Here is a 57,671-nt window from a genome sequence, read left to right on the forward strand (position 1 = left end):
TTAGCTGTTAAAAACGAGAACAGTGTTGCTCGCCTTCACAAGTTCAAGAATTCAAGAATCAAAAAAGAATTGGCTTTCTCTACTAAAAGGAACAAGGCTAAGTTGGCTTAAATGGTTACAGCCCGCCCGCCCGCCTGAACGAATCAGTTCGGGCAGGAACGTACCGTCCGATAGGGGCGGGGGTTACAGGGTTACAACGGTACAGGGGGACAAAGGGACATAACGAATGTAGTAATAGATCTAGGACAAGATTATGGGCTGGCTGCACACTGTCAACTACCAACCTGGGGTTCTTAACCCCGCCCCGCTCAAAAGTTAGCGTACCATACTGTAAGAACCTTGCAGGTAGTGATCAAAAAAATGGAAAATATATTCTACTGGACAAGCAAGGTTTTATCCCTGTAAACTGGGAACTGCGAACTGTGTACCGCCAACCTGGGGTTCTTAACCCCGCCCCGCTTTGAAGTTAGCGAACCATACTGCAAGAACCTTGCAGGAAGTGATCAAAAAAAATGGAAAGTATATTCTACTGGACAAGCAAGGTTTTATCCCTGTAAACTGGGAACTGCGAACTGCGTACCGCCAACCCGGGGCTCTTAACCCCGCCCCATCCTCAAGTTAAGCTCTACCAGTGCAAAAACCTTGCAGGAAGTAAAATAGAATATCCCGTATTCACCCTTAGGAAATCCTGTCCAAGGCAGAATAGGAACCCTAAATCTTACCACCCCCAGGCCATCATTTAGAATAAAATCCGGACAAGGGTATCGATGAAATGCACACAGTTTCGGCCAGTGGTTTTTACGGCACTTCCCGCTTATCGATGATAAAAAACACTTTAACCGATTATCGGTCAGATACCGAAAAATATAGGGGTTAGAGCGACTTTCATCGGATTCGGCTACCAGCTCAAGCTATCTTTAAACTATAAATAAAGCAATGATGAAAGCACTTTTAACCCTTACTCTAACCTTAATCTTCAGCGCAACCGCGTTGGCTCAAAACATAGATGCAAATGAGCAACTTAAAGCTAATACTGTGGACACTGCTTTGTCTGTTGGTGATAAGGTGGGTAACGGTGACCAGGAAATTAAAACGATTGATGAGAAGGCCGTAGCGCGACTTTATCGTTCTAAAAATTCGTTAGTGAAAAAAGAGCTGCAGTTCAGAACTAAAAGAAACGCTGCTAAATTGTCTTAATTTATTCCCGGTTGCTTCAACTGGTACCCCGTTTTTTCCTTTTCAGTTTGTACCCTGCTCTTCACATCTTCAAGTAAAGCTTTAGCATCGTAGATTATTCCATCCTTGATCGTGTACTTCACGCCACCAACCCTAACTACTTCGTTATCTTCAGTAAGCCTGACCGCACCCGTACCATAAAGTACTTTCAGGTTCTTCAATGGATTTTCTTCCACGATTACAAAATCTGCTAGCTTGCCAATAGCCACCGTTCCTATATCATCTGCCATCCCAAGTGCCTCGGCTCCATTCAGCGTGGCTGCCCTGATCACTTCCAATGGATGGAACCCCGCTTCACGTAGTAATTCCAACTCCCTTATGTAGGCAAAACCGTATAATTGAAAGATAAAACCGGAATCGGAACCTGCTGTTACTCGTCCACCCCTGTTCTTATATTCGTTGACGAAGGTCATCCATAATCGGTAGTTGTTTTTCCAGGCTACTTCCTGTTCTGTTCCCCAATCGTGCCAGTAAGATCCGTGGGATATCTTGCTGGGCTGGTAAAACTCCCATAAAGACGGTAAGGTATAGTCTTCATGCCATTCAGCACGTCTAGCCCGGTGAAGGTCCCTGCTGGCTTCATAGATGTTGAAAGTAGGATCTAACGTAAAATCCAATGCCAGTAATTCGTCCATCACCTTATTCCAATGTTCAGAATAAGGTTCTGCTGCCTGGGACCACAATTTCCCCGCCTCTTCAAATCGATGTTGTTCATTCTGGTAATTGTAATCCAGGGGGTAGTCCTGTACCGTTCTATCGTCAAACAGGGCTTCCGGTAAACCGTACCAGTGCTCCATACTCGTAAGACCTGCGCGGGCAGAATGAAGCACATTCCAGCGGGCAACGCTTAATTGTGCGTGGTGAGCCGCGGATCCTAATCCTAACTTTTTATTTTCATCCAAGGCGGCCGTCATGATCTCAGGTTCTGCCCCGAAAAATTTAATGCCATCTGCCCCCTTCTCAGCATTGGCACGCACCCATTTCCTGGCCTGCTCCGGTGTGCTTATGGGGATGTCATTCAGCGGGTTAAAGGAAGCACTGGTTTGTCCAAACCCGGTATATACCACGATCCTGGGCGCTATAATCTCGTTTTTGCTACTTTTTCGCTTCAGGTCCATTGCAAAATCAACTCCTCTTCCGCTGGGCTCACGTACTGTGGTAATCCCGTGGCCCATCCATAGCTTAAAAACATAATCCGGGTCGGCTCCCTGTGCTTCTCCACCAATATGACCATGCATATCTATGAATCCCGGCATGAGGTACATACCGCTTGCATCTAACTCCCTGCCGCCCGGTTTAAGTTGGGGCCGGCTCTTATCCTTAATGGCTACCCCGGGATAACCCACTACCTCTATATTGGTGATACGGTTATTCTCGACCACGATATCTATAGGTCCTTGTGGAGGTGCACCGTTCCCGTTGATCAGGGTTACCCCCCTTATGATCAATTGGTCATATGGACCTTCACCGTTTTGTGCGATGGCACACAGCAGGCTTAGAAAGAAGACGGTTATTGTATAGGTAAATTTCTTCATGGTTTTTTTAGTTTGGAATTTCTATGTGTTCCCCTAAGAAAAGCGCGTTCAGGAATAGCTTGTTGGTCCCGTACCAGGAACCTCTGAAATTAGGATTATCTGCGAACATGACTACCCTGCCACTACCCAATGGACTAGTGATCAGTGATGCCGAAGGCTTAAGATATTGTTCCATATTTCTCTCAGTGATAAATCCATCGATATGCGGATCAGAAGTATACTTGGCAACCGTAGCATATTCATTCTTACTTGGCGCCAGCCAGACTTCGTTATTCTTATATACCGGGATTACCTCGTCCCTATACCCAAACCCTAAAGGATGAGTAACATCAAGGGATGTTTTAAGAATAATACCACCTACACTTTCTTTTCCGAGATGTTCATCGGCATCCACGTAAGGGAGTCGCTCAGGAACAGCAAGGCTGTCTTTTTCAACTTTGGTAAGTTGCTCCTTGACCCATTTCTTCTCGATGATATACTCTGAAGCAGATCCAATTGTGACCAACGTATTTCCTTGTTTAACCCAGGAAATGATCTTGTCCTTTTCGGTATCTGAGAGTTGGTAGTTCCCGGAGACCATCACCAGGGTTTCATATTTGCCCAGATCAACCCTACCCAGGTTACGCATCGGGATTTTAGTGATCGGCATATGGACACGGGTGTCCAGAAGGTGCCAAACTTCACCTGCTTCGTATGAACGGACACCGTTGCCGATCAACATCGCTACCTTAGGTTCACTCAATGGTTTTACAAAACGGCTACCAAGATCAACACCACTTATGTTGAGACCGGTGGAAACAGTATGAACCGGAATTTGAAACTTCTGCTGGGCTTCTTTTAACAGCTCATATACCTGTTGGGAGTCTTTTTCCTGTAATTGCACCGGCAATACTAATGACCCGTAGTTGAATTTTTGAGTTCCATTACCGCTTTTGACCGTAAAAGGTTTAAAAGCTGAAGCAAGGACCAGTCCATTTTTCTGTAGGTAGTATAATGCTGCGGGTGTATTGTAATCATCCCAATCCAGGATGTAGGCATACTCGGATCTATCAAAAGATTTGACCGAGACAACATTTTCCGCATCAGTGATCTCATCACCCAGTTTCAGGCTGTTCACCGCTTTATAATTCATGTTGTAAAAATTAGCGACAGACCATGCAGAGGCATCGTAATATACACTGTCCCTGTATTTGTCATAGGTTTCAAACATGGTCTGTACCATGCGATACTGTGGTTGCTTTGTGGGGACCACGTATCCTCCATCCGTCGATTTATATACCTTAATTCTGTGTAGCAATAGTTTGTCGATAAAAGCTTTGATCCGGTTCTGGTCGTTCTTTGCATTAAAGCTATAACCCTGTATCCTTGAATTGTCAGCGTTACTCAGGGCAGATCGGAAAAACCTTCTCTGGTAATCCATCAGGTAATCCTTATTCTCTACTGCGGCTTTAACTGTGGTCATTCCGGAAACAAACTGGTTGCGAATGGTAAAGGGGAAAGTGATTTCTCCGTAAGCCGTTGTCTGCTTATGCCCCCTGGAACTCGCTTGTTCAAATAACAGACCAAGTCCTCCTTGAAGATCGGGGTAGGAGGATCCATATCCCGGATAGGTTCCATCAAATACTTCTTTGGTGAAATAAAGTGAACCTATGCTGTCCAGTGATGCCGCAAAATAATTACCGAACAAGGTATTAAGATCCTCGTAATTCTCTTTGGGCATTATAGGTTCCAAGCTGCCATTGGGCTTCATTGGCTCAAAGAAATAGGTGCTCTGAGTCCCCATTTCATGGAAATCGGTCACTACATTAGGATACCAGTGATGGTACCAATTAAGTTTACCCCGGCTTTCCGGGTTAATTCCCAGTAACCAGTCACGGTTAAGGTCAAACCAGTAATGGTTGGTTCTGCCGGCGGGCCACATTTCGTTATGTTCCGCGTCTTGCGGATCTGCCACAAGGGGATCAGCCCGGAAAGAATTAGCCCATTGCGTATGTCGGTCCCTGCCATCAGGATTAATTGTAGGGTCGACAAAAATTACAGCCTGTTCCCTGTATTTTGCGATGGCGGGGTGCTCGGAGGCTACGAGCGTATAAGTCGTAAGTAAAGCGGCTTCTGAACTGGAGGGTTCATTCCCATGCACATTGTAAGCCAGGTTGATGAATACAGGCATGTTCTCCGGTATAGCATCCCGGTTTTCAGGTTGGGTGAGAGCCAGGTGCTTTTGCCGTAAATCCTCGAGGTTATCCAACTGTTCCGGGGTTGATATGTTTAACATGACCAATTTTCTTCCTTCATGAGTTTTACCATAATAGGAAATAGAAGCACGATCAGATACTTCGGCCAATTTCTCTAAGTAAGATACGATGAGGTCATGCCGCGTATGCATCTCACCAATGCCGTAGCCGAGAAAGGCCTCCGGGCTGGGTATTTCTGAGTTAAAAGGTTCGTAATTTTTAAGGAAGTATTCTTGAGCGGGTAGGAGGGCATGGCAGAAAAAAGCCATGAGAAGTAATAGTTTTTTCATTCGGTAGCTTTCATTAATATTCTCGCTTTTAAATATAGCAATTTATTAATGGAAGCGACCCCATAAATACACGGCCTGTGTCCGTGTTCAGATCACAGATTGAACGTTTTCGCCGATTTCCCTGAATTCCAGGATGTAATTGGTTCCTTTCTTGGAAGTATCCCTGGAGATAGAACCTTTTAATTGTCTCGCCAGGTTGTGGATGAGTTTAAGACCGAGAGATTTGGAATTTTTCAGGTCAATATCTTCCGGGTAACCTACCCCGTTATCCCCGATCATTAGGATGAATTCATCCTGGTTTACTTTCCTCAGTGTAATATGAATCTCACCGGTTTCTTCGTCCTTGATACCGTACTTTAGTGCATTAGTGATGGTTTCATTGATAAGCAGTCCTAAGGGGATGGCAGTGTCTATTCCCAATTGAATATCCGGGATGTCTATTTGAAGACTTACGTTATCGGTAGCACCTTTGACAGATTTCAGAAGATATTCGCCCAATTCCTGGACATAGGATTTATATTCAATCTTCGAAATGTCTTCGCGCATATACAACATCTCGTGTACCATGGCCATAGAAATGACGCGATTCTGGCTGCTTTTTATCAGGGTTCGCATTTCCGGGTCGGATATACTCCTGGCTTGCAGGCTTAGCAGGCTGGAAACCGTTTGCAGGTTATTTTTAACCCTGTGGTGGACCTCTTTGAGCAGCGTCTCCTTTTCCTTAATTTGTAGCTCGAGTTCGTGTTTGGTTTTATAAAGATTGTGATGCGCTCTCAGCAGGTTTTTCCCCAAGACGCCTCCTAGCAGGTATACGGAGAACAGAATACTGAGGAAACTGAATAGGTTCTGGGATGTAGCAGGTACAACGTTCTGTGTGAGCGAATACTCTGAAATTCCTTGTATATAGATAAGGATAATCAGCAGTATACTGATATACAGGTATATTTTTCCGTAATTCCGGGTAGAGGTGTACCCGGCAAAAACAACCACCGCAAGTACAAAAATAAAGGAACTGTTGATTCCCCCGGTGAAGAGCGTAACGATAATGGACGAGATGAGTCCTGTGATCGATATGACGTTATAGGTCAGGGTAAGATTTTCGTGATACTTGTACGCCAGGGTATTCAACAGGTTCAACAGGCCGAACCCAATAAATATATACGGAACAACTTCGTAGATATCCAGGAGGAAAATGCAGAGTAAGCCGAAGACAAAGGAAAAAATAGAAGAGAAATAACTAACCCTCAGGGTCAGGCTTACTTTATCTCTCAGCCTGTCCTGGTCTAGTATGGTTGTAAGCATGGAGCAATTTTTTCTACGTTCATTGGCCTGCTCAAAATACGAAAAGAACCGTTATAATATGGCGCAGCTACGTAATTACATGGCATAAAACTAAATATGTTTTGCCATATAATCAAAAACTTCTAGGAAGTTTCTTACAAAACTCACGACAAGCATTGATTTATCGAGGCTGGGTGTTCTACTTAAAATTTTGAGGGACAGTGACATCTACCCCGTCTTAGAATAAAAAAAGCGACTTTCTCAAGTCGCTTTTTTCTCTGAGTTCATATACTATTCGTGGTCAATCAGTACCCACTCTCCACGGTCTATCAGCGGCTCGGCTTGTTTATACTTCACCACTTTGCTTTCACCGGACCGGACATTCTTAATGGTGACCCTGTCATTTCGACCAATTTTTGGCTTCTCCCGGGTAATGGTCTCCGTAATAGAAGGCCTGTTACCTTGTGTCTGTCCGGCAGCCCTGTTTTGGGCCGCAAGTTCATCACTGTTCGGGATCTCTTCTTTAGAAGTCTGTAGCTTTTCTTTAGGACGTCTTACTTGTCGCTCTTCCTGTATTTCATTAGAACTTGCAGAAGGCAGTTCTCCCTTGAACAGGAATGAAACCACTTCCTTATTCACCTTCACGATCATTTCCTTGAAGAGCTCAAAGGCTTCAAACTTGTAGATCAGCAATGGATCTTTCTGTTCGTGAACCGCCAGCTGTACAGACTGTTTTAACTCGTCCATTTTTCTCAGGTGGGTCTTCCAGGCATCATCGATAATGGCGAGGGTGATGTTCTTTTCAAAATCGTTGACCAGTTGTTTCCCGTTACTCTGGTAGGCTTCTTCAAGGTTTGTAACCACGTTGAGGGTTTTTATCCCATCGGTGAATGGAACAACTATTCTTTCAAAGGAATTTGAATTGTCTTCATGAACTCTTTTTATTACCGGCAGTGCTGTTGCGGCACTTCGCTCCATCTTCAGCTGGTAATTCTTGTAAGCTTCATGGTAGACCTTCATCGCTAGTTCTGGGGTGCCCATCTTGCCGAATTCATCTTCAGAGACAGGAGCTGTGATGGAGAAATACTTGATGAGCTCAAATTCGAAATTCTTATAATCACTCGCCGCCTTGTTGGTCTCAGTGATCACTTCTGAGGTATCGTAGATCATATTGGCGATATCCAGCTTTAAACGGTCTCCCTGTAAAGCGTGCCTCCTGCGTTTGTATACTACCTCTCGCTGCGCGTTCATCACATCGTCATATTCCAGTAGTCGTTTCCGTATACCAAAGTTGTTTTCCTCAACTTTTTTCTGAGCACGCTCAATAGATTTGGTCATCATAGAGTGCTGGATGACTTCTCCTTCTTCCAGCCCCATACGGTCCATCATTTTGGCTACGCGGTCAGAACCGAATAGGCGCATCAGGTTGTCCTCAAGGGAAACATAGAATTGGGAACTACCCGGATCTCCCTGTCGACCGGACCGTCCTCTCAACTGTCTGTCAACACGACGAGAATCATGTCTTTCCGTACCAATGATCGCCAGACCACCGGCATCTTTTACTTCCTTACTCAGCTTAATATCCGTACCCCTACCTGCCATGTTGGTGGCAATGGTAACGATCCCGCCTTTACCGGCTTCGGCAACGATATCCGCCTCCTTCTTGTGTAGCTTCGCATTAAGAACATTGTGATTGATCTTGCGAAGGGTAAGCATTCTTGAAAGCAATTCAGAGATTTCTACCGAGGTAGTACCTATCAGTACAGGTCTTCCTTTTTGAGACAGTTTAGTTACCTCTTCTATGATGGCGTTATATTTTTCTCTTTTGGTCTTATAGATAAGATCGTTCTTATCGTCCCGTGCGATCGGCCTGTTGGTAGGGATCTCCATCACATCCAGTTCGTAGATCTCCCAGAACTCACCGGCCTCAGTTATCGCGGTACCGGTCATCCCTGCCAGTTTTTTGTACATACGGAAGTAGTTCTGCAGGGTTACCGTAGCAAAGGTCTGAGTCATCGCTTCGATCTTCACGTTTTCTTTGGCTTCTATAGCCTGGTGGAGCCCGTCAGAGTATCGCCGCCCATCCATGATCCTACCGGTCTGCTCGTCTACGATCATGACCTTGTTGTCAATAACCACGTATTCCACATCCTTCTCAAAAAGGGTATAAGCCTTCAGCAGCTGGCTCATAGTATGGATGCGCTCGCTCTTGATCGCAAAATCCTTAAAGAGTTCCTCCTTCAGAGCTGCTTCCTTTTCAATTTCCAGGTCCTGGTTTTCAATTTTTGCGATCTCACTACCAATATCGGGCATGACAAAGAAATCTTTAGACTGGTCACCGGAGATGTACTCTATCCCTTTATCTGTAAGTTCTATTTGGTTATTCTTCTCATCGATCACGAATAGCAGTTCCGCATCCACCTGGTGCATTTCACGGTTGTTATCCTGCATATAGGTGTTCTCTGTCTTCTGCAGCAATTGTTTGATACCTTCTTCACTCAGGTATTTGATCAGTGCCTTGTTCTTGGGAAGACCACGCTGTACTCGCAATAACTGGAATCCACCTTCTTTGGTGTCGCCTGCAGCGATCAGCTTTTTGGCTTCGGCAAGTACACCTGTCAGGTATTGTTTCTGCTTCTGTACAATGTCTGAAACTTTAGGCTTCAATTCGTTGAATTCGTGCCGGTCACCTTCGGGTACAGGACCGGAGATGATAAGCGGTGTACGGGCATCGTCAATCAACACGGAATCCACTTCATCCACGATAGCATAGTGATGCGGGCGTTGTACCAGGTCATCTGGTTTGTGAGCCATGTTGTCTCTCAGGTAGTCAAAACCGAATTCATTATTGGTACCATAAGTGATGTCTGCATTATAAGCAGCCCTTCTGCCATCAGAATTTGGCTGGTGCTTGTCTATACAATCTACAGTCATACCGTGGAATTCAAATATAGGCGCCATCCATGCACTATCTCTTTTTGCCAGGTAATCGTTAACAGTAACCAGGTGAGCTCCGTTGCCGGTAAGCGCATTCAGGTAGAGTGGGAGGGTGGCAACCAGGGTTTTACCCTCACCGGTCTGCATCTCTGCGATCTTACCCTGGTGGAGTGCAATTCCACCGATAAGTTGTACATCGTAATGTACCATATCCCAGGTTACCTCTTTCCCGGCAGCATCCCAGGAATTCTGCCAAACTGCGGTATCCCCCTGGAGTTGGACATAATCTTTTTCTCCCGACAAGCTTCGGTCAAATTCGCTCGCAGTCACCGATATGGTTTCGTTCTCAGCGAAGCGTTTAGCCGTTTCCTTGACCACAGCAAAGGCTTCCGGTAAAATATCATTCAGCGTTTTCTGTTGAAGCTGGTAAGCCTCTTCCTGCAGTTTATCGATCTCTGCGTAGAGTTCTTCATTTTTATCAATATCCTCGGATTCCTTTACACCTGCGCGGATTTCTGCAATCTTCTCGTTAATCTCTCGGCAGGCCTCAGACAACTGTTGCTTAAAGCCCGTTGTTTTAGCCCTGAGCTCATCATGTGTAAGCTGGGAAAGGGCTTCTTCATGAGACTTTATCGCATTGACAAGGGGTTGTAATTCCTTAACATCCTTTTTTGCCTTATCTCCAACAAAAGCCTTTAAAACAGAATTTAAAAAATTCATAGGTATATCTTGTAATTTAAGCCTGCTCCCTGAAGAAACCTGCTGTGAAGTAAAATCGATTTCAAATTATGTGATTCTGTAACCTCAAAAGGTATTCCACATTGTAATACTGCCAATTTTGGCCCTGAGGGCTGTCAAAATTACATAAAAAAAAAGCCTCCTAAGAGACTTTTTAATTTGAATTCGTTATTTGGGATCAATACTCGTCCTCGTTCCAAAGGTAATCCTCTTCAGTAGGATAGTCCGGCCAGATCTCCTCAATAGATTCATAAATCTCGCCTCCTTCTTCTTCCATGGATTGCAGATTCTCGACAACTTCCAATGGCGCACCTGTCCGAATTGCGTAATCTATCAATTCATCTTTGGTTGCGGGCCAAGGTGCGTCGCTTAGGTAAGATGCCAATTCTAAAGTCCAATACATCGTTCAAGTATGATTTTAATTTTTTGCAAAAATAATTTTAAAAGCCAAATAGCCAAGAGAATTCACGATTATTTCGTAAACATCGGGTGGGTTTTTCGGATTTACTAAAAAGATAACGAAGAAATAATAAAATTATTAGGCTTTTCCTTAATGAATCCACTTTTCTTCATCAACTTTCAAAAAATCGGACAAATTTCGTGCCAATACAAAAAGATAGTCAGAGAGCCTGTTGAGGTAGATAAGAATATCAGGGTTAAAGGGTTCATGCTCGTTCAGAAGCGAGGCCAGGCGCTCTGCCCTGCGGCAAACAGTTCTGCTGATATGACAGTATGACACCGTCGTATGGCCTCCGGGCAGGATAAAATGGGTCATTGGAGGGAGCGCTTCATTCATGCGGTCAATTTCTTTTTCCAGCAGGGCGATATCTTCTTCTTTTAAGGATGGGATTTTTATACGCGATTGCCCTGCTTTACCCGGCTTTTGTTCGGGATCCGTAGCGAGTATAGATCCGATTATAAAGAGTTTATCCTGAATGTTTTTTAAAACGTCCTTTGAGCTATCCGGTATTTCCTGGTCACGGACCAGTCCTATCCATGAATTAAGTTCATCCACAGTCCCGTAGCTGTCAATGCGTATGTGGTGCTTGGCCACTCGTTTTCCTCCTATCAAGGCCGTACTTCCCTGGTCCCCTGTCTTCGTATATATCTTCATCAGTGTATTTAGGCCTTTGTGCCGGGTTGTAATTAAGTTCTTTACCTAATTATTCCTGTTTTCTTGTTCCGGCGTTTTCTCCGCTTTTTTTTCCTTGCGCTGGTAACCTTCCATAAATTCCCTGGATCGTCTCCTGGTCGATTTCTTCTTGTTGTAAACCGTGATAAAAAGGTAGAGGACGATCACGATTCCCAGTACATAATAGATGTTAATTTCCATCACAGTCTTGTGTTGGGTTAAAATTACGGCATTATATCCGAATCCTAAAATGCTCCCTGGCCTGTTCCTGCCTGAAGAAGATCGCACAACAATGAAACATATCAATAGACACTGTAACCCTGCTGTCTGTTTTTATGGCTTCCCATTGCTCCGTAGTTTCCTTGTCTTTATAAGGCTGATCCAGAAGCACAGCCGTATCATTGTGTAAAAGCCCCGGCTCGGACAGGAGTTCATATATTGTTTTGATCTCAAGGGCTGGTATAAAAATGAAATCGTAGGGCGTTGATCCCGTTCTGACATCCGGAAAATGGGATGCTATCTGATTCTCCATGTCCGGGTTGTTGCCGCTTATCATGATGTTACGCGACTTAAAGTACTCCAGGCTCTTTAGAAAGACCCTTGTTGTTTTAGTGCCCTTGAAACCGTAATCCCCGTACAGGCATTTGGTCACGTATTGGTAAACAAAAGGAGAATGAACTCCATGCTGGTTGGATGACTTTAGAAGAAAGCGGATATATGCTGTTAAAGAGTAGATCAAAACTTCAGTCCTTGCTATGATTCCATTTTTGCCGCAAGCTCAAACCAACGCTCTGTCTGTTGATCCAATTGGTCCATGATCTCCTTAAGTTCAATGGAAAGCGAATCAATGGCCTCCCCTTCGAGGGAACCATCGGTGAATTTATCTTGTATGGCAAGCTTTTCTTTTTCCAGTTTCGCAATTTCTTTTTCAAGACGTTGGTATTCTTTTTGCTCCGTATAACTCAGTTTACCATCATCCTTATTCCTCCAGGTGTTTTTCTCGGTAGATTCTTTAGAGGAAGATTTATTATTGGCTTCTTCTGCTGCCTCAAGTGATTCGAATTCCCTGAAATCAGAATAGTTTCCGGGGAAATCCTTGATCTGCGCTTCTCCTTTAAAAATAAACAGGTGGTCAACGATCTTATCCATAAAATAACGGTCGTGGGAAACCACCAGGAGACAACCGGGAAAATCGAGAAGAAACTCTTCAAGAACATTTAAGGTAACAATATCAAGGTCGTTCGTAGGTTCATCCAGGATAAGGAAATTGGGATTTTGTATCAGTACTGTGCAGAGGTAAAGTCTTTTGCGTTCACCACCACTGAGTTTATCCACGAAATCATATTGTTTCTTCCGGTCAAATAAAAATCGCTCCAACAATTGTTGTGCAGATAATTGCCTTCCCTTCTTTAAGGGAATATAATCACCATATTCTTTAATGACATCGATGACCTTTAAGCCCGCCTTGTCCGTGATTCCCTTTTGAGTGTAATAACCAAAGGTAACGGTATCGCCAACCACGATTTTACCCTGGTCCGGAGCTTCCCTACCTGTAAGTAAATTCAGGAAAGTAGATTTCCCGGTACCGTTCTTACCAATAATGCCTACCCGTTCCCCTTTTTTAAAGGTATAGGAGAAGTTGTCCAGTATGGGTTTGCCCGGGAATGCTTTACTGACCTTGTGGATTTCTACGATCTTACTTCCCAGCCGGTCCATGTTGAGTTCCAGCTCTACTGTTCTCCTGTCCTTGCTCTGGTGAGCTTTTTGTTTGATGTCCTTAAAATCGTCTATCCGCGCCTTGGACTTGGTGGTCCGTGCTTTGGGCTGCCTGCGCATCCATTCCAATTCCTTCTTGTACAGCAGTTTGGATTTGTGTTGCTCCACGGCTTGCTGTTCCTGCATCGCCTCTTTCTTCTCCAGGTAATAAGAATAATTACCCTTGTAGGTGTATAGCTGGTTATCGTCTAATTCCAGGATCTCGTTGCAAACTCTTTCAAGGAAATACCTGTCATGGGTCACCATCAGGAAGGAGAGTTGCTCTTTCGCGAAAAATTGCTCCAACCATTCTATCATTTCAAGGTCCAGGTGGTTAGTGGGTTCATCAAGGAGCAGGAGATCGGGTTTATTGATCAATGCATTAGCCAGTGCTAATCGCTTTTTTTGCCCCCCGGAAAGGGTGGCCACCTTGGCATCCAGGTCCTGTAATTTTAACTGGAAGAGGATTTGTTTGTACTGAGTTTCAAAATCCCAGGCGTTAAATCGTTCCATTGCCTCGAAAGCTTTCTGGTAGGCTGTTTCATCTGAAGGGTCGGCCAAAGCCTTGTTGTACTTGCGGATCACTTTCAGGATCTCGGTATCTGCTGTAAAAATCGTCTCCTCTATTGTCAGCGAAGGGTCTAGGTTAGGCTCCTGTGATAAGAGGGAAACCCGTAATCCCTTGCGATAATTGACACGTCCGGTGTCCGGGCTGTCTAATCCGGCTAGAATATTCAGGATGGAGGTCTTTCCCGTTCCATTCTTGGCGATCAGTGCAATCTTTTGGTCTTGGTTTATACCAAAGGAAAGCCCGGAGAACAGTTGCCTTTCCCCATAGGATTTAGAAATATTTTCAACGGTGATCAAGTTCATAGAGTAGGGGATAATCCAGCTTTAAAATAACGGTATAAATAGGCGTAACGCAGCCCGAGGGTCGCCCATATGATGATCATGAGCGGTGAAAACACCTGGATATTCAATATCCAAAGTACGGGGGTCAGTAAAAGCATACCCAGGAGAAATGCCAGGTATCCGTTGAACCACATTCCGGGATTCGCTTTCTTAAGTACGGCTATTCCCGCTAAAAGATTCAGTGGGAATGCCCATAATATGTTGTAATTGTACAAGGTGGTCGTATGATCGGTAAAAAACCAGAGAAATACAATAAGCACCCCGAGTATACCGGTAAAGAGGAGTAAAAAGGAATCCAATGCCCGGCTCCTGCTACCGTTGCGCAAATCCTTGTAAGTGAAAAGCGCGGTTATTAAGAAAAGAAGCAATAACCAGAAAGCAGGGGTTAGCAGGAAAAATGCGGAAGATTCCTCGCCCTGTTTTTGAAGGATACTTCTTTCTTTTTTCACCAAAGAGTTGCCGTTTAGTTGGGCGTGGTTCATCTGCCGCAAGACATAATCCGGCAGGAACATATGCTTTCTTGGACTGGCCTTCCTATCGATCACGGAGCCAAGGGCCAGGTCTATCCCGAGGCTGGACCAGGAGTTTGTCCTGAGGTACTGTTGGATCAGTTGACGAAAGGTATAGGTCTGTTCTAAATAGTCATCATCTAACACCAGTCTCCCGGGAAGCGCCCTTTCCAGGACTTCGGGGATCTTCGTGGAACAATTTTCATCCAGGAAATTGTATAGGTAATCCCGGTTTTCCGGGAGGTAATTGTATTCTAAAAACTGCAGTACTTTATTTTCTTCCTCAGGACTTAAGGCGAGTATTTGTTCTTTTACCCAGCGATCTTCCAGCTGGTACGTATACAGGAAGTTCTCAAAAGAATTCCGGCTTAAAGAGTAGAGTAACTGGCCTTTTGCAAACTTGGTATAAAATCCGGGGGTATTAAAATCAAAGGTACCGTAATTGTACACCAGGTCTAAGCCCTTGACCGGGTCTTGTACCCTGAAAGCGCTATGACCAAAAGAAGCGTACAGTTCGCTCCCCGGCCCGCATGTGATTACGCTGATCTTCGCATCCGGAGATAATTGAGCCTGGCTGGAGATTATCCACAGGGTAAAAAAAGCAAATAAATACTTCTTCAGCGATAACGGCATACAATAATAAATCTGTTCTTTAAACTCTGGCGCAAATATCAGAATAATTGAGCTATGTCTGTGACCAAATAGCTTCATAATTCAGAATAGCTTTAATTGAAGTCCTCCCCGGAGGTACAGAGCTTGCTGCTATAATGCGACTTTTATTATTTATCTTCGTTTTAACAACGCCAACCCTATGAAAAAACATATCCCGAATTTTATTACACTCCTCAATGTATTATCCGGTTGTATCGCCGTGGTATTTGCGGTTCGGAACGAGATGGAACTCGCCGCCTTATTCGTATTCCTTGGGATTTTCTTTGATTATTTTGACGGGATGGCTGCCCGCTTACTCAATGTAAAAAGTGAGGTAGGCCTTCAGCTGGATTCCCTGGCGGATATGATTACCAGCGGACTAGTTCCGGGAATCGTAATGTTCCAACTTCTATCCATGTCGGTTACGGGTGGATGGAACCATACAGGAATGCTGGGAGGGTCGGAGGACGTGTTCGCATCACTATTGCCTTTCGCCGGTTTTATGATCACCATGGCATCTGCCTACCGGCTGGCTAAATTTAATATAGACGAAAACCAGGTAAGTTCTTTCGTGGGGGTTCCCACCCCGGCAAATGCATTACTGATCCTTTCCCTACCACTGATCCTCATTTACCACGCGAATGATTACCTAAACAGTATTATCCTGAATACCTGGTTCTTGCTGGGCATGACTGTGCTGAGCAGTTACCTGCTGAATTCTTCATTGAATTTGTTTGCGCTTAAATTTGAGAACTGGAGTTTCCGGGATAATGCACTCCGCTATATCTTTATCGTTGTCAGCTTTGTATTACTCCTGACACTTAAATTCCTGGCCATCCCTGCGATTCTTTTATTCTACCTGGCGGCTTCCATTATTACGGATGCATCCAATAAGACGACGGTTTAAATGTATTCCGAAAAAAGGATTTAGAAGGCCCTGGTGCTAGAAATCCAGTTTCTTCTTACGAAGCTCAAAATTCTGGCCCAAGTAAACCTTACGTACCATTTCGTCTTCCGCAAGGTCCTCCGGGATTCCTGATTTCAGGATACCCCCCTCAAACATCAGGTAAGATCGTTCTGTGATCGCCAGGGTTTCCTGCACGTTGTGGTCCGTGATCAGGATGCCGATATTTTTATTTTTCAGCTGGGCCACAATGCGCTGGATGTCTTCTACCGCAACCGGGTCTACCCCGGCAAAGGGTTCATCGAGTAGAATAAATTTTGGGTCCGTAGCCAATGCGCGGGCTATCTCGGTACGCCTGCGTTCTCCACCGGAAAGCAGGTCTCCCCGGTTTTTTCGGATGTGCCCCAGGCCAAATTCTTCTATCAGGGACTCCATACGCATATGTTGTTCCTTCTTGCTGAGGTCCGTGAGCTGAAGTACACTTAGAATGTTCTTTTCCACACTGAGCTTCCGAAACACAGATGCCTCCTGGGCCAGGTAGCCAATGCCGTTCTGCGCACGTTTGTACATTGGAAATTTAGTGATCTCCATAGAGTCCAGGAAGATCTGGCCCCCGTTAGGCTTTATCAGCCCGACGATCATATAAAAAGAAGTTGTTTTCCCGGCACCATTGGGGCCGAGCAGACCAACGATTTCTCCCTGGTTGACTTCCAGTGAGATACCCTTCACCACCTTGCGGCCGCGATAGGATTTCATAATATTTTCTGCCCTTAATTTCATATGTTCTGCTCGGCCAAATCTAAAACTTTCATTCCGGAAGCCGAAAGTTTTACGGGTTTTTTAACCTTCGCTTTCCTCCAGTGCTTCCCAGTATTCATAGGCTCTCCTAAGATGGGGGATCACTATGGTGCCCCCAACCAAAGTGGCGATAGAAAGGGTTTCCATAACTTCTTGCTTAGTGGCGCCCTGTTCCAGTGAGCTTTCAAGGTGGTACCGGACACAGTCATCACATCGCAATACGGCAGAGGCTACAAGCCCGAGTAACTCTTTGGTTTTTACATCCAGGGCACCCGGTGCAAAGGCATTGGTGTCCAGGTTAAAGATGCGTTTAATGATCTTATTGTCATTATTCAGCAACTTTTCATTCATGCGAGCCCGGTAATCGTTGAATTCTTTTACGGGATCGGGTTTATTTTCGTTCTTTTTTTGCATCGCGCTTAACTACGAATTTAGAGATGTATATACTGATTTGATAAAGGATAAGTACAGGTACCGCCACGATGATCTGGCTGGCTACATCCGGGGGTGTGATGACGGCAGAGATGATCAGGACGATAACCAGTGCTATTTTCCGGTATTTTTTTAAGATTTCCGGAGTGACAAGACCAATTTTGGTCAGGAAGAATATGATGATCGGTAGTTCAAATATTAAACCACAAGCGATCACGGATGCACGTACTGTTGAAATATAGGAGCCCAGGTCAATGTCGTTAAATACCTCCTCGCTCACCGTATAACTCCCCAAAAAGTTGATAGAAAGGGGCGCAACAACATAATAGCCGAACAGCACCCCGAGGAAGAAAAGGAAAGACGCGATAAAGATAAAGCCCTTAGAGCTCCTGCGCTCTTTCTCATACAGCCCGGGGCTGATGAATTTCCACATTTCGTAAAGAATATAGGGAAACCCAATAATGAATCCTGCCCAGATCGAGGTCCAGATATGGGCAGAGAACTGCCCTGCCATCACCCGGCTCTGCACCCGGAATGCCGGGCCATCACCACAGAATGCCTCGCTTAACCCAAGCCATTTTGACAGTTTGCAGAAGATTTCGTAGGTAGGGAAATCTGCTTTTTTTGGTCCAAAAATGACCGTGTCAAAAATAAAATCTTTCATAAGGAAAGCGACAAAGCCGATGATTACTACCGCCAGGGTAGATCTGATCAGGTGCCATCTCAGTTCTTCAAGATGGTCCAGGAAGGACATCTCGTTGGGGTTGTTTTTCTTTTTTGCCATCAGAGGATGCCTTCTTTAATGAGGTTGTGCAAGTGAACTACTCCTTTGTAAACACCATTATCCACAGCCAGTAGTTGCGAGATCCCGTGTTCTTGCATGATCTCCAAGGCTTTCACAGCCAGTACTTCTGTCTCGATAGTCTTGGGACTAGTGGTCATGATATCCTGAGCAGTCAGTCCGTTGATATGTTCATATTTATTCAGCATACGCCGAATGTCACCATCGGTGACAATACCCTTCAGTTCATCACCGTCAACCACCGCGGTGACCCCGAGCATTTTTTCAGAGATTTCAACGATTACATTCTTGACGTCCGATCCGATGGATACTTCGGGCTTTAAATTTGTTAAAATGATATCGGAGACCCTCAGGTATAGTTTTTTGCCCAAAGTGCCCCCGGGGTGGAAGCGAGCAAAATCCCGACTGCTGAAACCCCTGAGTTCCAGCAGGCAGATAGCCAGGGCATCGCCCATAACAAGTTGTGCCGTGGTGCTGGTTGTAGGCGCCAGGTTGTTGGGGCAAGCCTCCTTTTCAATGAAGGTGTTTAAAACGTAGTCGGCTTGCTGGCCAAGGGATGATTCCGGGTTAGCCGTCATTCCTATTAACTTGTTCTTAGCCTGTTTGATCAGGGGCACCAGCATTTTTATTTCCGGTGTATTCCCGCTTTTAGAGATTAACATCACCACATCGTTCTCCTGAATGATTCCCAGGTCTCCATGAATGGCGTCTGCCGCATGCATGAAAATCGAAGGGGTGCCGGTAGAATTCAGCGTGGCAACGATCTTGGAGGCAATAATTGCACTTTTCCCAATTCCTGACACAATGACCCTGCCTTTAGAGTCCAGTATGGTTGTAACAGCCTCTGCGAAGGCACTGTCAAGGAGGGTAGTAAGATTTTGAATAGCGTCAGCTTCCGTTTCTATAGCTTTTCGCGCTATTTCGAGGATGGCATTATTTTTGATCAAGGTCGATTGAAAATTAGCTAATTTGCGTCAGATTTTATTCCTTAAGAGGGAATAAAATCCTTTGAAAAATTTTATATTTAAGTAAACAAAAGTACGGAAACTTATTTTATAGGGATTCTTAAAGTTCGTCTTAAAATTGAATCCGCTTACCCCGAATTCCATAAATAGTTCATACCTTAATAAAATGGGTGTTAACCCTATGATAAAGTATTGGCAATTAAACAGTACAGCATGATTTTAAATGAGATTGATCTACATGCCTCACTAAAGAAATATTTTGGTTTCTCGCAGTTTAAAGGACTGCAGGAAGATGTGATCAGCAATGTAGTAAAAGGCAATAACACTTTTGTGGTTATGCCGACGGGTGGAGGTAAATCCATGTGTTACCAGTTACCTGCCTTAATACAGGAAGGGACAGCTATTGTTGTTTCCCCTCTGATTGCATTGATGAAGAACCAGGTGGATGCTATCCGAAGCGTCTCGTCCCATAACGGGGTCGCCCATGTATTGAATTCTTCCCTCACCAAAACCGAGATTAAGAATGTGAAGAGCGATATTAAGTCGGGCATCACAAAACTGCTTTATGTAGCACCGGAGTCACTCACCAAAGAGGAAAACGTAGAATTTTTAAGATCGGTACCCCTATCTTTTGTCGCCATAGATGAAGCCCATTGTATTTCTGAATGGGGGCATGATTTCCGTCCGGAATACAGGAACCTAAGAAGCATCATCAACAGGCTTGGAGATGATATACCTGTTATTGCTCTGACTGCAACGGCCACGCCAAAAGTTCAGGAAGACATCATCAAAAACCTAGGTATTCCGGAAGCAAAAGTTTTTAAGGCGTCTTTCAACAGGCCCAACCTGTTTTACGAAGTAAGACCCAAGACTAAGAATGTTGATGCCGATATCATCCGGTTCGTAAAGAAGAATTCCGGTAAATCAGGGATCATCTATTGCCTGAGTAGGAAAAAAGTTGAAGAGCTGGCCCAGGTTTTACAGGTGAATGGTGTTAGTGCTGTGCCTTACCATGCCGGGTTCGACGCTAAGACCCGCTCCAGGTACCAGGATATGTTCCTCATGGAGGAAGTAGATGTAGTGGTTGCAACCATCGCCTTTGGGATGGGAATAGACAAGCCGGATGTCCGTTACGTCATCCATCACGATATCCCTAAAAGTATAGAAAGTTATTACCAGGAGACCGGCCGTGCCGGGAGGGACGGTGGTGAAGGTCATTGCCTGGCATTTTATGCCTACAAGGACATAGAAAAATTAGAGAAGTTCATGTCCGGAAAACCTGTGGCCGAACAAGAGATCGGTAATGCACTGTTGCAGGAGATTGTGGCCTATGCGGAAACTTCTATGTCGCGTCGAAAATTCATACTCCACTACTTCGGGGAGGCCTTTGACGAAGTCCATGGTGATGGTGCAGATATGGATGACAATTCCCGTAATCCAAAAGAAAAAGAAGAAGCTGGTGGCGATGTGGTTAAATTACTGCAGGCAGTCAAGGATACCAGTGAAAAATTTAAGGCGAAAGAAGTGGTAAAAACCCTGACGGGTAAAACCAATTCCCTGATTTCCTCACACAAAACCGACACCAAATCGGTATTTGGAAGTGGGGCAGAGCATGATAAATCCTATTGGATGGCACTGATCAGGCAAGTTCTTGTAGCAGGTCTGCTACGAAAAGAGATAGAGCAATACGGTGTATTGCACATTACGGATAAAGGTCATGCTTTTCTTAAAAAGCCGGGTTCCTTTATGATGACAAAAGACCATTCTTACAACCAGGAAACAGATAATGCCATCGTTACTGCTGCCAAAGCAAATGCGGGTGTCACTGATGATAATTTGCTGAAGTTGCTGAAAGACCTGCGTAAAAAAGAGGCGCAAAAAAGAGATGTGCCTCCTTTTGTAGTGTTCCAGGACCCTTCACTACAGGATATGGCCCTGAAGTATCCGGTTACCATGGATGAGCTGGTCAACATACACGGGGTAGGGGAAGGGAAGGCCAAACGCTTTGGAGCTCCCTTTATCAAAATGATCTCTGACTACGTGGAAGAAAATGACATTGTACGTCCGGATGACCTGGTCGTTAAAAGTACTGGTGCTAATTCTGCCCTGAAGCTTTACATCATTCAGAATATAGACCGGAAGCTACCGCTGGATGATATTGCCTCTGCCAAAGGCTTAGAGATCCCAGAACTGGTCAAAGAAATGGAGCAGATCGTTTTTAGTGGTACTAAGCTGAATCTCGGTTACTGGATCGATGAAATTCTGGATGAGGACCAGCAAGAAGAAATTCACGATTATTTCCTTGAAGCGGAAACTGATAATATAGAAAAGGCCCTGAAGGAATTTGATGGCGAATATGAAGATGAGGAACTGCGCCTCTACCGGCTCAAATTCATGAGCGAAGTCGCCAACTAGTTCTATAAGGGTCATAATAAAAAAAACACCCCTGGTCTTCCAGGGGTGTTTTTGATTGTATACGGTGTTTAACTAATTATAAGGTTAAACACCGAATATTTGGAATGCCGAACCTTGGCTAGGCGTCCGCTTCAGAAATCGTCTAAATTTCCGGTAGTAACCAGCGCAATAATCACCCCAAAATACAAGATGAGCACTATAAGCATAAAAGCAGAGAGGCCTAATCCTACATAGGACAGGATTTTCCCGGTTTTTACGTTTTCAAAGCCGGAGTAAAGCCCGGGTTGGGATTCATAGAGCTGCTTGGCCTTCTTGGCCTGTGACAGTCCAATAAAGCTGAATATGGCAGCAAAGGGACCACAACACATCAGTGCACCAACCACGGAAAGAATTCCCATGGTGAGGGTGGTGCTGGCCCCTGGTAAAGTTGTTTGGTTCATAATTGGTATTTACAGGATTATTCTTCTATTCCCCATTCTTCCATCATTTCCATAGATCGCTCCATATAAGCGTCCCATCCTCCCATCTGTGAGATGGTATACAGGATATAGATGAGGGTTAATACACCGAGTGCTATTGCAATAATAGCCATGATCTTGGCGGTTTTTAGCTGGCTGTAATTGGAATAGGTTTCCGGGGCTGACATATACTTCTTTTCATCGCTCCTGATCAGGAGCAGGGCAATACCTCCCAGCAATATTCCGGGGACTCCCCAGATACAGCAGCATAAGTATCCCAGGATAGAAAGCACAATAGCTATAGTTACATTTGGTAATTTCTGTTGTTCCATAGTAAAGGATTAAATTAATTTGAAAATATAGTTGGTTAAAATGGTTAAAACACTAAGTATCATCAGGCTTATACTGATGGTATTAGCGTAGCGTATCCTGATAAAACGGTCTGCAATAAGGAAGGCAAAAAGTAAGATCAACGGAAATATGGCCGGGTACATGAGGAAGGCTTCTCCGAATTTACCTTCCAGCAAAAGCCAGAAAGATCGTTGTATCCCACAACCCGGGCATTCAAACCCAAAAATTTGTTTGTTCAGGCAGGGGAGCATATAATCTTTCCCTGAGGTGATAGCTATGGTTGGTTGGAGTTTCATCCCTTGGTCGGTTCCTCAACCGAAAATTACTACTATTTTTGAGGAATGAAAATAAAAGGAATCATTAATTTTCTGTTGATCGCCGGCGGAGCTAGTCTTTTAGCCAGTGGCGATACCCTGGTAAAGAATGAATACGCAATGAGTCTCGGCATCATCATATTGATGTTCGGTGTTTATAGAACGTCCAGGGGATGGAATAGTGAAAGATCGGAAGAAAGATGAAGGCAGAAAACTTCAATAAGCCGTTTTTCCGTGTTGGAGACAGGGCAGAAGCTATAGACGACCTGATTTCAGGGACAATTACCCATGTAGAGGGCGGAGTGGTCACCCTACAGACTGATGATGGTTTCCCGATGAGTTTTGAGATACATGAATTGGTACGGATCTCCGGTGAAATTCCTATAGAGATTAGCAACGCCGAGATATCCAGGGTGAAGGATGAGGAGGCCCGGTCTAAAAAACGTCGCAAGCCTGCGCTAAAACCCAAAGAGCGCAATGCGCCCAGGATGGAAGTGGATCTGCATATAGAAAAGCTTACCCAGGGATTTAAAAGGATGGAGACTTTTGAAATCCTGGAATTACAGCTGGAAACTGCAAAAAGACAACTCGATTTTGCCATTCGAAAAAGAATACAAAAAGTGGTTTTTATCCATGGGGTAGGCGAGGGAATATTGCGCGAGGAATTAAAATACCTTTTTAACAGGTATGAGGGGGTGCGCTTTTATGATGCGGATTATCAAAAATACGGTATGGGGGCTACAGAGGTGTATATCACCCAACAAGCCTAAATTTATTCCGAGGTTGTAATGGTCCCAAAATTACTGATCCTGAGGTCAGTGATCCGCTCTCCCTTATCATTTACCAGGCTGATATTGCTGATTACGATATTGTGTTCAAATTGGGTGCTGTCACTTTCACTCTGTATAGTGGTAACCAGAATTTCCCCCGCCGCAGCTTCTACTTCTTCAAGTACCGATGGATCTGCCGGAGGGAGATCATCACAGAAATAGGACTTGCTGACATCATCAGAAAAAATCCTGTAGATAAGTCTTGATTGGGTTGGAATGGTGCTAACAATAGTTCCATCAGAAACCTCGTTTTTCAGTACCCCGTCCTGTAAATCCAGGATAAGGGCCTGGTCTCCACTGATCTTAAAGAAAAAATCACTCTGCGTGGTCGTCTGGCTGTCGCAGAACTGGATGGACTCACCGTCAAAATCAATTGTCTCTATCTGTAGGTCACCGTCACTACATGCTAAAAACAGCAACGCGGTGAGGATTATAAGGTATCTTCCCATGTCCCAAATTTAATAGAATCCAGGCTGACTATCCTATAGCTTTAACTTAATTTTTAGGGTGATTTCGACAAATTTCAGCTATTTTTGGCTGCACCATTAAAATCTGATCATTTCTCATGAAAAGAGTATATCTCGATAACGCCGCCACCACCCAGGTACGGGAAGAAGTCATCGAAAAGATGCAGGAAGCTTTACGTGAAACCTATGGGAACCCTTCTTCTACCCATGGCTTTGGACGTAGTGCGAAAACGGCTATAGAGCAGGCGAGGAAAACCATTGCCAAAATCCTCAATGCCCAGCCTTCGGAGATTATTTTTACCTCGGGGGGGACAGAAGCGGATAATATGATTTTGAGAAGTGCAGTCAAAGATCTTGGGGTTAAGCGCATAATTACCAGTAAAATAGAGCATCACGCCGTACTGCATACGGCAGAAGCGCTTGCAGAAGAATATGGTATAGAGCTGCAGTGTATTGCCCTGGACCAGGACGGGAACCCGGATATTGAACAGCTTAGAGCAGCTTTGGTCAAGGATGATAAAAAAAAGCTGGTAAGCCTGATGCATGTGAATAACGAGATCGGGAATATCCTGGATATAGACCAAGTCGGGATGCTCTGTAAGGAACACGGAGCCTTATTTCATTCAGACACAGTTCAGTCTATTGGTCACTTTCATTGGGATGTCCAAAAGGCTCCTGTAGATTTCCTGACGGCGGCCGCACATAAATTTCACGGTCCAAAGGGGATAGGATTCGCGTATATCCGAAAGAATTCGGGTATACAGCCCCTGATACTAGGAGGCTCGCAGGAGAGAGGTTACAGGGCGGGTACCGAGGCATTCCACAATATCGTAGGATTAGAGGCTGCTATGATCGCTGCTTACGAATCCCTAGAGGAAGAAAAAGCCTATGTGGCAGATTTAAAACAATACTTCATTACAGGTTTAAAGGAAGCCCTGCCCGAAGTTCATTTTAACGGCTTATCGGGCTCAGCAGACAGGGGCACCTATACCCTTGTTAATGTATGTTTGCCTTATGATGAGCAGAAAGCTTTGATGCTGCTTTTTCATCTTGATCTAAAGGGGATTGCCTGTTCTAAAGGTAGTGCATGTCAATCCGGAAGTAACCAGGGGTCTCATGTGCTCAATGAAATACTCTCCGAGGAACACCTTAAAAGACCGTCTATCCGGTTTTCATTTTCTAAATATAATACCCGGGAAGACCTGGATCACGTGATTGCAACTCTGAAAGAGTTCGCGGAAGAATAGGTCTAGCGTTGTCGCTCCTTATCGTAAGGAAATTTCCGGGTAGCCTGTTTCATCATCCGGTCGATAAGATCATCTGTATTCTTTCCGGTGCGTTTATTGATCTTCTGCTCATATTTCCAGAGCAGCTTCCCGGAATCTCCGTCGCTTATCTTTATCCCTACCCGGCCATAGTCCGCATCACCAAGGATAAAATCGAAGATACTGGATTCTGCCGGCACCCCTTCTGAAAGCAAGATGTTCAGGTCAAGGTTTCCACTGATAATCCCATCAACTTCCAGGATTTTGCTGAGTTCCTTAATGGTGTAGGTATCAATATTGTCGTAATTGATATTATTCTTGCTGAGAATGGCATTGGTATTTTCAGTATTCTGGAAATCGACGGTGAATTTCTTTTTCTTCTTACCCCTGCCAAAGTAAGTTTCTAATGCCTCTTGTACGGCATAACCCTCTTTTTCCTGGAGCTTATATAATTCTGTTTTGGAAACACGCTCATCTAATTCAAGGTGTGTAAAGAATGGGATTATGGCAAGAACGGTATGTTCTTCACTGTACTCGTCAAAACGAGCACTTTCATAAATGTTTTTTTGACCATGTACCAATAAAGACAACATAATCGCCACTGCGGCAAGTAAACTTTTCAGTTTCATATGAATTATTTAAAATGGGCCCGATGGGACATTTATGCCGCAAAAATAATGGAAAATCTCCGGACCTCCATCCTCAATGCTCTTAATCTATAGCTAAATAACAAGCCTGTAAAACTCAGCCTTACAGTGGTTTCCGAGTTTGGTCTTTGCTTGCGAACGTGGTTATCACTTTCGGAAAAATGTACTTTTAAATACCGTGGTATTCCCAACGTTATCTTTTACAGTTACTTCCAATTCACACTCTGTTTTGTCCAGGATCTTATCGTCAAAATTATAAGTGATAGTACTGGTTTTTGGCTCGTACTCCATCAGTATCCATTCCCCGTTTATCGTCGCCGTATAACTATCTATTCCGCTCATGTCGTCAGAGATCAGTAGGCTCAGGTACCTGTAATTAGTAAGCCATTGCTTTGGCTTAAAGTTCTTGGTCCTAACTCTTGGGGGGGTAATGTCTTTAGCCAGGGTATATGTCCCCAATTGCCGTGTACGTGTTGTAAAGGTGTTGTTGCGTTTATAAGTATTACTGTAATCTGGCCTAAGTTTACTGTCCAGTCGCGCGATGAACCATTGCTTTCTTTCCTCCATGGGGATATGAGAGACGTCAAAACTGATGGTGAAATTCCGGTGTGCCGGTACGGTATTCTGGTGAATGCTAACCGTCTTCTCATCAGAGCTCAGATCCAGGTAAAAGTCGTTGTAAAACGTATTTGCCGGGAAATAGACCCTGGCGATTCCCAGGTCGTAATTATTTGGTTTCTGGGCGGCCAGGAAATAATCGGTCTTTTTTGGGGACTCCTTTATTTCCAGGGGGAGTCTTTTGCCCTGTACCGGGACTTTTAGTACCGTGGTATTCCCGGCAAGATCACGGATCTGTAGTATCACCTCGTAATTTTCACCTTCAACTACTTCTATCTTCCCTTCATTTTTAAGGGTGTTATAGATGCTGAGGTTATTGCCGGGTACCTTGAAGCATCGCTGAACTCTCTGGTAGGTTTTGCCAAAATGTTCATAATCGATCAAGGTGTTGAGGTAGCGGGTCTCGGAAAATGAAAAGGAGTCAAAATCCAGGTCACTGTAAACCTCCCCGTTCACCAGTTGAGTTACGGCATAGGGGCCATTCTTATTGGCCGCCATATCCTGCCGGTCATAGGTGTTCAGGCCAAAGCCAATGGTGCCTGCTGCGTTCAGGGTGTCCGCAACATAGGTTCCGTCAGTTTGTCGCCGGATATTCAGCTGTAATTTCGTATTAGCCCTGTTCACTTGGGCATCCTCGGATAGTGGGTAGGCATAAGCATCTACCAGGGTAGGGTTGGTGGCATCCCTTATGCTATACCCGAACAACAGGGGATTGATGGGCATCTCTGATACGCTGTTCCGGATCTCAAAATGTAGGTGTGGTCCGGAAGACCCCCCGGTATTACCACCATAGGCGATGAGCTCCCCCTTGTCTACAGTCAATTCTCCGTAGTCTGGGAACAATTCTATTTCATAGGTCTGTTTCTCGTACTGCTTCTTCTTGATGTATTCTTCGATTTTAGGAGCGAATTTCTGTAAATGGGCATATACAGAAGTATAGCCGTTTGGATGCGCTAAATAGAGCACTTTACCGTATCCCCAGTGACTGATCTTGATCCTGGATACGGTACCGGGACCTATGGCTTTAACCGATAGCCCTTCCCTGGATTGGGTTTTAATATCCAGCCCGGAATGAAAGTGGTTAGAGCGTAATTCCCCGAAAGTTCCGGCCAGGATAAGGGGAATATCTAAAGGCGAATCAAAGGCATCCTGCGGATAAGGAGATTGTCCGTTCAGCAGGTAACCTATTAAAAGGAAGAATGTTATTTTCAGTTTCATAGAATGGGAATTGCTGCGAAATTAAAGAATCGTGATTGAAATTTGTTCTAAGATCGTGCCATTTTAAGTTTTTTGGAACAGTGTTAGCAGTGAGTATATGAATTACGGGGGCTGAGCTGTAATTATAAACTTATTAAGGCGATTTGAGGTTTTGTTTTTGAAAGGAGATGCAGGGCTAGCAGATTGAAGGTCAGGTCCTCAGGATATATAGGGAAATGTATGGTATAACAGCCCATAAACAGGCCGGTAAACCCCTAATAATAATTCTTAAAACTATTGCGCATCCGATGCAGGTATGTTAACTTTGTGTTGAACGCATGGAATTCTGCAAATGAGTGAATTGGTTGAGATCGTTGATTCTCTGGAAAACAAGATCAGCAAACTGCTACATAAAATAGAGTTGCTGAGCCAAGCCAATAATAGATTGGAAGGAGAATTAAAAGATCTTGCCGCTGAGCGAGATACTATCCAGAACTCAGTCATGGCCTGGGAAGAGAAGTACAAAGCCCTGAAACTCGCAAATTCTATGCTGGGCAGTGATACAAACAAAACTGAAGCTAAGCTCAAAATAAACTCATTGATCAGGGAACTGGATTATTGTATTGAACAGTTGGCTGAGTAATGACATCTCGAATATATGGCAGAGAAGCTTAAAATAAAGCTTTCTATAGCGGACAGAGTATACCCTTTGACCATCGATCCAAATCAGGAAGAGGGGTTGCGTAAGGCAGCTAAGAACATTGAGCAACTCGCTAAAAAATTTGAGCAGAATTACGCCGTGAGAGACAAACAGGATGTCCTGGCCATGTGTGCCTTGCAGTTTGCCTCGAAAATCGAGCAGCGCGGAATAGAAAATCATGAAGACACTAAGGACGTTACAGAACGACTGAAAGCACTGAATGACCTTGTGAATTCTCACTTAAGCATAAAATAAGTTCTTTTACATACGTAAAGTTACTGCCCACATTGGTAATTTATTTTTGACAAACTCAACACTAATTAGTTTAAAAAGGGTGAGTTTAGGTTGTAAAAGCAAGCCTTCTAGAAAGGATCCTTGATCAGCCTGTTAGCCCTAAACCTGTTTATCGGAGTTTGTACAAAACTTCCCATCAATGTGGGCTTTTTTTGTTTAGCGCTCAAAGGTTCACTGCCATTTAAAATGCCGGAGGCAAGCGGTACAATAGTATTCCCTTCAGAGATGTGGGGGCAAACAAAACAAACTAAAATGGATATTACTACAATTATTATCGGAGTGCTGGCAGGGTTGATCCTCGGGTTTCTCTTGGCTAAGTTGATAGAGAAAGGCAAGGCTTCCAAGACCATAGCCAATGCAAAAAAAGAGGCTGCGGAAATTCTTAAAGATGCTTCCAAACAAGGGGAAAACGTTAAGAAGGATAAGATCTTCCAGGCAAAAGAAAAATTCCTCGAGCTAAAAGCGGAACATGAGAAAGTGATCATATCTAAGGATAAGAAGATTGCCGAGGCCGAGAAACGCACTCGTGATAAGGAGTCCCAGATCAGTAACGAACTGGCAAAAAGCAAGAAACTAAACGATCAGCTGGAACAAAAGATCAAAGAAGTTGATCACCGTTCCGAATTTATTGAAAAGAAACAATCAGAGCTCGATAAACTACACAAGAGCCAGGTACAGCAGCTAGAGGTCATCTCCGGCCTTTCAGCCGAAGAAGCTAAAAGCCAGCTACTGGAATCCCTGAAAGAAACAGCGAAGACCGACGCTATGGCTTTTATGCAATCCACAATGGAGGAGGCTAAATTAACGGCGCAGCAAGAAGCAAAGAAAATCATTATTAATACGATCCAGAGGATAGGTGCGGAAGAGGCCGTTGAAAATTGTGTCTCTGTCTTTAACCTGGAATCGGATGACGTTAAAGGTAGGATCATCGGCCGGGAAGGCCGAAACATCCGCGCCCTGGAAGCAGCTACTGGTGTAGAGATCATCGTTGATGACACCCCGGAGGCTATTATTCTCTCTTGTTTTGACTCCGTCAGGCGAGAGGTGGCCAGGCTTTCCCTACACAAACTCGTTACGGATGGAAGGATTCACCCGGCCAGGATTGAAGAAGTGGTACAGAAGACTGAAAAGCAGATAGAGCAGGAGATTGCTGAGGTGGGGAAACGAACCGTAATAGACCTTGGGATCCATGGTCTTCACCCGGAACTGATCAAAGCCGTAGGTCGCATGAAATACCGCTCTTCATACGGGCAGAACCTATTACAGCATTCGCGAGAGGTAGCAAAACTTTGTGGTATAATGGCGGCCGAATTAGGCCTGAACCCTAAAATGGCTAAAAGAGCAGGACTGTTACACGATATCGGGAAAGTTCCGAACTCCGAAGCCGAAGTAGAAATCCCGCACGCTATCCTGGGCATGCAATGGGCCGAAAAATATGGTGAAAAACCGGATGTGTGTAATGCCATAGGTGCTCACCACGATGAGATTGAAATGAAAACATTGATTTCACCTATCGTTCAGGTCTGTGATGCGATCAGCGGTGCAAGACCGGGCGCGAGGAGACAAGTACTGGATTCCTATATCCAAAGATTAAAAGATCTAGAAGATATTGCCTTTGGTTTCGGAGGTGTACAAAAAGCTTATGCTATCCAGGCAGGGAGAGAGTTAAGAGTGATCGTAGAAAGTGAAAAGGTGAGCGACGAGAAAGCTTCTCAGCTCTCGTTTGAAATCTCTCAAAAGATTCAGACCGATATGACCTACCCGGGGCAGGTTAAGGTGACAGTTATCCGTGAAACGCGGGCAGTGAATGTTGCCAAATAAGATTGAGCACTAATTTAATGTAAAAGCGAGCTGTTCAGCTCGCTTTTTTTATTCTGGCAAATGCAATCAGTGACATTCAAAACACGGAAGCAATTTTGTACCTGCCCGGCTATCCTCTGAACCTTTCAGAGGTTCGGTTATAGGCCCCATTTCCTGTATGGCCTCGTAAAAGGATTGGGCTAATTCCTGTAGATGATCCCGCCTGGAGATCACTTTCTCAGTGATCTCCTCCTCGTTGAGACGGCGTATATTTTCCGGCCAGCGGGCAAAGCATTCCCGGATGGCTTCATCGGTAAGCTTATTTTGCAAATACCTGGCCTCTTGCAGGAAGACTTCCCGCGGAATTTTGAGGAGGAAAAATCGATCGAACTCCATAACAAGCCCGGGCATATGATCAACTTCTTTGTCATGAGGTTGCACCTTAGGCAGGAAGTGACGATTAGAGATGAGCGTTGGTACTATCCCTCCTAAGTGAAAGAATGCGTTATCCCTGTCCCCGGGCAGGGGAGTGGCGAAATATCCTTCAGGAGTATCCTGTACCACCCAACCCCATTGTTTGGCATGCCGGTCCCAGTCCCCGATGAGGAGGTCAAATAAACGTGCCCTTACCAGGATAGGCTTGTTGATCTCTACCGGTCTTGCCGATTCTACCTTGAGTTCCTGAAGATCCTCGGTATCCAGGATTTCTACTACATCTTCCAGTGAAGTCCAATTGGTTAGGCCCTCCGTTTCGTACTCCAGCAAGAAAAGCCGGTTCCCGTATTTTTTATTCAACGATCCCAACAAGGGCTGATTTGGCACAAAATAGACCTTTGGATGGGTGTGTAAAAGCCCGACTTTCTCAGCCAGTGCTGCAACGACGATGGCGGCATAAGGATGCTGCGCACTTACCCCGTCTATGATGATGTTTTTCAGTCCCAGTTTCTCAGCAATATCCGGGACCAGGGGCTCCGGGTTCTTGGTGATACTTCTCAGGGAATACCTTACCCCGGCCGGAGATTCAATTTCTAATGAGTGCGTCTGCTTACCTCCACCTTCTTCGATGATCTTCATGCCCCCCATAAGGGTATCCAGGTATACTATAGGTACGGTAACCGGGCTGGCCCAGGCTTCACGATACTGCCTGCCCTGCATTAATTTTTTAAGACCATTGGCCTTATAGAGGTCTGTGGCCATCAGTGTGACCGAATCGTATTTCCTGAAGTTGATATTTTCTGACGGGTCGGGATCCAGGATAACACTCCTGGCTTGCACCTCAGAGGTGCTGTGAAGTGAGAGATATAATAAGCCTATAAATAAAAGAATGACGATCAGAAGTATCGCAATAATTTTTTTCATGCCCCCGGTATATTTTGTACCATACTACTGTAAATACTCTAGAAATACGGGTGTTATCCCAAATTGTTTTGGTCTTGATAGTTAATCCGTGAGTATTATGCTTTCTTACTTAAGGATCACTGAACTAATCATTCCTTGGCGGAACCGGTGGTGGGCCGTCGGGCAACATGGCCTTCCAGGTCTCATCGCCTTTTCTCCTGATAAATTCTTCACGGATCTCTTTTCTGATCGTATCGTTTTCAAAAAGGTCTACCATAGTCAGTCCTAAAGTTTTTGCGGCAAAGAGCATACCTTTGTGACCGATACTCATGCCCCCGCAGGCAACGACAACCCAGGAATGCCAGGGAGATTTATAGGGTGCTGTGGTGGCCAACAGGGATATCTCCGGAACAATGTAACTGACATCTCCTACATCTGTTGAACCTCCTCCCTGTAATGCTTTATGGGGTTCAAGATCCTGGATTTCTCCGTCCAAGCCTTGTGGTTCAATTCCATAGGACTTCATGATAGCGTCCGCAAATGCCTGTTCATCGGCCGTATAAGTGATAGGACCTACCAATTCCATATTTTCCTGTAATACTTTGGCTCCCCTTTCATTCACCAATATCTCGTAAAGGCCATTGTTGAGGCTAACTTCTTGTTGTACCCCGGCCATCAGTGCCGCTCCTTTGGCAATCTCCTTCATCCGTTCCGACACTTCTGCAACCCCACTTCTTTTAGAATCCCTGATCCAGATCCATACGGCTGCTTCTTCCGGGATTACGTTGGGCACGTCTCCGGCTTTAGTATATACGTAATGCATGCGTACAGTAGGCTTTACGTGTTCCCTGAGCGCATTGATTCCTGTTGTAAAAAATTCTGCAGCGTCTAGGGCACTTCTCCCATTCCAGGGATCTGCAGCGGCATGGGCACTTTTACCTTTAAAGGTGACCGTATAATCAGTTACGGCCTGTGAGCTTTGTGTCCCTGCTTTATTCTGGTAATCGGGGTGCCAGTCCAGGCAGACATCGAGATCGTCAAAGAGCCCTGCCCTGGCCATATAAACTTTACCCGCCAGGTCTTCCTCCGCCGGGGTTCCATAAAACCGGATAGTGCCTTGTAATTCCCCCTTTGCTATCAGTTCCTTGATGGCAATTGCAGCTCCAAGGCTACCAGGGCCAAACATATTATGGCCACAGCCATGACCTGCGGCACCCGGTTTTAGCGGAGCTTTTTCTGGTGATGCCTGCTGGGATAAACCGGGTAAGGCATCATACTCGCCCATGATCCCTATAACCGGGGTTCCACTACCGTAAGAAGCGATAAATGCAGTAGGTATTTCCGCTACACCTCTTTGTACCTTAAAGCCATTTTTTTCGGCATAATCGGCCAGGATCTCTGCGGAGCGGTATTCTTTCATTGCCGTTTCAGCATAATTCCAGATAGAATCACTCATCCGGATCAAGGATTGTTGGTGGTATTCAACGGATTTCAGAATGGCCTGCTTCTTGGGTGAAATGTTTCCCTGGGACATAACAGCAGTGGTGCAAAGACAGAAAAAGACGATGATTTTTGGTATAGGTAAGTTCATAGGAATAGAATTGTCCTATCAATGTTACGAATTTTTTGCCACTGAAACGCAAAGGAGTAATGCGGGGGGCAGGCTAATTTGTGGGGAACCAAATGCTGAAGGTAGCACCTTCACCTAGTTTTCCATCTGCATGGACCAATCCATTATGGTTTTCCACGATTTTCTTAACAATAGCCAGGCCAATACCAGTGCCTTCATACTCGTCCCTGCTGTGAAGTCGCTGAAATAATTCGAATAGCTTATCGCTGTATTTCTGTGAAAAACCGACCCCGTTATCAGAAATGCGAAGGTTGCAATAGTAATCTTTCTTAGGGAGTTTTCTTAAACCATCCGGTCGCTGAGAATGTATCTCACTCTGAATCCGGATATGGGGTGTTCTTCCGGGAACCGTGAACTTTAAGGAATTGCTGACGAGGTTCAGTATTAACTGCTTGAATTGGAATGGAATTACTTCGGCTTCGCAGAGCTCACCAACTTCGATCACTGCCCCCGCTCTCTCGATCTTCATGTGCAGATCGTTCAGCACCTCGTTGACAATGTCGTTCATGTCTGTCTTCTCGTAAACCTTGTTTTCATTAGAAGCCCGGGAATAATCCAGAAGGTCTTCAATTAAGTTCTGCATCCTTGTAGCGGCCTGCGTAATCCGTTGAAAGTAATCTTCACCCCGGCTACTCAGGTTAGATGTTTCTTTATCTTCTATTCGAGATATGAAGGTCTGAATCTTTCTAAGGGGTTCTTGTAGGTCATGGGAGGCAATATATACAAAGGAAGCCAGTTCCTTGTTGGTCGTGCTGAGTTCCTTGTTTTTTAATTTCAGGTTCTGTTGGTACTGCAGGATTAGTTTTTCCTTATTTTTAAAATCGGTGAGATCGGTCATGATAATCCCTATGGTCGATAATTTAGGTTGCAGTGATGTCATGGAAACCAGCGCTGGTCTTCGCTCTTGGCCGACTCGTAAAAACACTTCACCCTTGGCCTGTCCCCTAAGTGCTTTTTTAAACATATGCCTGAACTTTTCACGTGAATCAGGATGTATAAAATCGAACAGTGAATTACCTACGATCTTATCTCTACTCAGGTTAAATACTTTTAACAGGTGAGGGTTAGCAAAAGAAATAATTCCGTCTTCAGTAACATTTAAAGCACCTTCTCCTATCTCTTCTACGAGTACACGGAAGGCGTGATCCCCGGATTGCAGGGTGAAAATCTCGGACTCTTCATTGGTTTTATTATTAATCGCAAAAGCATCGACTTCTCCAGATTTGATCGCATTTACCAATTGGTTAGACTCCTCCAACCGAATTTCTAATTCCTGGATGCGTTCTATCAATCGATCTCTTGAGGTATTTTTTTTCGTCATTTAATATAGAATGAAGAAATTTTTAAAATTACAACTGCACTTGGTCTTGGAGTATTCGGTCTGAACTGCTGCCGGAGGGGAAAGAGGAAATCGTATAAAAAGGAAAGTAAGTCGTTTTTAATCGAGGGTACTTGTGGTGAAGTGAAATTAACCAGGGTAAAGCAACCCCCTTCCGGTGAAATACCGGCACAAAATTGGTGGGCTAAGGCCCGATAAAATCCTTTTATTTTACTCAGTAAGCTCATTTATCAAGTGGTCTGATATTGAGACCAACAAGCACTTTCTCCTCATTAGAGAGATCTCCAATAATCTTCCTAAGCGGTTCCGGCACCCTTCTTACCAAAGTTGGTATGGCAAATATCTGGTCTCCTTCAGCTAATTGTGGATTTTCCAGCAGGTCTATAATTTCAATATTGTAATTGTCGGTAAGGTGCTTTTTACAATATTTAGTAATGTTTTCTAAAGCAATTACCGATTTAGGAGTTTGCCCCGCTATGTAAAGGCGTAATTCCCATTTTTTTTCTTTTTTCATGGATTACCTAGATTAATTGGTCGTATCGGTCATTTGTTCTGTTGGTATGGTAAACCGAAACCCGTTATCCGTGATCATAAATTCCTGGGCTTCGGGGTCATGGCCCATTCCCCGGGCTTTTACAATTCTCATGGTCCGGTGCTGTCTGCGGTTCTTCCGGTTATTATTCAGGTCGATCCAGGCGTCAGACAATGATGAAATGGCCTCCACCGTCAGGTCTCCTTTATCCTTAAAATTAGATTGTGTCAATGCCGTAAATACCGCATTGATCTGCTTGTTCTTTAAAGTGTCTAACAAACGGATTAGCATTGCCCGCACTTCGCTACTGCTTCCGATGGTGATAAGACTGCTGATGGGGTCCACGATAACCGTCCTGGGTTTAATTTCCTCCAGGGCATTGTAGAAACGGATCAGGTGCATTTCCAACCCCTGTAGTGATGGCCTGGATGCTTTAATATGCAGCAGTCCTGAATCCAGATGTGGTTTAAAGTCGATCCCGATACTTTCCATATTCCGGACCAGTTGTTCCGGTGATTCTTCAAAGGAAAAAAATAATACCGGTTCCTGCCTGGCTATCGAGGCCATAGCAAAATGAGCTGCCATTATAGTTTTGGACGTTCCGGCAGATCCGGTGATGAGCGTACTGCTGCCACGGTAAAAACCGCCGTGATCCAGGGAATCATCCAATTGTGTTAACCCGGTAGAAACAATCTCCCTGGACGAGCCATAGGTGAGATTCAACGATGTTACCGGGATCACTGATATTCCGTCTTCGTTGATAAGAAATGGATATTCGTTGGTACCATGCATGGAACCCCGGTATTTCACAATGCGCAACCTACGGGTCGCAATCTGGTCTATAACCCTGAAATCGAGTAAAATTACACAGTCAGAGACATATTCTTCCAGCCCCTGCCTCGTAAAGCTTTGTTTCCCTCGCTCCCCGGTGATCACGGTGGTAACACCCTTCTCTTTAAGCCAGCTGAAAAGCCTCCTCAACTCGGCTCTCAGGATGCCATAATTTTCAATCCCGCCAAACAGTGCTTCAACCGTGTCTAATACCACTCTTTTGGCACCTACACTATCAATAGCGTGGTTCAGCCGTATAAAGATGGCTTCCAGGTCAAATTCTCCCGTTTCCTCTATCTCTGAGCGTTCTATGCGTACATGATCTACCTTGAGTTTTCCGGATTCCTGTAATTCATCCAGGTCAAAGCCCAGGGATTTTACATTCATACTCAGATCATTGGCAGTTTCTTCAAAACTCATAAAAACTCCCGGTTCATCATGCTTCAGAATACCGTTAACCAGGAACTGTACGCCAAAGAGAGTTTTACCGCACCCGGCACCACCACATATCAGTACTGGTCTCCCGGAGGGGAATCCTCCCATCATAATCTCGTCCAGGCCATTAATACCTGAGGGAGTTTTGGGGAATTGATCCTTAGAATTTTCAGTCATAGGCTGCGTCTTACGCTGTTGGAAGTACAAAAATAAGTACGGAAGTGGAAAAAAGTTGTTTGGTTTTGAAGGAATTGTTAACCCATAAAGCACTGCCGTGGACTTTTCCTACAAAACAACCGTAGGTGAAATAATAGCGAGGAAAGCAGCTTACCTATTCCTTATTCTTCAGAATCATCTGATTCTTCATCTTCGGATTCCGCTGCGCGTATCAGGTCGTTCTGTAAGATATTCAGTTTCTTTAACTTGGTCTTCCATGTAGCAAGGGCCTCTTTGTGCCTTTCAATGTTCTGCACTACTTCCTGGACCAGGGGATTGCTGTCTGTAGCCCCTGAAAAGAACTGCAGGTTATTTTCTAATTGGCGAATTTCATCTTTGGCATCAGAGATCTTTCTCCGGATAAAAGTGCGTTCTTTATAGAGCGCATCTTCATCTTCGGTTTTTGCCAGTTGCTGAATCTTATTCCCATACTTGAGCAGTTCTGCTTCTTGCTGGGAAATATCCAGTTTCCTGAAGAGCGCATCAAGGATCTTATTGAACTTATTGGTAATTCCTTTCTTATTGAAAGGGACCCTCCCATGAGACTTCCATTCTGTAACAAAGCCTTTAATGGTTTCTATATCCTTATCCCGGTCCCCGGATAGGGTGAATTCTTTCAATTGCTCCAGGCAAGCACTCTTCTTCTCGTAGTTTTCAGCCTCTTTTTTATGATCTTTATTCTTCCTGGCATGTAAGCGGTCAAAATAATGGTTACAGGCTGTTTTAAAATCTTTCCAAATGCTATCCGAGTATTTCCGTGGAACATGGCCGATTTTTTTCCATTCGTTCTGTATCCGTTTCATCTCCGGGGTGGTCTGCTCCCAATCCTCACTGTCTTTCAGTTCAACGGCCAGGGCTAAGAGCGCTCTTTTCTTATCCAGGTTTTCCTGCTGCTCTTTTTTAAGGTTCTTATAATAGGCATTCTTATTCCGGTTAAAGCCACGGACCGCGGTCTTAAATTTAGACCATGTAGCCTCATTGACCTTCTGGGGGACCTTACCGGCTTTAAAGAAGGCTTCCCTTAAGGATTCCACTTCTTTGATCTGCTGCTGTATAGCCCTATGGTTGTTGGCGACATTTTCAGCTATATGAGCTATTTTTGCAATGAGTTCCTCCTTCTTTTCCAGGTTTTTTTCATAGACTTTATCAAGCTCCTTGTAGTGATCTTGCCTTCTCTGGTGCATAGCCTTGGTAGCTGTACTGAATTGCTCCCAGATTTTTTCCCGGTGTTCCTGGTCAACAGGTCCAATATCTTCCTTCCAAATTTTATGAAGGGTCTGCAGTTCCCGGAATGCCTTATTCAGGTCTGGTTCTTCAGCGAGCTTTTCGGCCCGTTCAATAAGTTTTAATTTTTCTTCAAGGTTGTGCTTAAAATCCAGATCTCGTAATTCCCTGTTCAGGTGTAGGAAGTCATAAAAGATTTCGATGTGGTGGTGATAGGTGCGCCAAACATCGTTATAACTGCTTCGCGGTACCGGGCCTGCATTGCGCCAGCGCTCCTGCAACTCTTTGAAGTTTTTATAGGTAGTATTAATGTCCTCCTCTACATTGACCAGGCTTTTAAGCTCTTCAATGATCTCCAACCTGTTTTGAAGGTTAGTCTTTAAATTCTGTTCAAGGTTTTTGTAATACTGATTTCGCTTTTCCCTGTAATCGGCGTAAACCTCGTTAAACTGCCGCTTGGTAACCGAATTGTATTTAAAATCGATCTCGTTTCCACCTTTACTGATGAAATCCTCTTTCTTCTCTTCCAAGAAATCCTGGAATTTAAGGTCAAATTCGGTTTTTATGCCCTCCACATGTTTCCGGATGGCCTGTACTTTTTCGTTACGAACCAGGCGCTGGAGTTCTCCCACAAGATTTTCCATAGACATCTCGTGGTAGTCCAGGATAGGAATATGATGCCTTTGGTGATTATCCTCGTCCTCAGCATCTTCTGCGTTAGATTCGTCTATTTCTTCCTGTAGTTCACTGTCATTCGACTCATCGGAAGCAAGCTGCTCTTCGGCATTTTCTTCGTTTAAAGTGTCCTGAGAATGCTCCTTTTCGGGTAAGTCTTCAGTGCTTTTCTCCTGGCTTGTTTCGGTGCCGGTAGTTCCTGATTTTTCGTTTCCCCCTACAGCATCCTGTAGTTTGTCCTTCTGCTCTTCCAACATAATCTGGATGTTTAAAGCGCCTCATTAGTATGATTGCTTATCTAAGATAATAACAAGCCCGCACTCTGCAAAGGTATAGGAAAAACTTTTTATCTATCCACGGTGTCGGGTTAAGGCAATGGGTTTCACATATTCCAGATCTGCCAGGCTTTTTCAGCCTGCAGTTTCAACATTTCATAGCCATTGAGGGTGGTGGCCCCACCTTCTTGTCCGGCAGCCATAAAAGCGGTGATTTCAGGGTTGTAAATCAGGTCAAATAAAAGATGATGCTCTCCAATAGCTTCGTAGGGTAACTGGGGCTTACGTTCTACTTCCGGGTAAGTACCCAGGGGGGTGCAATTGACCAATAAGGTGTTTTCGGAAATGATCTGTTGGTCTAAGTCTGCATAATGGAATTGACCTTCCTTTGGGTTTCGGGAAACATACGTATACGATAAACCTAGCTCATCAAGTACGTAGGCAACAGCCTTAGAGGCGCCCCCGGTTCCTAAGATCAGTGCATTTTTGTGATTTGATTTTAAATGGGGAAGCAGGGAAGCCCTGAACCCATAAACATCCGTATTATAACCCATGGTACCCTTTGCCGTGAATTTAATGGTATTAACGGCCCCGATTTTTTTGGCTTCGGGATCCACTGAGGATAATAAGGGCATTACTGCTTCTTTATAGGGGATGGTAACATTGAGACCTTTGACATTACCGGGATTCTTCAGTAAAGTCTCGAGTTCTGAAAGTTCAGGCAAGTCAAAATTAACATAGTGATGATCTGTCAGCCCTAAGCGGCTAAACTTCTCCGAGAAATATTTCCTGGAAAATGAATATTCGATGTTTTTTCCGATCAGACCAAATTTATGCATCACCCTTCCTGTTTTTCCCGTACCAGTCTAGTCCGAGGAGGATTAGTACTCCTAAAATAATAAATAGTACAGCCCACCAGGTCTCGGCCAATGCCGGGTCCGGGAAGTATCTTTCGTAATTTAGTATGATGGGATCACCATTAGAATCGTACATTATGTTCCCTTCTGCACTGGTCTGTATAACCGTTTTTTTCCAGGGCCATACCACTCCCAGTGAGCCTGTAATGAAACCGATGATGACCGCTGTGGTCACATGCTTATAATGTTTTAAGACATAACCGAGCAGGTGGGAAAGCGAAACCAGGCCCGTTGCTGAACCAGCTGTAAATACCGCGAGTATTTGTAGCGTATTTAATCGTTCCCGGTCCTGTACAAAACTAAAATCACCTCCTAGGATTTCGGCAAAGGTGTCGTACAACGCATTGACCGAATCTACGAGGAGCAATACATAGTTGCCAAGAAGGATAAGAATAAAAGATCCCGACAGTCCGGGTAAAGTCATCCCTGATACACTGATGATACCACAGAGGAAAATGAAAAAGAGGTTATCGTTCTCTGTAGCCGGATTTAAAAAACTGATAGAGATTCCTGCTAATAACCCAATGATCCCGGCCATGACGGTCTTCCTGTTCCAGTGTTCAAAATCTTTTGAAATAAAATATATAGAACCAATGATCATCCCAAAAAATGAAGCCCAGACAAACAGTTCTTTGGTCTCCAGGAAATAATCCAGCAATTTGGATACACTGAAATAACTTACCAGCATACCAAAGATGATGAGGCTGAGAAAAGGCCCGTTGATATACCTGTAGAGACTTTTGAATCTTCCGCCTAATAGCAGTTTAAAAGCCTTGAGGTTGATCTTTTGCAGGGAATAGATGAATTCTTCATAGAAACCTGCGACAAAAGCTACGATTCCACCGGAGACACCGGGCACCTTGTTGGCAGCACCCATACACATTCCCTTGATGAATAAGAAGAACCGGTCTGATATTGTCCTGGGTTCGTACATAGGGGCAGATGGCTTAATTTCGGGCTGCTAATTTTTCGAGTATAAAAATAAGGGAAAAACCAAGGATAGCCAGTGCAATTGCAAAAAGGAGTTGATTGTCCCCGCTATAGGTCATCGGGGATACATTCTGTTCGGCAACGGCAACGACCTTATCACCGTATACTTTTGTTTGCAGCACCTCTTTCCACGGCCATATCTTATTGAGACTGCCTAAAATAAAACCGGTCAACAGTGTAAGCGTTAAATCCTTATAATGGCTGAACATCCATTTAAGGACGCGCGCAAAACTGAGTATGCCGAAGATCGCTCCGATCCCAACGGTCATGATCAGGCCCAGTTCTCTTTCGTGAACGGCATCCAGAACTGTCTTATAGGAACCTAAGAGTACAAGAATAAATGCGCCTGATATCCCGGGAAGGATCATCGCACAGATAGCCAAAGCCCCCGATAAGAACAAGAATGGCAGGTTCGCCGTATCTTCTATGGGTGGGAGTGAAGTGATATACCAGGCCAAAGCTGCACCTGCAAGCAGGAAGAGGATCTTGGCCAAGGTCCATTTTTCAATAGCCCTGGCGACGATTATTACACTGGCCAGTACTAAGCCAAAGAAGAACGACCATAAGAGTATGGGTTGATTCTCCAACAGCCAGCTGATCATCTTGGCTAAAGAGGCTACACTGATCAGGATACCGGAAAAAATGGCTAACAGGAAACCTCCATTTAGTTGGCGCCAGAAAGCCATAAAACCGTTCTTGCGCCAGGTGCGGAACAAAGAGAGGTTAATATTATTAATCGAGGTGATAAGTTCTTCGTAGATACCGGAGATAAAGGCAATGGTTCCTCCGGATACTCCGGGTACTACATCGGCGGCCCCCATGGCCATTCCTTTTAAAATTAATACGGTATACTGAATGCGGTTTCGTTCTCCCATAAAAAATAAAAAACAAAAGTAGTTTTTTATTCGGAAGCTTTCTTAATATCCGTAATTATGTTTTGCGCCCAATCTGAATGGAAAACGGCAGGGTATTCTCCCTGGAAAAAGGTGAGTTTGCTAATATCCTGTCGCAACGCTTTAATAAACAGTTTCCGCGCTTTAGCTGGTTGATCGGTCAACAATAAAACGCCGGCCAGCATATATTCTAATTCCGTGGCTTCCGGGAAGAACTCCAAACCTTGTTTCAGGATCTGAACCGCTGCTTCGGCTTCCTGGTTGTTCCTGACCACCCTGGACCATTGCATCCAGGTTTCTAATTCGTAGTTGCCAAGATCTACGGTCTGTTTAAAGGAAAAATCGGCTTCGTCAAGATTGCCCAGGGCAGCATGGATCTTTGCACATTTCTTCCAGTAGAGGGGATTCTCCTCATCAATATTGATCGCTTTATTGATGTAGTAGAGCGCCCTTTCATAATCGGCATGCCTGTAATAGTACTGGGTTATGGCCAACCATCCTTTATCCAGCAAAGGATCCTCGTGTACGGTTTTGTAATAATAGTATTTTGCCATATCCTCGTTGCCGAGTTTCTCATGGCATTTCCCGATACGCAGGTAGGCGTGTGAGGTGGGATCATCGATAGCGATGGTGGTTTCATAATTCTCAATGGCCTCCTCGTATTTACCCAGTTTTTCAAGGACCTTTCCTTTTTCAAAATAGGCACCGATAAATGTATCGTCAGAGATAACAGCAAAGTCGAAAGATGTCAATGCTTCCGGGTACATCCCCACGGTAAAATATTGTTTACCAAGTTGATGCCAGGCTACCTGGCAGTATGGGTTGCGCTCCAGGAAATTATTGAGGTATTGTATGGCTCCTTCGTAATCTTCCAGGAATTCAAAGCAATAGATAACGTTGTAGAGGGAGGAATAATCCTCTTCATCAAAGGCAACGCATTTCATGAAATTCACTTTAGCCTGCTGAAAATCGTCCATAAAGAGGTACTCCATCCCCAGGAGGGAATAGATATCAAAACTCTCTTCGGCCATTTCAAGCGCCTGGTGTAACAATAGCACGGCGGCTTCGTGGTTGTCCTTTTTGGAGTAGATGTTGGCACGTTGTATGTAGATCTCTTCGTTTCCGCTATCGAGCAGCTGAAGATCATCCAGGATACGTTCTGCTACATCCAGGTTGTTTTCAAAAACCAGTACTTCAACATCCAGTAAGCGCAATTCAATGGCATCCGGGTGTTGTTGTAGTCCTATTCTGATTGCTTTCTTTGCCAGCGATATCTTCCCGTTGTTCAAGTAATGATGAATTATGTCTTCAAAATCTTCAGCGTCAAAGAAATAGACGTCATCAGTTTTGAGCATGGATTCGAACTTGGCTATGGGCTTGCTGGGTTTTCCGTTGGAGTTGAACGCCATAGATACTAAGGTTGGTTATACTATGGAATTAAAAATAACATTTTTGATACCATGCATTTTCTAATCTTCCTGTTTATATTAACAATATTGTTAACAGCTTTATTGCTCGATATGCGTTAAAACTTGTAGGATGATATCGCACCCTTCTTCAATTTCTTCAATAGATATGGGCAATGGCGGCGATATCCGCACTGCCCTGGGCTCAAATAAAAGCCAAAATAACACCAGTCCCCGGCGAGCACATTCCAGGACCAGCTCATTGGCGATTTTTGGATTTTTGACCATAATCGCCAACATAAGACCTTTACCACGAATTTCCGAAATGAGTTTATGTTGAAGCTTTTCCCTGAAAATTTTCTCTTTTTCCATTGTCTCTGTAACGAGCTGCCCGGAAGTGATTTCGTTCAGAGTGGCCAGGGCTGCGGCTGCAATCACGGGATTACCCCCAAAGGTGGTGATATGTCCCAGCTTCGGTTTATCGCTAAGTAATTGCATCAGCGCATGAGAAGCTGTAAAAGCTCCTATCGGCAGACCTGATGCCATACCCTTACCAAGAACCAGGATATCAGGAATGCAGCGGTAATGTTCAAAAGCAAATAATTTACCTGTCCTGCCAAAACCGGGTTGTATCTCATCAAGGACCAGTAAAGCGCCTACTTCATCACAACGTTCCCGTACCTTCTCCAGGTAACCCGCTTCCGGTAAAATGAATCCGGCACCTCCCTGAATGGTCTCCAGAACTACGGCAGCCGTCTTTTCAGTGATCAGCGGCAGATCTTCTATTTTATTAAAAGTTATGTGTGATACCCCTGGAATCAATGGCCGGAACGGAGCCAGTCTTTCTTCGTAATCCATAAGGCTGAGACTGCCCATTGTATTACCGTGGTAGGCATTCCTGGCTGATATGATCTCTGTCCGTCCCGTAGCTCTTCTCGCCAGTTTTAAGGCCCCTTCCATAGCTTCCGTACCCGAATTAACCAGGTAAGTGGATTCTAATGGTTCCGGTAAGAGGGAGGCCAGTTTTTTGCTGTAGGCTACAGCCGGCTCTTGCACGTATTCCCCGTAGACCATGACATGCATGTATTTTTCTGTCTGCTCTTGAATGGCCTTTACCACCGCAGGGTGACAATGCCCGAGACTGCATGCAGAAACCCCAGCGACAAAATCCAGGTGTGCCTTACCATCCGTATCATATATATAACTTCCCTTCGCATGGGATATCTCAAGCGCAAGGGGATGAGGTGTGGTTTGAGCCTGGTATCTGAAAAAATCTTCTTTCATGATCTAAGGCTTTTTTTTGCCGGTTTTGGCACTGTCTGCGGGTATGACAGCTTTCTTATTGACCGTTGAGGCTGGATCTTCTTTTCCCGGGTTTTCTTCCAGGGGTGGCGCTTGTTCACCTTCAAGATCGATAGGGTGATCCACTCCACGAATTTTCACCAGTTCTATGCTGTTGTCATCTTCATCAAAAATATCATCCTTGCTGTAGATACGTTCATCACCTCTCCATATAAACCCTTTAAGTTTACGACTGTTTTCCGGCAGATCTTTGGGTGGGAAAATGTCCCCATCCGGGTTAGTGAAAAAGGTGATATCTTCTATATCGTTATTCGCCATGGTCATTCTAATGGCACTGCAGATGGTCTTGTTAATGCCCATGAGCTTATTATCGTCGTTGTACATATAATAAATGACCTCTGTATTCTTGACAAGGTCTACATAGTCCAACGAATTGTTCTTGAATTTTCCGAACAAATCCTTGCCTTTTGCCTGGTTAAAACCAACTTTCCCGATACTGTCTTGTGATATGATGAAGGCATTATTAATGACCTTGAGCGAATCCATTTTTTCTGTTTGCAGGTCTGATACCAGGTGAATACTGTCTCCTGTCATCTGGTTGTCCACGTTCCATAAAACCGGGTTTGTGATGAGTTGAGTTACCCCGGTTCTTTGATCAAAGTGAATAGAATCGCATTTTCCACTGAGGTCTGTCTTGTAAAATTTAGCATTCCTGAATGCCCGTAATATTCGTTCTTCAGGTTGGCCTGTGACCATGAGGGTATCTCCGTGCATGTAGAGCGAATCTTTCTCCACAAGGCTAATAGAGACGGCTCGCTTAGTGGCAAAAACGGAGTCTTTATCCTTGTAAACTTCTGCGTAATGAGCCCTGATCACTCCTTTGTTTATGGTATCCGTAACTTTGATATTATTGGTCGCCGATGCAAATTGAGCCAGTTTATTAAAGTAGACGCTGTCACCTTCTATGATACGGTTGTTGTAGTCTATACGGGTATTCTTGATGCCGTAACCGCTTTCTACCTTGGTGTCGTAAAAACCCCGTTCACAATAGATCTTGTAGGTGTCACCGGTAATTGTCGACGGGCCGTACATATACGCATTCTTAGAAGTGGTGTAGTAGTCCAGTTGCCTGGATTCCATCAGGTAATCGGGATTATTGATCTTCACGCTATCGAGGAACTGGTACTTTTTCTGTTCCATGTAATAGCGCCCGATCTTGCTCGTTAGGGTGTTTACGGAATCTACTACGGTCCCTGAGCTGCGGTAGAACGATTCCTGCTTTTCACGGTCAAAATACAAGGTGTCCGTGCGCAGGGTCATGGAAGCATTTCTGAGCACTACTTTCTCATAGGCCTTAGCCAGGCGGGTGTCCCCGTTATATTCAATTTTGCCACTGTTCATCTGAACAGAGTCGCCCTGCTTTAATACAATATTCCCTATGGCCCTCAGCCGGTTTTCTTTCTGGTAAAAAATGGCAATATCGCAGAAGAGATCGGCTCCCTGGTGTTCAAACTGTACTTGCCGGTCATCCTTACTGAAGATAGCGGCCCCGGGATATTTTACTTCATCTTTCGTAAAGTTGGCCCCGTAGACAATATTGATCTGCTGCCCTTCGGAAGCTTGTTCCTGGGCAGTCCCTAATAAGGGAAGCGTAAGTAGGCAAAAAAGAAATACCAGTTGCTTCAAACCGAAAATTTGGTCCAAAAGTAGGACATTTTAAAGGAGTTCACGATCCGAGATGGCTATTTAGGATTTTCTTGGGAAGTAACGGATTTACCGGTTGATGGTCTGGGTCCTGTCCGGTCCTACAGAAACTATAGCGATCGGTACTCCCACTTCTTTTTCCAGAAAATCTATATAGTCATTTAATGCTTTAGGCAATTGGGAGGCTTTGGTCATCTTGGTCAGATCTGCCTGCCAGCCCTCCATTTCCTTATACACCGGGGTGACATTCTCAGCTTCTATATTAAAGGGCAGGTGGTTGATTTCTTTTCCCTTATAATTGTAAGCCGTGCAAACCCTGATCTTTTCTATCCCACTGAGGACATCTGCCTTCATCATCATCAGTTGGGTTACCCCATTAACCTGTACCGCGTACTTCAGGGCTACCAGGTCTAGCCAGCCACAACGCCTGGGTCTCCCGGTGGTAGCGCCAAATTCGTTTCCAACCGTCGCAATAGTCTTCCCCGTCTCATCAAAGAGTTCTGTTGGGAAAGGGCCGCTACCAACCCGGGTGGTATAGGCCTTAAAAATACCAAATACTTCTCCGATGGCCGTTGGTGCAATCCCAAGACCGGTACAGGCCCCGGCAGCTGTAGTGTTGGAGGAAGTTACGAACGGGTATGTTCCAAAATCAATATCTAGCAAGGATCCCTGCGCGCCTTCAGCCAATATTTTCTTTCCCGAACGGAATGCCTGGTAGAGGTATTCCTCGCTGTCGATAAAACTGAGTTTCTTTAGCTCTTTAACCGCTGCAAAAAACTCGGCTTCCAGTTCTTTAAGGTTATATTGGATGTCCACATCATAAAAATGGATCATGGCTTCGTGCTTGTTGGCCAGGGCCCGGTATTTCTCTTTCCAGTCGTCCATTTCAAGGTCGCCTACACGCAGACCATTACGCCCGGTTTTGTCCATATACGTAGGACCGATTCCTTTAAGCGTGGAACCAATCTTAGCCTTACCCTTAGCTGCCTCTGATGCAGCATCGAGTAAACGATGTGTTGGCAAGATAAGGTGAGCTTTACGCGAAATGAGTAATTTGGAAACTATATCGATATTAAATTGCTCCAGGTTCTCCAGTTCTTTCCTGAAAATCACCGGGTCAATTACTACACCATTCCCGACAACGTTGATGGCATTTTTATGGAAAATCCCCGAAGGAATTGTATGTAGCACATGTTTAATACCGTCAAATTCAAGGGTGTGGCCGGCGTTAGGTCCTCCCTGGAACCGTGCTATGATATCGTAATCCGTGGTAAGTACGTCAACAATCTTTCCCTTTCCTTCGTCTCCCCATTGAAGACCTAATAGCAAATCTACTGCCATAAATAATAGCTGGTTATTTTGTTTCTTTTTCGTCTTTATTACGAGTACCGTAGAAATAAAGTGAGTGATTATTGATCTTGATATCAAAGACCTCTTCGATGGTTTTCTTGATCGATTGGATCCTCGGATCACAGAATTCCACAACCTCTCCCGTATCGGTCAGGATGACGTGATCGTGCTGTCGATCAAAATACGATTTTTCGTATTGAGCCTGGTTCTTTCCAAACTGGTGCTTACGGACCAGTTTACATTCCAACAGCAATTCTATGGTATTGTATAAGGTGGCACGGCTAACCCGGTAGTTCTTGTTTTTCATATTGATATAGAGTGATTCTATATCAAAATGCTCATCACTTTCATAGATTTCCTGGAGGATCGCATAGCGTTCCGGGGTCTTCCGGTGCCCGTTTTCCTCTAAGAAAGCGGTGAAAACATTCTTAACAATTTCCTGGTTTTTGTTATCCATGGTACCGTCTACAGTATCGAGGTGCAAATGTAGGGTTTAAAATTAAATTCTGAAGACTTTATCAATTCCATTGATCCCTTTCAGATGGTCTATCAGCTTCTTGAGAATATTCTTGTTCTTGACCACTACGGTGATTCTTCCGGTAAAGGTTCCGCCGTCCGTGCTGAAGTTCAGGTTACGCATATTCACATGCATGTTATCCGAGATAATTTCAGTGATCTCGTTCATCAAACCAAGGTTGTCAATACCTGTCATTTTAATTTCGGCAGTGAATTCTTCCTGGGTAGAATCGATCCACTTGGCGCTGATGATTCGATAGGCGTAATTAGACTGCAGGGAAATGGCATTAGGGCAATTTTTCTTGTGAACCTTGATGCCTTCATTAACACTGACAAACCCGAAGACATCATCCCCCGGAATTGGCTTACAGCACTGTGAAAGCGTGTAATTAAGTCTTTCTTCTTCCTTTCCGAATACGAGCAGGTCGTATTTGGTCGTGATCTCATCTTTATCAACATCAACCGGGGCCGTAGGTTTCCGGATCTTGTTTTTAAAGAAACTGATAAAGGCGTTATTATAAGAGGAAGCAAAATCCTTGATCTTCTGGTTGTCTATTGCGCCAATTGCAACCCTGTAAAAGAGATCCAGGCTTGTTTTCAGCTTAAAGAAGACCACCATTTTATTAATGACTTCTTCTGATAGGTTAATTTTCTGGGACTTCAGTTTTCGTCTCAGAATCTCCTTTCCTTCCATGGCCACTTCTTTCTTCTCTTCTCTCAGGACAGAGCGAATTTTGGACCTTGCCCGTGCCGTGGTCGCGTAGTTGAGCCAGTTCTGGTTGGGTTGAGCGTGTTCTGATGTAATGATGTCTACCTGGTCGCCACTATTGAGCTCTGTATTCAATGGTACCAGCTTACCATTCACCTTAGCTCCACGGGTCCTCATTCCCACTTCGGTGTGTATATGGAAGGCAAAATCTAAAGGGGTAGCTCCCTTTGGGAGTGATTTAAGATCTCCCTTGGGTGTAAATACGAAGATTTCCTTAGAATACAGGTTGAGTTTGAATTCTTCAACAAAATCAACGGCACTGCCGTTAGAATTTTCAAGGGCGTCTTGTAAACGGTTTAACCAAACTTCTATACCCTGTTCTTTCTGGGCACCATGCTTGTACTTAAAATGGGCTGCATACCCTTTTTCAGCAATCTCATGCATCCGTTCACTCCTGATCTGTACTTCTACCCATTTGCCTTGAGGGCCCATGACCGTAATGTGTAAGGCCTCATAGCCCGTAGACTTCGGAGAAGAGATCCAGTCTCTTAACCGGATAGGGTTGGGGGTAAAGTGATCTGTAACAACGGAATAGATCTTCCAGGCAAGGAACTTCTCATTCTGTCGGTCCGACTTATAGATAATTCGAATGGCAAACTTATCGTAGATCTCGTCAAAAGCTACGTTCTGGGCTACCATCTTTTTCCGGATAGAGTAAATTGACTTGGTTCGTCCCTTGATGACATAGTTAAGTCCTTCTTTATCCAGAGAATTGTGAATGATGGCCGAGAAATCATCAATATACTTCTGTTGTTCCTCCTTCGTCTCCTCGATTTTACCCAGTATGTCCTTGTAAACTTCGGGTTCGGTATATTTAAGGCTCAGGTCTTCGAGCTCTGTTTTAATATTATAGAGCCCGATCCTATGGGCGACAGGGGCATAAATGTAAAGGGTCTCTGACGCTATCTGCACCTGTTTATGCTCCGGCATGGCGTCCATAGTGAGCAAGTTATGGTAGCGGTCCGCGATCTTAATGATAATTACCCGAACATCATCATTCAGGGTCAGCAGCATTTTCCGGAAATTCTCTGCCTGCTGCGAGATGTTCATGTCCTTATTCAAGTGGGCGATCTTGGTCAGTCCGTCCACGATCCTCGCAATGGTTTCCCCAAACATACGTTCAATATCGTCCAGGGTATATTCTGTATCTTCAACTACGTCATGGAGCAATGCGGCTGCGATAGAGACAGCATCGAGACCGATTTCAGAAGCGACGATCTTAGCTACGGCAATAGGGTGAAATATATATGCTTCACCAGATTTGCGTCTTTGGTTCTTGTGGGCGTCAACTGCAATGTCAAAGGCAGAGCGTATCAGTTGCTTGTCCTCCTTGCTCAGGGTCTGGTAACTGATGCGCAGTAATTCCTTATACTGTTTAGCAATCTCCTTGTTCTCTTTTTCTATAGCAGCTTCCGTCCTCATAAAATAAAAATACCACAATCTTTAATTGTAACCAACAAAAATCATGCCCTAAGCTCCCTGATCCTGTCCTTCAGCGGGGGATGGGAATAGTGTACAAAAACGTAAGTTTTATGGGGTGTCAGGTTACTCAGGTTATTCTTAGATAATTTTTTAAGAGAACTGATAAGTGGTTCAGCCTTGTAAGTACTCCTGGCATAATGGTCTGCCTCGTATTCAAATTTCCTCGAGATATAATTCATCAACAATCCGGTGCATTCAGATACCGGGCTGTAAAGTAACCCGAACCCGACCAGGGCAGCATGGAAGCTGGGTTGGGAAACCCCTATGGCGAGGGAGAATTCCGGGTTGTTGATAAAGAGCGATAAGAGGAAGAGGGTGAGCCCGGTAGTCAGTATCGCTGCTGCCAGGTTAACCAGGATATGGTTTTTCTTATAATGACCAACTTCATGGGCCAGTACTGCGACAATTTCTTCTTCCTCCAGGTCATCGACCAGGGTGTCAAACAAGGTAACCCGCTTTTCTTTCCCGAAGCCGGAGAAGTAAGCGTTAGCCTTGGTAGACCTTTTAGAACCGTCAATGATGAATATGTTTTTTAATTCAAAACCTACCGTAGCGGCATAAGCTTCAATTTTATCTCTAAGTGATCCGTTCTCCAGGGGAGTTTGCTTGTTGAACAAAGGAACGATCAATTTGCTGTAGAATAAGTTCATGAATACGGTAAAGACAGCAATAAGTAGCCAGGCATATACCCAGAACCATGATCCGCTTAACTGGTACAACAAGATGACCGCAGACAGGATACCCCCTCCGATAAGGGCCATAAGTACCCAGCCCTTCAACTTGTCGATGACAAACAGTCTGGGCGTGGTTTTATTAAATCCGAAACGTTCTTCGATGACAAAGGTGTGGTAATAAGAAAATGGCAGCGTTAGCAGGTCCGTACCGATAAAAATCAGCCCGAAGAACAATAGGGCCATAGGGATGGGACTTTCCGTAATGCTCCTGACCCATTGGTCTATGATCTCAAATCCTCCGAAAAACAGGACGGCAAGGGTCAGTAGTAAAGAAAAAGTAGAAGTGACCAGTCCAAACCGATAGTTACTATGCTTGTAGGACTGTGATTTAGCGTATTGTTCCTCTTCATACACATCGGAGAGCGAAGGCGGGATGGCATCTTTAAAATGACGGGCATTCAGGAAATTCAGCCAGGATTCCCATAAAAATTGCAGGATAAGCAGGCTGATAATAATTAAGAATAAGGTTTGGTGATTCATAACGGTGCTTGAGGTTAATGAAGATTATCCTTTTCGGAATCCCCTTTGCCGCATTGATTCAAATATAAGTATTGCGGCTGATACGGAAACATTCATAGAGTCGATCGCTCCCTGCATCGGAATGATGATATTTTCATCTGCATTGTTCAGCCATTCATCACTGAGGCCATCTGCCTCTGTGCCGACAACTATGGCACCTCCCAGGCTAAGATCCATTTCATGGTAAGGCTTGGAAGCACTTAAGGCAGCACACCAAATTTTCAGTTTCTGCTGTTTTAAAAATGCAATGATCTCTTCGGTGCTTCCCGTTGCTATGGGGACACTGAAAAGGCAACCAACACTGGAACGGATGATATTGGGATTGTAGAGATCTGTCCTGGGGTTGGCGATCAGTACTGCGTCCAGGGCTGCGGCATCCGCCGTGCGAAGCAATGCTCCTATATTACCAGGTTTCTCCGGTGCTTCAGCTACGAGAACTAATGGTTGATCGCGCTTAAAAGCTAAACTATCGAGATGATGTTTTCCGGAATGCATTATCGCTATTACTCCTTCCGTGCCACCACGGTATGCGATTTTACGGTAAATTTGTAAAGAGACATGGACAAGGTGTTCCGGAATACCCTGTTTTTGTAGGAGTCTGTCCCTGCTTTCCGGATCTAATAATTCCGGGCATAATATGAGCGTCTCCGCCCGGTACCCGGCACCCAGGGCCAGTTCTAGTTCACGGCTTCCTTCAAGGACGAAAAGACCGATTTTACGCCGTTCTCTTGATTTATCCTGGAGGGCTGTGATTTGCTTGACTATAGGATTTTGAAGACTACTTACTTCTGTGATTCTGATCATAAAAACAAAAGTAATGTAAAGCGTAAACATGTCAGAACATTAACGACTAACCTTAAAATTATACTATGAAGCTGTTGTTCCCTTTATTGATATTGGCGCTACTCGGTACCGCATGCAAGGAAGTTAAAGACAATTCAAAAGATAAGAAGGATACACCAACTGATACTACCGCCATCGTAGAAAGCAGCTATCCTGATGCCCTGGGCCAGGTGTTTGACGCACACGGGGGTCTCGATATCTGGAAGCTTCAACGTACCTTAAAATTTACGCTGCCTAAGAATAACACGGAAGAAGTCCATACTATTGACTTGTACTCGAGGAAAGACAGGATTGATGCAACGGATTACAGTATGGGCTTTGACGGTGAAGACGTATGGCTGCATGACCCCATGAATAAGTACGAGGGAGACCCGGTCTTTTATCACAACCTGATGTTTTATTTTTACGCCATGCCGTTTGTCCTCGCTGATGACGGGATACAATATCAAAATGCCGAACCACTCCAATTTCAGGGAACTTCATATCAGGGATTCCGGATACAATACGAGCCCGGGGTAGGGGTGAGTCCGGAAGATGAATATTATTTGTACTATGACCCCAAAACTATGCGGATGGAATGGCTGGGATATACGGTGACCTACGGAAAAGACGGCCCTTCAGATGATGTTCACTGGATTCGCTATAACGATTGGCAGCTGATTAACGGGGTGTATCTCCCTGCTTCCATTTCGTGGTACAATTACGAGGATGGGAGACCGACGGATATGAGAAAGCAGGTAATTTTTAAGAATGTCAACCTCAGGTCATCTCCCGTGGAACCGTCTTTCTTCAAAAAGCCTGAAGGGGCGGAGATCGCTATCCAGGAATAAATTAAAATCAATGCACTTCCTTACGTTGATAGGCTATAATCAGGGAAACCACCCTGTTATAACTTAAAATCCCATCCTTCTGCTTGTTAGCATGGAGGTAAGAATTGAAAATGGCCTTAAAAACAGGCTCGGTCGGATTTTCATAGGATCTCCAGAACTCATCCATCTCCTCGTAATTTTTTTGTACCCCGGGATTAAGATCCTGGTATAGAGTCCTGGACAAGTCCGGGTCTGTACGTCGCAATTGCGCTAGGCAGTAGCCAAGGGCGTAAGCATTAGCGGCATATGTAAGGTATGGGTCATTATTATGAAGTGTGACCAGGTACCCTATGAAATTAGTTTCGTTCTCTGCCGAGTAGCCCAGTTGGTGGCCTATCTCATGACCATATACTATAGCAGCCCTGAAAGCGGGCAGCAAACGGTTCACCTGGCCTTCATTGGTAAAGGGGTTCAGGTAGCCGCCATACCCCATATAACTAAGCATCCTGCTGTAGAGGGATGTCTTTATGCTGGCAGGGGTGTAGTGGGCAAAATCCATTTCCTTGGCCAGGTCTTGGTACCCCTGTAGGGTCAGCTGCCTGATCTCATTTTTGGTGTATGGAATATGAACCCTTTGAAGGCTGTCCCCGCTAAGCGTGAGTTGTTGTTGATTGGTATGAGCAATAAGTTCGCGAGTATATGCGATAACCTCCTCCTTAGTCACCATATCTTTTAATTCTAGCCTTTCAGCTAATGGGACACGGTGGTAATTGAGCCCCCACAATAAGTGAAAACTGAAATAGGCAATAGAAAGCACAAGGAAAACATCTCTGGTAAGACCCGTTAAATTATAGCGGATTTCATGCCTGTTCCTGATGAGGTAGCCTATAGCTAGCAGTCCGATGGCGGTGTAAAGAAAGTCACCCACAGAAAAAGGAACCCAACCATAGAGCGTCCTCAAGGCAGAAGAGATGTAAGGGTATATTCCAAGGCTGTAATACTCCTCAATCCATCCCGGTTTACTATGCAGATATCGTACGATAAGGACCTGGGGAATAAGAGAGAGAGCGATATAATTTTTCAACTTGTTTTTCACGGCTTTAAATTTAACCATTTCAGTACCACAGTCTTGATTCTATCAGTAATTTTGCGATTAAATTGTTTACTATGAATGAAAATATAGCAGTCCTGGAGCCCGCAGGAGTATGGAAGAATTTTGTGAAATTGAACGAAGTACCCCGCCCATCAAAAAAAGAGGAACGGGTGATTGCATTTATGATGGAGTTTGGCAGGTCTCTTAACCTGGAAACCATTAAAGACAGTATAGGTAACGTTATTATTCGTAAGCCGGCTACCGCCGGAATGGAAGACCGGCCTATGGTCACCTTGCAGTCGCACCTGGATATGGTTCACCAGAAAAACGCGGATACCAGTTTTGACTTTGATAAGGAAGGTATACGGATGAAAGTGGCCGGGGAATGGGTGAAAGCCGAAGGAACCACACTTGGTGCTGATAATGGGATGGGAGTTGCCGCAATTATGGCGTTGTTAGAGAGCACTGATATTCCGCACCCCCCGCTTGAAGCTTTATTTACTATTGACGAAGAGACGGGCATGACAGGTGCAAAAGGATTGGAAAAAGGCACCCTTGAGGGAGAAATTTTGCTGAACCTGGACACGGAAGAAGATGATGAGATTGATATAGGATGCGCAGGGGGAGTGGATATTACTGCCCAACGCGATTATATGGAGGAGGAGCTGACCGATGATCACGAGATCTATCAGCTCGTGGTCCGTGGTTTACAGGGTGGTCATAGCGGTATGGACATCGACAAGGGATTGGGGAATGCCAATAAAATTATGAACAGGCTGCTGGCAGGATTGACGGAAAACCTGGAAATACGGATCAACAGCATTCACGGTGGAGGTCTCAGGAATGCCATCCCGAGAGAAAGTAAAGCGATTATCGCGGTACCGGCTGTAAAGACCGATCAGCTGGAGTCCCGATTAGAACTCATTTCGTCAGAAATCACGGCCGAGCTTACCCTTACCGAACCAGGCCTGAAGATGGAGAGTTCTAAGGTTCCCGGCCCTGTACTGGTAATGGACCGGGAATCACAGGAAAAACTTCTGAAGATGATCTCTGCAGCCCATAACGGGGTGTATACCATGAGTGCAGCCTTTGATGGGCTGGTGGAAAGCTCGAACAACATAGCACGGATTACATTGAGCGAGGGGAAACTGGAAATAGGATGTCTGACGCGATCATCCGTAGAATCTGTGAAGATGGTGTTGGCAGACAGCCTGAAGTCAGTTTTTGAATTAGGAGGGTGTGAAGTGAGTTTTAGCGGGGAGTATCCCGGCTGGACGCCTGACCCTGAATCTAAAATACTTAAAGTCCTGGAGGAGCGCTATACAGCCCTGTTCGAAGAGCAACCACGGGTAGTTGCATGCCATGCAGGCTTAGAATGTGGGATCATTGGAAATACTTTCCCGGAATTGGATATGATAAGCTTTGGCCCGACTATACGAGGAGCACATTCCCCGGATGAAAGGGTTCATATTGGCAGCGTAAAAAAATTCTGGACGTTTCTTCTCGATATTTTACGGCATATCCCCAAAAAATAAGGATTCCTGCTCCCGGTATACCCCTTTATGAATGCCTTTCGATTTAATGTCAAATATTGAATAAAGTCTCTGGAATTCAGTATATTTAATAGACAACAAATCACGGTATTATGGGTATAAAGAGTTTTATGGGGCGAAGACAGCCCTTGCAAGAAGCGGATGTTCCCTTAAAGGTTAGTGATTATATGACGCGCAAGCTGATTACATTTAACCCTGAACAATCCGTAGAAGAAGTTATACAGAAGCTGATCAGGTATAAAATTTCCGGGGGACCGGTGGTCAATGATAAGAATGAGCTGGTGGGTATCATCTCTGAAGGTGATTGTATCAAACACATCAGTGAAAGTAGGTATTACAATATGCCACTGGAAAATAACAAGGTTTCACAGCACATGGTGAAAGATGTTGAGACCATTGATGGAAACATGAATATCTTTGATGCGGCCAAGAAGTTCCTGGAGACCAAGAGAAGGCGCTTTCCAATTTTGGAAGATGGAAAACTGGCAGGCCAGATATCACAGAAGGATATCCTTAAGGCTACTGTAAAGCTGAAATCGCAGAACTGGAAATAACTTTTCCTAATTAAAATAAAAACCCGGGTGTATATCCCGGGTTTTTTAATGGCCTTAGTGTGGATTTCAATACTACTACAGCAGCTGAATTCTGTTATTAGCTCCTAGGCTTTTTATCACCCTGGTGTCCGTTTCCATTACTGTTCCCGTTGTTTCCCTGTTGGTGACCATTTCCATTATGGTTCCCGTTGTTTCCATCACGGTGTCCATTCCCAATCTTATCATCATCGTCCTCATCATCGTCGTCATCGTCTTCATCGTCTTCATCGTCTTCATCGTCATCGTCTTCATCATCATCATCGTCCTCATCATTCTCATCGTCCTCGTCATCGTCCTCGTCATCATCGTCATCATCATTCTCTCCATCGTCTTCGTCGTTCTCATCATCATCATCATTGTCCTCGTCAGAGTTGTCCTCGTTTTGTTCTTCTTGCTCTTCTTCCTCTGTATCCTGCTCTTCTTCGCCGTTATCGTTATCGTTTTCTTCCCCGTCGTTCTCGGTTTCCTCACCCTCATTACCTGTGGGCTCTTCTTCCGTTGTCTCCTCTTCGGTGGATGGTGGAGTGTAGGTTGAGGTGCCTTGCAAACAGCTAACCCTCAGGTTGTCAATTGCCCCCTTATTATTCATCTCGATCTCCATCCTGACTACCCCCGGCATGGCTCCCAGGTTTACATATTGTTTGGCATTATCATTGGCGAAAGGTATAATCACTTCCTGCACCAGTTGTTCCTGTTCATCGTAAAGTGAGACTCGTGCCGGTATTGCATTGGCATCTTCTTTGTTGAGATCCAACATGTCAAAACCGTATACTGTGGCCGATCCCTCCCCGTAATTTTTAAAACTGAAGACAAACTTGGTGCCCTCTGCAGTGCTCACAAGGGGTTCTGTGGGGGTAGAATATTCAGAAATAACCAGGACCGTTCCCAAAGGGATATCATTACTGGGTTCCTCGCCCTGTTCAGACTTACCGGGGCCTCCATACAGCTGGTTGGGAGTGCCCAGGTCTTCGTTACCGGGGTTCGGCAGGGAGGAATCAAAACTGAGGCAGCTGTTATGGCCCGGTGTACCAGGGTTAAAAGCGCTTACAGTTATTTCACCTTCACATCCATCTTTCCCGATGGCAGAGACACTGTGTCCCCCACTGAGGTCATTAAAATCAAAGGTGATAATATTGACAGTCTTAGTAGGGTCGGCCTGTGCTTTGATTTCAAGAATATCTTCCAGGGAATCGTCTGTACATGAGAAGAATAACAGGGAAATAAAGGCCAGGGGGA

At 44.6% G+C, this 57,671-nt stretch carries 51 protein-coding genes and 1 other RNA gene (1 of these 52 running past the window's edge); 13 read left to right on the forward strand and 39 right to left on the reverse strand.

The window, feature by feature from the left end; genetic code table 11:
* Nucleotides 1-936 precede the first annotated feature (936 nt).
* Nucleotides 937-1,197: a hypothetical protein gene (locus PP178_RS11155; protein ID WP_272594431.1), complete on the forward strand. Its 261-nt coding sequence runs from the start codon at nucleotides 937-939 to the stop codon at nucleotides 1,195-1,197.
* On the opposite strand, the gene PP178_RS11160 is transcribed toward PP178_RS11155, so the two are convergent.
* From PP178_RS11160 to PP178_RS11205, 10 genes are all read right to left on the reverse strand, one after another.
* Complete coding sequence (locus PP178_RS11160; protein WP_272594432.1) at nucleotides 1,194-2,771, reverse strand: amidohydrolase family protein; 1,578 nt, start codon at nucleotides 2,769-2,771, stop codon at nucleotides 1,194-1,196. The genes PP178_RS11155 and PP178_RS11160 overlap by 4 nt on opposite strands.
* A gap of 7 nt (nucleotides 2,772-2,778) precedes the next feature.
* Entirely contained in the window at nucleotides 2,779-5,295 is a 2,517-nt protein-coding gene (locus PP178_RS11165) for a M14 family metallopeptidase (protein WP_272594433.1), read from the reverse strand.
* Between the two features lie 87 nt (nucleotides 5,296-5,382).
* Complete coding sequence (locus tag PP178_RS11170; protein WP_272594434.1) at nucleotides 5,383-6,597, reverse strand: sensor histidine kinase; 1,215 nt, start codon at nucleotides 6,595-6,597, stop codon at nucleotides 5,383-5,385.
* 270 nt (nucleotides 6,598-6,867) lie between these two features.
* Entirely contained in the window at nucleotides 6,868-10,233 is a 3,366-nt protein-coding gene (secA, locus tag PP178_RS11175) for a preprotein translocase subunit SecA (protein ID WP_272594435.1), read from the reverse strand.
* Nucleotides 10,234-10,429: 196 nt separating this feature from the next.
* Nucleotides 10,430-10,654, reverse strand: a complete 225-nt coding sequence (locus tag PP178_RS11180; RefSeq protein ID WP_013551418.1) for a DUF2795 domain-containing protein — start codon at nucleotides 10,652-10,654, stop codon at nucleotides 10,430-10,432.
* Between the two features lie 147 nt (nucleotides 10,655-10,801).
* Nucleotides 10,802-11,365 carry a cob(I)yrinic acid a,c-diamide adenosyltransferase gene (locus PP178_RS11185; RefSeq protein WP_272594436.1) on the reverse strand — a complete coding sequence of 188 codons (564 nt, stop codon included), beginning with the start codon at nucleotides 11,363-11,365 and terminating at the stop codon, nucleotides 10,802-10,804.
* Between the two features lie 45 nt (nucleotides 11,366-11,410).
* Entirely contained in the window at nucleotides 11,411-11,584 is a 174-nt protein-coding gene (locus PP178_RS11190) for a hypothetical protein (protein ID WP_272594437.1), read from the reverse strand.
* Nucleotides 11,585-11,615: 31 nt separating this feature from the next.
* Complete coding sequence (locus tag PP178_RS11195) at nucleotides 11,616-12,035, reverse strand: hypothetical protein (RefSeq protein WP_272594438.1); 420 nt, start codon at nucleotides 12,033-12,035, stop codon at nucleotides 11,616-11,618.
* Nucleotides 12,036-12,136: 101 nt separating this feature from the next.
* Nucleotides 12,137-14,011, reverse strand: a complete 1,875-nt coding sequence (locus PP178_RS11200; RefSeq protein ID WP_272594439.1) for an ABC-F family ATP-binding cassette domain-containing protein — start codon at nucleotides 14,009-14,011, stop codon at nucleotides 12,137-12,139.
* Entirely contained in the window at nucleotides 14,008-15,192 is a 1,185-nt protein-coding gene (locus PP178_RS11205; protein WP_272594440.1) for an Lnb N-terminal periplasmic domain-containing protein, read from the reverse strand. Before PP178_RS11205 ends, PP178_RS11200 begins: the two co-directional genes overlap by 4 nt.
* A 178-nt stretch (nucleotides 15,193-15,370) precedes the next feature.
* Here PP178_RS11205 and PP178_RS11210 point away from each other — a divergent pair, with 178 nt between their 5' ends.
* A complete protein-coding gene (locus tag PP178_RS11210) occupies nucleotides 15,371-16,117 on the forward strand; it encodes a CDP-alcohol phosphatidyltransferase family protein (protein ID WP_272594441.1) in 747 nt (248 codons plus the stop codon).
* Nucleotides 16,118-16,153: 36 nt separating this feature from the next.
* On the opposite strand, the gene lptB is transcribed toward PP178_RS11210, so the two are convergent.
* The 4 genes from lptB to PP178_RS11230 are packed head-to-tail and all read right to left on the reverse strand — an operon-like array spanning nucleotide 16,154 to nucleotide 19,093.
* Nucleotides 16,154-16,894 carry an LPS export ABC transporter ATP-binding protein gene (gene lptB, locus PP178_RS11215; RefSeq protein WP_133644864.1) on the reverse strand — a complete coding sequence of 247 codons (741 nt, stop codon included), beginning with the start codon at nucleotides 16,892-16,894 and terminating at the stop codon, nucleotides 16,154-16,156.
* 60 nt (nucleotides 16,895-16,954) lie between these two features.
* Complete coding sequence (locus tag PP178_RS11220) at nucleotides 16,955-17,326, reverse strand: carboxymuconolactone decarboxylase family protein (RefSeq protein WP_272594442.1); 372 nt, start codon at nucleotides 17,324-17,326, stop codon at nucleotides 16,955-16,957.
* Complete coding sequence (gene tatC / locus PP178_RS11225; RefSeq protein WP_272594444.1) at nucleotides 17,304-18,128, reverse strand: twin-arginine translocase subunit TatC; 825 nt, start codon at nucleotides 18,126-18,128, stop codon at nucleotides 17,304-17,306. The genes PP178_RS11220 and tatC overlap by 23 nt, the downstream gene beginning before the upstream one ends.
* Entirely contained in the window at nucleotides 18,128-19,093 is a 966-nt protein-coding gene (locus tag PP178_RS11230) for a KpsF/GutQ family sugar-phosphate isomerase (protein WP_272594445.1), read from the reverse strand. Before PP178_RS11230 ends, tatC begins: the two co-directional genes overlap by 1 nt.
* A gap of 231 nt (nucleotides 19,094-19,324) precedes the next feature.
* Between PP178_RS11230 and recQ the strand changes: the two genes are divergently transcribed.
* A complete protein-coding gene (recQ, locus tag PP178_RS11235; protein WP_272594446.1) occupies nucleotides 19,325-21,526 on the forward strand; it encodes a DNA helicase RecQ in 2,202 nt (733 codons plus the stop codon).
* A gap of 131 nt (nucleotides 21,527-21,657) precedes the next feature.
* Here the strand turns inward: recQ and PP178_RS11240 are convergent, their stop codons facing one another.
* Genes PP178_RS11240 through PP178_RS11250 form a run of 3 tightly spaced genes read right to left on the reverse strand, consistent with a single transcriptional unit; the run spans nucleotide 21,658 to nucleotide 22,631 of the window.
* Entirely contained in the window at nucleotides 21,658-21,966 is a 309-nt protein-coding gene (locus PP178_RS11240; RefSeq protein WP_272594447.1) for a CCC motif membrane protein, read from the reverse strand.
* A 17-nt stretch (nucleotides 21,967-21,983) separates the two neighbouring features.
* Entirely contained in the window at nucleotides 21,984-22,316 is a 333-nt protein-coding gene (locus PP178_RS11245) for a CCC motif membrane protein (protein ID WP_272594448.1), read from the reverse strand.
* A 9-nt stretch (nucleotides 22,317-22,325) separates the two neighbouring features.
* Complete coding sequence (locus tag PP178_RS11250) at nucleotides 22,326-22,631, reverse strand: DUF2752 domain-containing protein (protein WP_272594449.1); 306 nt, start codon at nucleotides 22,629-22,631, stop codon at nucleotides 22,326-22,328.
* Between the two features lie 45 nt (nucleotides 22,632-22,676).
* Between PP178_RS11250 and PP178_RS11255 the strand changes: the two genes are divergently transcribed.
* Both PP178_RS11255 and PP178_RS11260 read left to right on the forward strand, forming a co-directional pair.
* Nucleotides 22,677-22,853 carry a hypothetical protein gene (locus tag PP178_RS11255; protein WP_272594450.1) on the forward strand — a complete coding sequence of 59 codons (177 nt, stop codon included), beginning with the start codon at nucleotides 22,677-22,679 and terminating at the stop codon, nucleotides 22,851-22,853.
* Complete coding sequence (locus PP178_RS11260; RefSeq protein WP_272594451.1) at nucleotides 22,850-23,419, forward strand: Smr/MutS family protein; 570 nt, start codon at nucleotides 22,850-22,852, stop codon at nucleotides 23,417-23,419. The genes PP178_RS11255 and PP178_RS11260 overlap by 4 nt, the downstream gene beginning before the upstream one ends.
* A gap of 2 nt (nucleotides 23,420-23,421) precedes the next feature.
* Here the strand turns inward: PP178_RS11260 and PP178_RS11265 are convergent, their stop codons facing one another.
* Entirely contained in the window at nucleotides 23,422-23,928 is a 507-nt protein-coding gene (locus PP178_RS11265) for a hypothetical protein (protein ID WP_272594452.1), read from the reverse strand.
* Nucleotides 23,929-24,044: 116 nt separating this feature from the next.
* Here PP178_RS11265 and PP178_RS11270 point away from each other — a divergent pair, with 116 nt between their 5' ends.
* Nucleotides 24,045-25,193 (forward strand): cysteine desulfurase family protein, encoded by a 1,149-nt coding sequence (locus PP178_RS11270; protein ID WP_272594453.1) that lies wholly within the window; start codon nucleotides 24,045-24,047, stop codon nucleotides 25,191-25,193.
* A 2-nt stretch (nucleotides 25,194-25,195) separates the two neighbouring features.
* Here the strand turns inward: PP178_RS11270 and PP178_RS11275 are convergent, their stop codons facing one another.
* A complete protein-coding gene (locus tag PP178_RS11275) occupies nucleotides 25,196-25,840 on the reverse strand; it encodes a hypothetical protein (RefSeq protein WP_272594454.1) in 645 nt (214 codons plus the stop codon).
* Between the two features lie 165 nt (nucleotides 25,841-26,005).
* Nucleotides 26,006-27,694, reverse strand: coding sequence for a M23 family metallopeptidase (locus tag PP178_RS11280; RefSeq protein WP_272594455.1), 1,689 nt, complete (start codon nucleotides 27,692-27,694; stop codon nucleotides 26,006-26,008).
* Between the two features lie 331 nt (nucleotides 27,695-28,025).
* Here PP178_RS11280 and PP178_RS11285 point away from each other — a divergent pair, with 331 nt between their 5' ends.
* The 4 genes from PP178_RS11285 (at nucleotide 28,026) to rny (ending at nucleotide 30,488) form a co-directional block, all read left to right on the forward strand.
* Complete coding sequence (locus PP178_RS11285) at nucleotides 28,026-28,316, forward strand: hypothetical protein (protein WP_272594456.1); 291 nt, start codon at nucleotides 28,026-28,028, stop codon at nucleotides 28,314-28,316.
* Nucleotides 28,317-28,331: 15 nt separating this feature from the next.
* Nucleotides 28,332-28,628 (forward strand): cell division protein ZapA, encoded by a 297-nt coding sequence (locus PP178_RS11290; RefSeq protein WP_272594457.1) that lies wholly within the window; start codon nucleotides 28,332-28,334, stop codon nucleotides 28,626-28,628.
* Between the two features lie 53 nt (nucleotides 28,629-28,681).
* Nucleotides 28,682-28,788: non-coding RNA, 6S RNA (gene ssrS, locus PP178_RS11295), on the forward strand.
* Nucleotides 28,789-28,919: 131 nt separating this feature from the next.
* Nucleotides 28,920-30,488, forward strand: a complete 1,569-nt coding sequence (gene rny, locus PP178_RS11300) for a ribonuclease Y (protein ID WP_272594458.1) — start codon at nucleotides 28,920-28,922, stop codon at nucleotides 30,486-30,488.
* 66 nt (nucleotides 30,489-30,554) lie between these two features.
* On the opposite strand, the gene PP178_RS11305 is transcribed toward rny, so the two are convergent.
* From PP178_RS11305 to PP178_RS11385, 17 genes are all read right to left on the reverse strand, one after another.
* A complete protein-coding gene (locus tag PP178_RS11305; RefSeq protein WP_272594459.1) occupies nucleotides 30,555-31,826 on the reverse strand; it encodes a hypothetical protein in 1,272 nt (423 codons plus the stop codon).
* Nucleotides 31,827-31,950: 124 nt separating this feature from the next.
* Nucleotides 31,951-33,396 (reverse strand): amidohydrolase, encoded by a 1,446-nt coding sequence (locus tag PP178_RS11310; protein ID WP_272594460.1) that lies wholly within the window; start codon nucleotides 33,394-33,396, stop codon nucleotides 31,951-31,953.
* 73 nt (nucleotides 33,397-33,469) lie between these two features.
* Nucleotides 33,470-34,756: a sensor histidine kinase gene (locus PP178_RS11315; protein WP_272594461.1), complete on the reverse strand. Its 1,287-nt coding sequence runs from the start codon at nucleotides 34,754-34,756 to the stop codon at nucleotides 33,470-33,472.
* A gap of 241 nt (nucleotides 34,757-34,997) precedes the next feature.
* Entirely contained in the window at nucleotides 34,998-35,288 is a 291-nt protein-coding gene (locus tag PP178_RS11320; RefSeq protein ID WP_272594462.1) for a circadian clock KaiB family protein, read from the reverse strand.
* Between the two features lie 12 nt (nucleotides 35,289-35,300).
* Nucleotides 35,301-36,749, reverse strand: coding sequence for a circadian clock protein KaiC (kaiC, locus tag PP178_RS11325; RefSeq protein ID WP_272594463.1), 1,449 nt, complete (start codon nucleotides 36,747-36,749; stop codon nucleotides 35,301-35,303).
* A gap of 161 nt (nucleotides 36,750-36,910) precedes the next feature.
* Nucleotides 36,911-38,944, reverse strand: coding sequence for a DUF349 domain-containing protein (locus tag PP178_RS11330; protein ID WP_272594464.1), 2,034 nt, complete (start codon nucleotides 38,942-38,944; stop codon nucleotides 36,911-36,913).
* A 125-nt stretch (nucleotides 38,945-39,069) separates the two neighbouring features.
* A complete protein-coding gene (locus PP178_RS11335; protein WP_272594465.1) occupies nucleotides 39,070-39,801 on the reverse strand; it encodes a shikimate dehydrogenase family protein in 732 nt (243 codons plus the stop codon).
* Nucleotides 39,794-40,813, reverse strand: coding sequence for a DUF368 domain-containing protein (locus tag PP178_RS11340; protein ID WP_272594466.1), 1,020 nt, complete (start codon nucleotides 40,811-40,813; stop codon nucleotides 39,794-39,796). Before PP178_RS11340 ends, PP178_RS11335 begins: the two co-directional genes overlap by 8 nt.
* 13 nt (nucleotides 40,814-40,826) lie before the next feature.
* Nucleotides 40,827-41,744: a DUF368 domain-containing protein gene (locus tag PP178_RS11345; RefSeq protein WP_272594467.1), complete on the reverse strand. Its 918-nt coding sequence runs from the start codon at nucleotides 41,742-41,744 to the stop codon at nucleotides 40,827-40,829.
* Between the two features lie 26 nt (nucleotides 41,745-41,770).
* Nucleotides 41,771-43,171, reverse strand: a complete 1,401-nt coding sequence (locus PP178_RS11350) for a tetratricopeptide repeat protein (protein WP_272594468.1) — start codon at nucleotides 43,169-43,171, stop codon at nucleotides 41,771-41,773.
* Nucleotides 43,172-43,270: 99 nt separating this feature from the next.
* Nucleotides 43,271-44,452, reverse strand: coding sequence for an aspartate aminotransferase family protein (locus PP178_RS11355; protein WP_272594469.1), 1,182 nt, complete (start codon nucleotides 44,450-44,452; stop codon nucleotides 43,271-43,273).
* Nucleotides 44,453-44,455: 3 nt separating this feature from the next.
* Nucleotides 44,456-46,147 (reverse strand): OstA-like protein, encoded by a 1,692-nt coding sequence (locus PP178_RS11360; RefSeq protein WP_430974729.1) that lies wholly within the window; start codon nucleotides 46,145-46,147, stop codon nucleotides 44,456-44,458.
* Between the two features lie 96 nt (nucleotides 46,148-46,243).
* Complete coding sequence (locus PP178_RS11365) at nucleotides 46,244-47,515, reverse strand: adenylosuccinate synthase (RefSeq protein WP_272594471.1); 1,272 nt, start codon at nucleotides 47,513-47,515, stop codon at nucleotides 46,244-46,246.
* A gap of 13 nt (nucleotides 47,516-47,528) precedes the next feature.
* Nucleotides 47,529-47,981, reverse strand: a complete 453-nt coding sequence (locus tag PP178_RS11370) for a Fur family transcriptional regulator (RefSeq protein WP_272594662.1) — start codon at nucleotides 47,979-47,981, stop codon at nucleotides 47,529-47,531.
* Nucleotides 47,982-48,023: 42 nt separating this feature from the next.
* The gene (locus tag PP178_RS11375) at nucleotides 48,024-50,231 is read right to left on the reverse strand and encodes a RelA/SpoT family protein (RefSeq protein WP_272594472.1); all 2,208 of its coding nucleotides are present in this window, start codon (nucleotides 50,229-50,231) and stop codon (nucleotides 48,024-48,026) included.
* A 41-nt stretch (nucleotides 50,232-50,272) separates the two neighbouring features.
* Nucleotides 50,273-51,505 carry a M48 family metallopeptidase gene (locus PP178_RS11380; protein WP_272594473.1) on the reverse strand — a complete coding sequence of 411 codons (1,233 nt, stop codon included), beginning with the start codon at nucleotides 51,503-51,505 and terminating at the stop codon, nucleotides 50,273-50,275.
* A gap of 24 nt (nucleotides 51,506-51,529) precedes the next feature.
* Nucleotides 51,530-52,348, reverse strand: a complete 819-nt coding sequence (locus PP178_RS11385) for a TrmH family RNA methyltransferase (protein ID WP_272594474.1) — start codon at nucleotides 52,346-52,348, stop codon at nucleotides 51,530-51,532.
* Nucleotides 52,349-52,413: 65 nt separating this feature from the next.
* Here PP178_RS11385 and PP178_RS11390 point away from each other — a divergent pair, with 65 nt between their 5' ends.
* The gene (locus tag PP178_RS11390) at nucleotides 52,414-53,217 is read left to right on the forward strand and encodes a DUF6503 family protein (protein WP_272594475.1); all 804 of its coding nucleotides are present in this window, start codon (nucleotides 52,414-52,416) and stop codon (nucleotides 53,215-53,217) included.
* 7 nt (nucleotides 53,218-53,224) lie between these two features.
* Here PP178_RS11390 and PP178_RS11395 read toward each other — a convergent pair whose 3' ends face one another.
* A complete protein-coding gene (locus PP178_RS11395) occupies nucleotides 53,225-54,292 on the reverse strand; it encodes a DUF3810 domain-containing protein (protein WP_272594476.1) in 1,068 nt (355 codons plus the stop codon).
* 71 nt (nucleotides 54,293-54,363) lie between these two features.
* On the opposite strand from PP178_RS11395, the gene PP178_RS11400 reads away from it, so the two are divergent.
* On the forward strand, nucleotides 54,364-55,824 hold the full coding sequence (locus PP178_RS11400; protein ID WP_272594477.1) for an aminoacyl-histidine dipeptidase: 1,461 nt from the start codon (nucleotides 54,364-54,366) through the stop codon (nucleotides 55,822-55,824).
* Nucleotides 55,825-55,934: 110 nt separating this feature from the next.
* Nucleotides 55,935-56,396, forward strand: coding sequence for a CBS domain-containing protein (locus tag PP178_RS11405; protein ID WP_272594478.1), 462 nt, complete (start codon nucleotides 55,935-55,937; stop codon nucleotides 56,394-56,396).
* 97 nt (nucleotides 56,397-56,493) lie between these two features.
* Here PP178_RS11405 and PP178_RS11410 read toward each other — a convergent pair whose 3' ends face one another.
* A protein-coding gene (locus PP178_RS11410; protein ID WP_272594479.1) for a hypothetical protein crosses the window boundary here: on the reverse strand, nucleotides 56,494-57,671 show its 3' portion. Its footprint extends 19 nt past the window's final position; the window shows 1,178 of its 1,197 coding nt (coding positions 20-1,197); the start codon falls outside the window, past its right edge; the stop codon is at nucleotides 56,494-56,496.

The sequence above is a fragment of the Zeaxanthinibacter sp. PT1 genome (genome assembly GCF_028464225.1).
Classification (GTDB): Bacteria; Bacteroidota; Bacteroidia; order Flavobacteriales; family Flavobacteriaceae; genus Zeaxanthinibacter.

Excerpts from the sequence above, each read along its gene's own strand:
- PP178_RS11155 (WP_272594431.1), top strand. The coding sequence starts at position 937 with ATGATGAAAGCACTTTTAACCCTTACTCTAACCTTAATCTTCAGCGCA.
- PP178_RS11160 (WP_272594432.1), bottom strand. The coding sequence starts at position 2,771 with ATGAAGAAATTTACCTATACAATAACCGTCTTCTTTCTAAGCCTGCTG.
- PP178_RS11165 (WP_272594433.1), bottom strand. The coding sequence starts at position 5,295 with ATGAAAAAACTATTACTTCTCATGGCTTTTTTCTGCCATGCCCTCCTA.
- PP178_RS11170 (WP_272594434.1), bottom strand. The coding sequence starts at position 6,597 with ATGCTTACAACCATACTAGACCAGGACAGGCTGAGAGATAAAGTAAGC.
- secA (WP_272594435.1), bottom strand. The coding sequence starts at position 10,233 with ATGAATTTTTTAAATTCTGTTTTAAAGGCTTTTGTTGGAGATAAGGCA.
- PP178_RS11180 (WP_013551418.1), bottom strand. The coding sequence starts at position 10,654 with ATGTATTGGACTTTAGAATTGGCATCTTACCTAAGCGACGCACCTTGG.
- PP178_RS11185 (WP_272594436.1), bottom strand. The coding sequence starts at position 11,365 with ATGAAGATATATACGAAGACAGGGGACCAGGGAAGTACGGCCTTGATA.
- PP178_RS11190 (WP_272594437.1), bottom strand. The coding sequence starts at position 11,584 with ATGGAAATTAACATCTATTATGTACTGGGAATCGTGATCGTCCTCTAC.
- PP178_RS11200 (WP_272594439.1), bottom strand. The coding sequence starts at position 14,011 with ATGAACTTGATCACCGTTGAAAATATTTCTAAATCCTATGGGGAAAGG.
- PP178_RS11205 (WP_272594440.1), bottom strand. The coding sequence starts at position 15,192 with ATGCCGTTATCGCTGAAGAAGTATTTATTTGCTTTTTTTACCCTGTGG.
- PP178_RS11210 (WP_272594441.1), top strand. The coding sequence starts at position 15,371 with ATGAAAAAACATATCCCGAATTTTATTACACTCCTCAATGTATTATCC.
- lptB (WP_133644864.1), bottom strand. The coding sequence starts at position 16,894 with ATGAAATTAAGGGCAGAAAATATTATGAAATCCTATCGCGGCCGCAAG.
- PP178_RS11220 (WP_272594442.1), bottom strand. The coding sequence starts at position 17,326 with ATGCAAAAAAAGAACGAAAATAAACCCGATCCCGTAAAAGAATTCAAC.
- tatC (WP_272594444.1), bottom strand. The coding sequence starts at position 18,128 with ATGGCAAAAAAGAAAAACAACCCCAACGAGATGTCCTTCCTGGACCAT.
- recQ (WP_272594446.1), top strand. The coding sequence starts at position 19,325 with ATGATTTTAAATGAGATTGATCTACATGCCTCACTAAAGAAATATTTT.
- PP178_RS11240 (WP_272594447.1), bottom strand. The coding sequence starts at position 21,966 with ATGAACCAAACAACTTTACCAGGGGCCAGCACCACCCTCACCATGGGA.
- PP178_RS11245 (WP_272594448.1), bottom strand. The coding sequence starts at position 22,316 with ATGGAACAACAGAAATTACCAAATGTAACTATAGCTATTGTGCTTTCT.
- PP178_RS11250 (WP_272594449.1), bottom strand. The coding sequence starts at position 22,631 with ATGAAACTCCAACCAACCATAGCTATCACCTCAGGGAAAGATTATATG.
- PP178_RS11255 (WP_272594450.1), top strand. The coding sequence starts at position 22,677 with ATGAAAATAAAAGGAATCATTAATTTTCTGTTGATCGCCGGCGGAGCT.
- PP178_RS11260 (WP_272594451.1), top strand. The coding sequence starts at position 22,850 with ATGAAGGCAGAAAACTTCAATAAGCCGTTTTTCCGTGTTGGAGACAGG.
- PP178_RS11265 (WP_272594452.1), bottom strand. The coding sequence starts at position 23,928 with ATGGGAAGATACCTTATAATCCTCACCGCGTTGCTGTTTTTAGCATGT.
- PP178_RS11270 (WP_272594453.1), top strand. The coding sequence starts at position 24,045 with ATGAAAAGAGTATATCTCGATAACGCCGCCACCACCCAGGTACGGGAA.
- PP178_RS11275 (WP_272594454.1), bottom strand. The coding sequence starts at position 25,840 with ATGAAACTGAAAAGTTTACTTGCCGCAGTGGCGATTATGTTGTCTTTA.
- PP178_RS11280 (WP_272594455.1), bottom strand. The coding sequence starts at position 27,694 with ATGAAACTGAAAATAACATTCTTCCTTTTAATAGGTTACCTGCTGAAC.
- PP178_RS11285 (WP_272594456.1), top strand. The coding sequence starts at position 28,026 with ATGAGTGAATTGGTTGAGATCGTTGATTCTCTGGAAAACAAGATCAGC.
- PP178_RS11290 (WP_272594457.1), top strand. The coding sequence starts at position 28,332 with ATGGCAGAGAAGCTTAAAATAAAGCTTTCTATAGCGGACAGAGTATAC.
- rny (WP_272594458.1), top strand. The coding sequence starts at position 28,920 with ATGGATATTACTACAATTATTATCGGAGTGCTGGCAGGGTTGATCCTC.
- PP178_RS11305 (WP_272594459.1), bottom strand. The coding sequence starts at position 31,826 with ATGAAAAAAATTATTGCGATACTTCTGATCGTCATTCTTTTATTTATA.
- PP178_RS11310 (WP_272594460.1), bottom strand. The coding sequence starts at position 33,396 with ATGAACTTACCTATACCAAAAATCATCGTCTTTTTCTGTCTTTGCACC.
- PP178_RS11315 (WP_272594461.1), bottom strand. The coding sequence starts at position 34,756 with ATGACGAAAAAAAATACCTCAAGAGATCGATTGATAGAACGCATCCAG.
- PP178_RS11320 (WP_272594462.1), bottom strand. The coding sequence starts at position 35,288 with ATGAAAAAAGAAAAAAAATGGGAATTACGCCTTTACATAGCGGGGCAA.
- kaiC (WP_272594463.1), bottom strand. The coding sequence starts at position 36,749 with ATGACTGAAAATTCTAAGGATCAATTCCCCAAAACTCCCTCAGGTATT.
- PP178_RS11330 (WP_272594464.1), bottom strand. The coding sequence starts at position 38,944 with ATGTTGGAAGAGCAGAAGGACAAACTACAGGATGCTGTAGGGGGAAAC.
- PP178_RS11335 (WP_272594465.1), bottom strand. The coding sequence starts at position 39,801 with ATGCATAAATTTGGTCTGATCGGAAAAAACATCGAATATTCATTTTCC.
- PP178_RS11340 (WP_272594466.1), bottom strand. The coding sequence starts at position 40,813 with ATGTACGAACCCAGGACAATATCAGACCGGTTCTTCTTATTCATCAAG.
- PP178_RS11345 (WP_272594467.1), bottom strand. The coding sequence starts at position 41,744 with ATGGGAGAACGAAACCGCATTCAGTATACCGTATTAATTTTAAAAGGA.
- PP178_RS11350 (WP_272594468.1), bottom strand. The coding sequence starts at position 43,171 with ATGGCGTTCAACTCCAACGGAAAACCCAGCAAGCCCATAGCCAAGTTC.
- PP178_RS11355 (WP_272594469.1), bottom strand. The coding sequence starts at position 44,452 with ATGAAAGAAGATTTTTTCAGATACCAGGCTCAAACCACACCTCATCCC.
- PP178_RS11365 (WP_272594471.1), bottom strand. The coding sequence starts at position 47,515 with ATGGCAGTAGATTTGCTATTAGGTCTTCAATGGGGAGACGAAGGAAAG.
- PP178_RS11370 (WP_272594662.1), bottom strand. The coding sequence starts at position 47,981 with ATGGATAACAAAAACCAGGAAATTGTTAAGAATGTTTTCACCGCTTTC.
- PP178_RS11375 (WP_272594472.1), bottom strand. The coding sequence starts at position 50,231 with ATGAGGACGGAAGCTGCTATAGAAAAAGAGAACAAGGAGATTGCTAAA.
- PP178_RS11380 (WP_272594473.1), bottom strand. The coding sequence starts at position 51,505 with ATGAATCACCAAACCTTATTCTTAATTATTATCAGCCTGCTTATCCTG.
- PP178_RS11385 (WP_272594474.1), bottom strand. The coding sequence starts at position 52,348 with ATGATCAGAATCACAGAAGTAAGTAGTCTTCAAAATCCTATAGTCAAG.
- PP178_RS11390 (WP_272594475.1), top strand. The coding sequence starts at position 52,414 with ATGAAGCTGTTGTTCCCTTTATTGATATTGGCGCTACTCGGTACCGCA.
- PP178_RS11400 (WP_272594477.1), top strand. The coding sequence starts at position 54,364 with ATGAATGAAAATATAGCAGTCCTGGAGCCCGCAGGAGTATGGAAGAAT.
- PP178_RS11405 (WP_272594478.1), top strand. The coding sequence starts at position 55,935 with ATGGGTATAAAGAGTTTTATGGGGCGAAGACAGCCCTTGCAAGAAGCG.